Consider the following 57,671-nt stretch of genomic DNA (forward strand, 5'->3'; position numbering starts at 1 on the left):
GCAGGAGCTGCGCCGGCTCAAGAGCTATTCCGAGCAGGTGATCGACAGCATGCCGTCCGGCGTGATGACGGTGTGCGCCAACGGCACGGTGCGCACCGTGAACCGCGCCTGGCGGGCCTTGCTGTCGCTCGACAGCGGGAGCAAGGCCGGCCAACCCTATGCCGCCTACGCGCCGCAACTGCAACTGCAGAACTGCATCGCCGCCGGGCTGATCAATACCGACTACCAGCACGAGCTGGTGATCACGGCCGGGCCGGACGACCAGCCGCTGCGCCACCTGCGCTGCAAGCTCAGCCGCGTGCCGCTGGACGGCGAGCGCATGCTGCTGCTGGTGCTGGAGGACGTGACCGCCTCGCTGCAGGCGCGCGCCCAGCTGCGCGCCAGCGAGGCGCGCTTCCGTTCCGCCTTCGGCCAGGCGGCCGTGGGCCTGGCCCAGCTCTCGCCGGACGGACGCTGGCTGCGCGCCAACTTCAAGCTGCAGTCGCTGCTCGGCTACACCGAGGCCGAGCTGGCCGGCATGACGCTGTGCGGCGTGCTGCCGCCGGAGGAGCACGCGGCCGAACGGCACGCGCTGCAAAGCGTGCTGGCCGGCGAGAGCGACAGCCACTGCCGCGAGCTGCGCTATTGTCACAAGGCCGGCCATCTGGTCTGGGTGCAGGCCACGTACTCGCGCATGTACACCGAGCAGGACGGCGTCACGCTGATCGGCGTCATCGAGGACGTGGCGCAGCGCAAGCGCTACGAGCAGGAGCTGACCCAGCTGGCCAACCAGGACGGCTTGACCGGCCTGGCCAACCGCGCGCTGCTGCTGGACCGGCTGACGCAGGCCGTGTCCTACGCGCGCCGCGCCAGCCGCTGGGTGGCGGTGCTGTTCCTCGACCTGGACCGCTTCAAGAACATCAACGACAGCCTAGGCCATGACGCGGGCGACCAGGTGCTGGTGGAGGTGGCGGCGCGGCTGCAGTCCTGCGTGCGCAGCGGCGACACCGTGGCCCGCCTCGGCGGCGACGAGTTCGTGGTGCTGCTGGCCGACGTGGCGCGCGGCGAGGAGGTGGCCGCGGTGGCGCAGAAGCTGGCCGACGCGCTGGCCCAGCCCATGTTCGTGTTCGGCCACGAGATCACGCCGGTGGCCAGCTTCGGCATCAGCCTCTATCCCAAGGACGGCGGCGACAGCCAGGCCCTGCTCAAGAACGCCGACGCCGCCATGTACAGCGCCAAGAAGCTGGGCGGGGCGCAGTTCCAGTTCTACGCGCTGGACATGAATCTGCGCACGCTGGACCGGCTCAAGCTGGAAGCGGCCCTGCGCCACGCGGTCGAGCGCGACGAGTTCGAGCTGCACTACCAGCCCCAGCTGGACATGGCCAGCGGCGCCGTCGACGGCGTGGAGGCGCTGGTGCGCTGGCGCCGGCCGGGCCACGGCCTGGTGCCGCCGGCCGAGTTCATCCCGGTGGCCGAAGAGACCGGCCTCATCATTCCCTTGGGCGAATGGGTGCTGCGCGCGGCCTGCGCGCAGCAGGCGGCATGGCGCGACGCCGGCCTGGGCGATTTGCGCATGGCGGTCAACCTGTCGGCGCGCCAGTTCAAGCAGCAGGACCTGGCCCAAAGCGTGGTGCGGGCGCTGCACGACAGCGGCTGCGCGGCGGCGCGGCTGGAGCTGGAGATCACGGAAAGCGTGCTGATGGAACACCCGGACGCCGCCACCCTGGTCATGGAGCAGCTCAGCGAGATGGGCGTGAAGCTGTCCATCGACGACTTCGGCAGCGGCTATTCCAGCCTGGCCTACCTGAAGCGCTTCCCCATCCACTCGCTGAAGATAGACCGCTCGTTCGTGCACGACATCACCTGCGACGCCGACGACGCGGCCATCGCCAGCGCCATCATCGCGCTGGCGCACAGCATGAAGCTGAGCGTGATTGCCGAAGGCGTGGAAACGGCGCAACAGCTGGCCTTCCTGCGCCGCGAGGGCTGCGATCACGTGCAAGGCTACTATTTCAGCCGTCCGCTGCCCGCGGCCGAGCTGGCCCTGCTGCTGGACCGGCCTGCGAGCCAGTTACTATAGGGGCCGGATTCATGTAATATCCTTGCAACAATCCTTTTATTTCCACAACGACCGGCTGGGGTGGCAAACCTGCTCCAAAACGGCATAGGAGACACTAGTACATGCAAGGATTACTCCGCCTCTCGCACTGGCTCGACAAGATCGGCTACCGCTGCGGGCAACTGGCCAATCTGATGATATTGGCCTCATGCGTCATCAGCGCCAGCAACGCCATGATCCGCTACGGTTTTGACTGGAGCAACAACTGGCTGCTGGAGCTGCAATGGTATCTGTTCGGCGCCGCCGTCATGCTGGGCGCCAGCTACACCTTCCAGCGCAACGAGCACGTGCGTGTGGACCTGGTCTACGGCCACGTGTCCGAACGCACGCAACTGTGGATAGACGTGTTCGGCATTATCTTCTTCCTGCTGCCGGCCTGTTTGCTGTTCGCCTGGCTGTCCTGGTATTCGCTGTTCCTTCCCTCGTGGGACGTGCTGGAGCAGTCCAGCAACTCCGGCGGCTTGCCGCGCTACCCCATCAAGTTCATCGTTCCCCTCGGCTTTGCGCTGCTCACATTGCAAGGCATTTCTGAACTGATCAAACGCATTGCCGCACTGGCCGGCAAAGTCCAGCTCGACAGCAAGTACGAAAGGCCAGTGCAATGATTCCGCTCGAAATAATGCCGCCGCTGATGTTCGGCGGCCTGGTTGTATTTATGCTGGTCGGCTTCCCGGTGGCGTTCTCGCTGCTGGCCGTGGGCCTGTTCTTCGGCCTGATCGCCATGTCCGAAGGCTTCTTCGGCGTGGCCTTCATGCAGGCGGTGCCGCAGCGCATATTCGGCAGCGTGCTGGCTAATGACCTGCTGCTGGCCATACCGTTCTTCACTTTCATGGGGGCGGTGCTGGAGAAATGCCGCCTGGCCGAGGACATGCTGGACTCCATGGGCCAGCTGTTCGGCAAGATGCGCGGCGGCTTGGGCTACTCGGTCATCATCGTGGGCTTCATCCTGGGCGCCATCACGGGTACGGTGGCGGCGCAGGTGATCGCCATGGCCATGATCTCGCTGCCGGTGATGATGCGCTACGGCTACCACATGCGCTACGCCACCGGCGTGCTGGCCGCGTCCGGCACCATTACGCAGCTGGTGCCGCCGTCGCTGGTGCTCGTGGTGCTGGCCGACCAGCTGAAAACCCAGACCGCCAGCGCCGACGTGGGCAGCATGTATCTGGGCGCCTGGGGTCCGTCGCTGGTGCAGATCGGCCTGTTCGCGCTGTACACCTTCGTGCTGTCGCGCGTGCGCCCCGAGTGGCTGCCGGCCGCCCCGCGCGACGAGAAGACGCTGGAAGGCTGGGCCTTGTGGCGGCAATGCCTGCGCGGCATCATCCCGGCCGCCGTGCTGATCTTCATGGTGCTGGGCACGATGATGCTGGGCATCGCCACGCCGACCGAGTCCGGCGCCATGGGCGCGCTGGGCGCGGTCATCTTGGCAGTCGTGCGCCATCCTGAATTCAGGATGCGAGACAAGATCTGGTTCCGCGTCGGCATGGCGGCTATGGTATTAGCCGCGCTGATCGGCGTGTTTTACTACGAAAAATTGACCGGCTTGGCGCAACCAGCCAAGCCATTCGTACAGGCGTCGCTGGCCTTGCTCTATATCGCCGTGATCTACTTAATAGTGCGGGCTAGCGGGATCAAACCGTTGCGCGAGCTCATTGAGCTGAGCTACCAGTCCACCATGCGCCTGACGGCCATGGTGGTGTTCATCCTGATCGGCTCCACCTGCTTCTCGGTGGTGTTCCAGGGCGTGGATGGCGGCCGCTGGGTTGAGCACCTGTTCACCGGCATCCCGGGAGGCTGGATAGGCTTCCTGCTGGTGGTCAACCTGTTCGTGTTCTTCCTGGCCTTCTTCCTCGACTTCTTCGAGATCGCCTTTATCGTGGTGCCCATGCTGGCGCCGGTGGCGCAGAAAGTGCTGGCGCCCGAGCTGGAACCCATGATGGGCAGCCCCGAGGCCGCCGCATCCGCCGCGCTGGTGTGGTTCGGCGTGATGCTGTGCGTGAACATGCAGACCTCGTTTATGCATCCGCCTTTCGGTTTTGCGCTATTCTATCTGCGCGGCGTGGCGCCCAAGGAAGTCAAGAGTTCCGATATTTACTGGGGCGCTTTGCCGTGGGTGGGCCTGCAGATGATCATGGTGCTGCTGGTGGCGATTTTCCCGCAAACGGTGACCTACTTCCTCGACAAGGGCACGCCGGGCACCACCGGTTCGGGCGATCTGATTATCGAACGTCCCGCCGGCGACACGGGGCAGGGCGCAGAGCCAGACTTCCAGGTGCCGCAGTTTGACGACAGCACCCCGGCCGAACCGGCCAAGCCGGACGCCAAGCCGGCCACCAAACCAGACGCGCCGCCGCCGGCCCCCGACAAGAAATAGGGACTGCGGCGTTCACCAGGAGAATGCCATGTCCGCCTCGCCGTTTGATCAGCCGCCGCTGCCAACCCCGGAGCTGGAGCGGCGCCGGCACCAGGTCTTCCCGGTGCTGAGCGAGGCGGATATCCGCCACGTGGGACGCTACGGCGAGGAGCGCCGCTACGGCAACGGCGAGGTGCTGTTCGAGGCCGGCAAGCCCACCCCGGGCATCATGTTCCTGCTGGAAGGCAGCATCGCTGTCTACCGCCACAACGGCTTCGATACCTGCGCCAGGATCTCCACCCTGCATCCCGGCCAGTTCAGTGGCGAGGTGGGCGAGCTGTCCTGCCGTCCCGCCATGGCCAACGGCATCGCCGTCGGCTCGGTGCGGGTGCTGCTGCTGCCGGCCGAGGGGCTGCGCGCCCTGCTGGTGGCGAGCACGGACCTGAGTGAACGCATAATCCGCGCCCTGATCCTGCGCACGGTGGCGCTGCTGGAACAGAATTCCGGCGGTCCGGTCATCATTGCGCCGCGCGGCCACGGCCGCGTGCACACGCTGGAGAGTTTTTTAACCGCCAACGCCCATCCCTACACCGTGCTCGATCCGGACACCGATCCGCGCGCCGTTGCGCTGGTGGCCGAGCACCAGCCTGCGGCGGAAGAATGGCCCTTGGTTGTGTGTCCGGGCGTGGGGCTGAAAAAGAATCCGTCCATCGTGGAGCTGGGACGCTGCATCGGCATGCTGCGGCCGCTCAGCGAAGAGAAAGTGTGGGATGTGATCGTGGTCGGCGCAGGGCCGGCGGGCCTGGCCACGGCGGTGTACGCCGCGTCGGAAGGCCTGTCGGTGCTGGCGCTGGAAACGCGCGCCTACGGCGGCCAGGCCGGCGCCAGCGCGCGCATTGAAAACTATCTGGGCTTCCCTACCGGCATCTCGGGCGGCGCACTGACCGGCCGCGCCTACGTGCAGGCGGAGAAATTCGGCGTGGAGATCGCCATTCCCGCGCCGGCGGGGCGTCTGGACTGCGCCAGCCATCCCTTGCAGGTGGAGATGTGCGGCAGCCTGCAACTGCTGAAGGCGCGCGCCGTGGTGCTGTCCTGCGGCGCCCGCTACCGGCGCCCCTCGCTGGCCAATCTGAAGCAGTTCGAAGGCAAGGGCGTGTATTACTGGGCCTCGCCGGTTGAAGCGCAGCTGTGCAAGTCGGAGGAAGTGGTGCTGGTCGGCGGCGGCAATTCGGCCGGGCAGGCGGCCGTATTCCTGGCGGGCCACGCCGTCAAGGTGCACATCCTGATACGCAAGGGCAGCCTGGCGTCCACCATGTCCAGCTACCTGATCGGGCGTATCGAAGCCACACCCAATATCGAGCTGCACACGCATTCGGAAATCATTGCGCTGGAAGGCGGCGACGACGGCTTGAAGCAGGTGCGGATACGTAATTCGCGCAGCGGGGAGGAGTTCGACTGCGACACCTGCCGCGTATTCCTGTTCATCGGCGCGGACCCCAACACGGGATGGCTGAACGGCTGCGGCGTGGAAGTGGACAGCCACGGCTTCATCCGCACCGGGTTCAATGCCGCGCTGCCCTTGCAGACCAGCGTGCCCGGCGTGTTTGCGATAGGCGACGTGCGCGCCGGCTCAACCAAGCGGGTAGCGGCGGCGGTGGGGGAGGGCGCCGCCGTTGTGGCGCAGATCCACCAGTTCCTGGCCGATCCGGCGGCGCCGCCCGTGGGCTAGCCGCTCAGCTCGCGTCCAGGCCGCCGTCGACGGTCAGCACCTGGGCCGTGATCCAGGCGGCGTCGGGCGCGGCCAGCGCCACGATCCACGGCGCCACGTCTTCCGGAACGCCGCGCCGGCCCAGTGGAATGCGGGCGGCTTCCTCCGCCTTCACATGTGCCACCTGTTCGGGCGTGAGCTTCATCCGTTCGGTGAGGAATTCGGTTTCGGTCGGTCCGGCGGCCACCGCGTTCACGCGCACGCCGGCCGGCGCCAGCTCCAGCGCCCAGCAGCGCGTCATGTGCTCCAGCGCCGCCTTGCTGGCCGCGTAATGCGACAGGCCCGGCGCGGCCTTGTGGCCGAAAGTGCTGGACACGTTGACGATGGCGCCGCGCGCTGCCGTCAGGTGCGGCAGCGCCGCCGTCGCCAGCAAGGATGGGCCGATCACGTTGACCGCGAAGATCTCGCGCACGCGCTCGGCGCCGGCTTCGGCCAGCGGCAGGATGGCGCCCGCGCCGGCGTTATTCACCAGCACGTCCAGCCGCCCCCAGCGCGCTATGACGGTTTGCACCGTCTGCGCCGCGTCCTCGGCACTGCCGGCGTCGGCTACCACGTAGCCTATGCGCGGATTTTCATCGGCCAGCGCCTGCAGCGCCGCCTCGCGCCGGCCGGTGACGACGACGCGCGCCCCTTGCGCCGCGAACTGGCGCGCCGCGGCGCGGCCTATGCCTGCGCCGCCGCCTGTGATCAGTACTACTTTGTCGGTAAATTGATGCATTGCCTTGTCCTTGAAAGTTAAGAAGTAAGAGGGGCGAACATCTGCGCCATGCGCTCCGCCAGGCGCTCGCGCCGCTCGCCCAGCACGGCGAGCAGGGCATCCAGCTCACGCAGCTTTTCGCGGTGCTGCGCCAGGCCCGCCTCGCACTGGCCGGCATCGGCCCACTCCTGCGCGTAGCAGTGCATGAAGCCCTGGATCTGGCGCGTGCTGAAGCCGCAATCGAGCAAGTCGCGCACCCAGCGCACCTTGTCCGCGACGTCCGGTCCATAGTCCCGATAGCCGTTCGGCAGGCGGCGCGACTGGATCAGCCCTTGTGATTCATAGTGCCGCAGCAGGCGCACGGTCGTGCCGGCCGTGCGCGCGAGTTCACCTATCCGCATCGCTCCGTTCCCCCCTTTCAGCCATTGTCATTCATTGACACTAGTGGCATTGTCAAGCAGCCAGCACGGCGCGTCCGGCCGCCATCTGGCGCGCAGCCAGCGCCACGCGCGCGCCCAGGTGGGCGGAAGTTTTCAAGTCTGCCGGGGTAGCGCCTTGTTCCGCGCCCACGTCCGCGTCGGACTGCGCGGCGGCGCCGATGAAGAAGCCGTGGCGGTTCAGGGTGTCTTCGCTGCTGGTGGATGTGTTGTGGCCCGTGTGCAGGCCGAGGTTGATCCAGTTCATGCCATGCTGCGCAGCGAAGATGGCCAATTGCTGCAGCGTCGCCAGCTTGTCGCCCGCGCGCCCGGCCGCGTTGGTGAAGCCGGCCGCCAGCTTGTCCTTCCATTTACTGGCCAGGAAGGCGCGGCTCGAGCTGGCGTCCATGAACATCTTGAACTGGCCGGACGCGCTGCCCATGTAGGTGGGGCAGCCGAAGATAATGGCGTCCACCTGTTCCAGCGCTTCCCAGTATTGGTCTGCCTGCTCGACGCTGATCAGCAGCGTCTCCGCGCCCGCCGAGGCGGCGCCTTGCGCCACCGCCTCGGCGTGCTTTGCGGTGTGGCCGTAGCCGCTGTGATAGACGACTGCAACGCGGACGGATGTTGTTTTGGACATGATATATTCCTATTCAGAGCCTGGCTGGCGCCCGGTGCGCCGCCTTCATACCTGTAAGACGTGGCACGGCCCGCTTTTGTGACAGGCCGGATACATTTGGATAGAATTGCCGGGTACAAAAGATGAAAGAATGACACCATGCCCATTTTGCCCATCCTGCCATGAACGTTTGCCTATCAGACCATCCTGACCGGCTGGAACTCAGCATCTTCCGGGCACGCGGCGCCTTTGGCACCGTGGCGCACGGCAGCGCGCAGGAGGTGTACCGCTACATCAAGGCGCGCACCAGCCGGATAGGCGCCACCGGCGAGCTGCGCGAGCTGCTCGCCAAGCAGGGCGCGGGCAATCTGCGTACCGACGACGACGTGCTGCGCGAGGCGGCCTCGCAAGTGATGCTGGGACGGCTGTTCCTGCTGCTGGGCGACCAGCGGCCCGCAATGAGCCCCGGCGCGGGCATCGCCGAACCGCCCGAGGCGCCGCCTCCGCCGCCCAAGCGGCCCGGCATGTCGCCGCCTCCGCCTTTGCCGCCACCGCGCAAGCCCGCCGTGACGGAGGCGCCGGCGCCGGAACCTGAAATTACCGCAGCCCTGGCGCAGGACGTGCAGGCGGCGGCACTGGAGCAGGCGGCCCAGGACGGCACGCCGTTTTGCGAAGTGTGCGCCAAGGCCGCTGCGGAAGCAGAGCAGGTCGAATCCGAATCCGAGGGCCAGGCTTGACCGCCGCGCTGGATTCGGTGGTGGCGCAGCTGTGGCCCAAGGGCGACAGCCTGACGGCGCCGCAAGTGCACATGCTGGTGGACGGCGCGCGCGACGCGGCCATTGCGCCGCTGATCCGCTACGGCAAGCTGGATTTCGACTGCCTGTTCGCCGAACCGCTGACGCCGCGCCTGCGCGCCGCCGCGCCTTACCTGGTGCATCTGGCCGCTGCCTCCGCGCAGTCGCGCGAGATGCTGCGCCGCTGTGCCGGCGAGCACTGGGGCATCCTGGTCTCCGCGCCATCGCACGTCACCACGCGCCAGCTGCGGCTGCATTTCAAGAAGCTGCTGTGGGTGCACGACGAGCAGGGCCGTAAATTGAACTTCCGCTTCTACGATCCCCGTGTCCTGAGCATATTCCTGCCCACCTGCACGCAGGAAGAGCGGAACATCTTTTTCGGGCCTGCCGAGGAGCTGTATTGCCTTGAGGGTGAAGAGCTGCGCCGCTACACGCGCCGCGCTTGATCTTGCGCGTCGCTGTAATGTATTATGTAATTACGTATTACATACCACGTTACAGGAGCGATGAATGGCAAGAACAGGGCTGGATAAATCGGATGTGCAACGCGCGCGCGACAGCCTGATCGCGCAATCGCAATACCCTTCCGTGGACGCCGTGCGCATCGCGCTGGGGAATACCGGCTCGAAATCCACCATACACAAATACCTCAAAGAGCTTGAGCAGGAGCAGGGCGCCCCGTCCAGCCCGCATTCCGTCAGCGAGGCCTTGCAGGATCTGGTGGCGCGGCTGGCCGCGCGCCTGCATGAGGAGGCGGACGAGCGTATCGCCGCCAGGGCAAAGGAATACGAGGAGCTCCGGGCCGGGCTGGAAAAAGAGCTGGAGCAGGTGCGTGGGGAAGCCGCCGCCTTGCGTGTCCGCCTGGGCGAGGAATCCACGGCCCACGAGAAGGCGCGCGCGCAGTTGCAGCTGGAAACGATGGGCCGGCACAAGGCGGAACAGCAAGTGGAGCATTTGACCGAACGGCGCGAGCACGTGCAGGCGGAATTACGCAAAGCCCAGCAGGCGCTGGTGCTCAAGCAGGAAGACGCCGCGCGTTTGAGCCAGGAAGCGGCGAAGTCGGCCGCCGAGCTTGCCCACGCCAGGCTGGCCGTGTACGACGCGCAAAGGCAGACGCGCCAGCATGAGGCCAAGCTGGAACAGATGCGTGAAATGGAACTCGAATTGGCGCGCGCCAAGTCGGCGATGGAAGCGCAGTCGGGCATGCTGGCCGAACTGCGGGGCATGATGGACAACCAGCGGGCCGCGCCGCGCAAGCGTTGAAGCAGCCGCAGCGGCGCTGGGGTTGGCGGGTTACGCGCTTCGCGCTAACCCGCCACGCATGCGTCACAGGGACTTCAAGAACGCCAGCAGCGCCTCCCGGTCCGTCTGCGACAGGTTCTCAAACCTGCCCCGCGCCTTCTCCGCCTCGCCGCCGTGCCACATGATGGCCTCGGTGAGGTTGCGTGCACGTCCATCGTGCAGGTATCCGGCTTTCGCGCCGCCGCCCATCACCTTGTCCGTGTAGCCGATGCCCCACAGCGGCGCGGTGCGCCACATGCTGCCCTTGGCCTGGCCTTCAAGCACTTTGTCCGCCAGCCCCGCGCCCATATCGTGCAGCAGCAGGTCGGTATAAGGACGGATAGTCTGATTGCGCAGTTCCGCGAACAAGTGGCCGTTGCCGGTCTTCATCTCCACCGTATGGCAGGCCGCGCAGCGCATGGTCTGGAACAGCTTCGAACCGAGGCTGACCTGCTGCGCGTCCACCCGGTGCTCGTCCAACGGCGCAACGCCTTGCGGGAAGCCGCTCGGCAAGCTGCGCTGGGCGGGAACGGCCACCAGCGCCAGGTAGCGCGAGATGGACTGCAGGTCCGCTTCCGAAATGCCCTTCTGCGCAGGAGCCGTTGCGCAGCCCGCCGGGTCCGTATTGCAGGAGCGGTTGGGGTAGACCGGCGACGTTACCGCCATATCCTGCAGCAGCGCTGCCGCAGCCTGGTGCCGCAGCGTAGCCTTGGACGCCTTCCAGCCGAAGCGGCCCAGGCGCACCGCGCCGGATTCCGGATCGAACACCCAGTTCGGCACGCCTTTCACGCCATCGGCGTCCGGCGTGGTGCCGGCGCGCGACAGGATGTCCACCTCGGGCACCGCTTCCAGCAAGCCCGTGCCTATCATCGGCTGAGCCGAGCGCAGGGAGTAGGATTCCGGCACCGCGCCTTCGAACGCCAGCAAAGGCTTGCGCAGTTCGACCGCCGTGCCGTCGGCCAGCTTGGCGCTGCGGGTTTCGAAGCCGGACACGCGCACGCCGGTGCCCCAGTTCTGCGGCGCACCGCTGGCGGAGATGGCGTTCATCTGCACCGCGCTGCCGTATTGCGGATGCGGCAACTGCTGGCCCGCCGCGTTGGTGACGGCGACGCGCACGGACATGGTGTCGAGCAGCTGGTTGGCGGCCAGCGGCGCCGGGCTGCGGCCATTGTTGACGTGGCAGCCGATACAGGCCGACTGGTTAAAGCGCTGCCCCTGCAAGCCAACAGCCGCCGTGTAGCGGTCGTTCCCCGGCTCGTTGTGGTCGCCGGTGGTGAAGTTGGTGTGCACCAGGCGGCGCCCTTCAACAAAGCGCTGTACGTTCTGCATACCGATGTTGTTGTGCGGCTGCTGGAACATGAACAGGCCGTTGTCCGAGTAGTTGTAGGACACCGAACCGTCGCCGCCGGACAGCGTTTCCGCCGGCAGCGGCACCGAGTTCAGGCGCGGCTGCACGCCGTACCACGGACGCAAGCCGGTGCCGACCACGTAGATCCATTCCGCCGAATAGTAGCGCACGCCGCCGTTGTCGCCCTTGGACTGCATGGACTCGGTGGTGCTGAACATCGAAGGCGACACTTCGATCACGTCGCCCAGCACCAGCGGACGGGCAGGGATGTCCTTGCCGTTCGGGAAGCCCTTGGCGTCCAGCGCGGTCATGCCGGGATAGTTCTTGACCTGGATGGTGCAGCCGCCGTTGATGCCGTTGGCGTTCGTCAGGCGGTTGTTGGCCGGGTAGGCGATGGGCTTGCAGATGTCGATATTGTCGTTGACCAGCTGGCCGGGCGCCATCCAGCCGTAGCCGGTAACGCCGGGCCGGTCGATGGCGCGGAAGAAGGCCACGCCGCCCTTCAGGAAGTCGACCGTGGTGTACTGGTTCACCGTCAGCGTAGGCTTGGTCACGCCGGCCACGCGGCTGTTGTCGATCACCTCCACGCCCCAGGTGCGGTTCTTGAAGTACTGCGGCACGAAGGTCAGGTAGTTGCCCGGGCCTTTGTCGACCGCGAGGCCGGTGACCGGGTCCACCGTTTCGTTCGGGCCGTAGCCGATCTCGTTCCATTCCTCGCCGCGCTCGCGGCCGTGGCGGGCCAGGCCGCGCGCGCCGAAGCGGGTGACCAGGGTGCCGTCCGGCAGCGTGAACTGCAGCGATTCGATGGGTTCGGCTGCGGCCGGCAGCGGCGTCCAGCCATTGCCGCTGGCCGGGAATTTCAGGGCCGAGGTGACGGCGCTGCCCAGCGAGTTGTCGCTGCCCGGCGTCTTGAACTCTACTTCGAACAGCGAGTAGCCGTAGTTGGTGGCGCGCGCCACGCCCTGCAGGCGCACGAAGCGCGCATTGATGCCCAGGTTGAAGAATTCCTCGGTGCCGCCCTGGCCGTTGCCGACAAAGCGCGCCTGCGACCAGTTCTGGCCGTCGTCGGACACTTGCAGCGCGTATTGCTTGCCGTAGGCGTTTTCCCATTGCAGCTTCATGTAGCCGATCTGGGTCTTGGCGCCGAAGTCGAACTGTATCCAGGCGCCGTTGTCCGGCTTGCTGGCCCAGCGCGTGCCCAGTTTGCCGTCGATGGCCTGGGAAGCGGACAATCCGCCGTTTTCCGGCTCGGACGACGTGGCCGCAACCGGTTTGAGAATGACGCCAGGTTTAGTGGTGTCGATCGGACCAGGGTCCGGCTGGGGCTCGGGCTGTGGATCAGGCTCCTGCGGCGCCACGCTGCCGCCGGAAAATGCCTGGATCTCGAAGATGGAATAGCCGTAGTTGGTGCTGCGCTTCAGGCCCTGCATGCGCAGGTAGCGGCCCTGGCCGGTCAGGCCGGTCCAGTCTTCGCTGCCGCCCTGGCTGGCGTCCACGGTCTTGATGGTGGTCCAGGTGGCGCCGTCTTCCGACGTTTGCAGCAGATACTGCGTGGCGTGGGCGTTTTCCCAATCGATGTGGACGCGGTTGATGGCGACGGACTTGCCGTAGTCCAGCGTCAGCGACTGGTCGTCCGAGAAAGCGCTGCTCCAGCGGGTGCTGGCGCTGTGGTCTATGGCGGCGGCGCCGCCCAGGTCGCCGCGCTCGGCGGACGTGGCGACGGCGCTCAGCGGCGCCAGTTCCACTTCCGGCGACGCGGCGGCCATGGCCATGCCGCGCAATGCGGGGCCGCCTTGCTTGGCCAGCGCGGCGCTGTCGCTGCTGCTGCCGCCGCAAGCGGCCAGCAGCAAGGTAAGGGCGAGAGGTAGCCCTTGGATTGAAAGTTGTTGTAATCGCCCTGAGGTCGTTCGACGTCGATGCGGCATCTTGTGCATGCTACCTCCCTTTGCTTTGTGACATGAGTTCAAGTATTAATGACAACCATCATATTAACTTGCCAAGAAAAAGCCGCGTCTTGTGCGGCTTTCCTGGGTTGGATGAGCTACCTACTTTTTCCGTATGGCAACTTTCGGTAACATAACTTGTGTCATTTCACATGTCAAGCGTAACATTTTGCATTGTTTTTAATACGCCTTGAAATTTCCGGAGACGTGCAGCATGCCCAGGAATTGCAGCAGACCGTTGTAATAGCGCCATTTCCCCTTGGGCGGTTTGAGTTCCCACAGGTCGGCGATAAAGCGCCCCGGGACCGGGCCGTCCAGCGCCAGCGTGGCAACCGCGTTGCACGAGATCAGGCCCGGCGAGCCTTCGCGGTCTATGACCGTGCCGTCCACGCTGTACAGCGAAGGGTAGGGAAGCTGATCCTGGCGCGAGAAGAAGTCCAGCAAGCGGCCGCTGAGCGCGGACGCGCCCGGGTTCTTGCCCCACCAAGCCTGGTCCACCGACCAGTTGGCCGCAGTCCTGAAGGCGTCATACCGGAAGTCGCCATGGCCTTCAAGGTGGCGGGGGCGGCCGTCGAATTCCGCGTAGTCGGGCGTCAGCGCGGTTTTGGGATGGCTGGAGGTTTCAAAGTAGCGGCGGCTGGTTTCCGCAATGTGCGCCCATTGCTTGCGGTCGCGTTCCTGTCCGCCCTGCCACCCGGCCGCGCGGCGCGCCCACAGTTCGTAAAAGGCGGGCAGGTGATACGACGGATCGCTGAAATCTGCCGCGTCGCCGACGGGTACGAACACCACCTGCTGGTGCTTGGGCGAGAACATCGAGCGCGCGCCTTCCACCACGCCGCCGTTCATGTCTTCCTTGTGCAGCATGACGTCGAGGATGGCGTTGGCCTGGCCGGAATATTTGTAGATGCCCGTGCCGTCGCCCCAGCGGCTGGCCGCCATCAGCAAGGCGGTGGCCATGTATTCCTCGCCGTCGGAGGCCGGTACGGCGTCCTGGTCGCAGCCTGCGGTTTTGCACTGCCAGCGGAAATAGCCGCGCCGTGGACCGCTCTCGTAGCGCATATGCGTCGCCGCCCAGTTCCACAGCGCGTCGAAGGCTGCCTTTTTGTTCATCTGCACCGCGATCATCATGCCGTAGGACATGCCTTCGCTGCGCACATCCTGGTTGCCGACGTCCAGAATGTAAGCGGAAGCGCCGTTCGCCGTGGCCGACGCCGGGTAGTAGACGCGGCTGTCCTCGTCGCCCTCGAAAAGTGAACGCCAGTACTCGTCCAGCCTGGCATTGACCGCCTGCTCGGTCAGTTCCGGCCGCCATTCGCGGAACACGTTGCGATAGTGGCCGCTGATGGCGCTCGGGGCGCTGGCGGCAATCGCCGGCTGAATTGCTGGCTGCGCTCCCACATGCGCAGTCCACAGCAGCAAGGGAAGCAGCACGGCACTGATTGTTTTCATAGTTTGGTCTCCAGTTGGGTGCGCTGATGATAGCGCAACCATAGCCTGGAAATCCAGTCCGCCGTTCTGCCTGGGTCAGGCGGGCGGCAGCAAGCCCGCGCTGCGGTAGGAAGCCACGATATCGTCGAACACGTTGACGTCGGCGCAGCCGCGCGCCACCAGCTGGGCGCCCTCGACGGCGGCAAAGATTGCGTAGCCGCGCCGTTGCGCGGCCTTCATTTCCAGCTTCGGATCGGCAAGGCGGACCATGTGCGTCAGCCATTCCACCAGCGTGGCCGTGTAGCGCTCGATTTCCCTGCCTACTTGCGGCGCCAGCTGCGGACGCTCGGCGGCCAGGATGCCCCCCAGGCACATGCGGTTTTCGCGCAGCAGCGTGTTGCGGAACACCTCGATATAGCTGTTCACCGCCTTGGCCCAGTTTTGACTGGCGGCGTACTGCTCCTCCAGATGGGCGAGGAATTCGTCCGTGTACTGGTGCGCGAGCTGCGCGCCCAAGTCATCCTTGGTGGGGAAGTGGTAGTGGATGCTGGAGCTCTTGACGCCCACCGCCGCCGCCAGGTCGCGGAAGCTCAGGGAGTTGTATCCATGAGCCTGCACCATGGCGCGCGCCACGGTCATGATGGTGTCTTTGGTGCTTGTGGTCATGGTCTGCAGTTCCCCTGAAAGACGCGATTATAGCCTTGAGCACGCTGCGCTGACCATGACCACGGGACGCCGGAGCCGGCGTCCCGCCCGTTCCGCCTCCGGAAGCGGCTTAGGCTTGCAGGAAGGCCAGCAGATCGGCGTTGAGCTTGTCCTTTTCGGTCAGCAGCAGGCCGTGCGAACCGCCTTCGTAGATGGCCAGCCTGGCGTGTTTCACAATGGCTGCGGCTGGCTTGCCGGTCAGTTCGATGGGGCAGATCTGGTCGTCGCTGCCGTGGATGATCAGCACGGGCACGCTGATCTTGGCCAGATCGGGACGGAAGTCCGTTTCCGAGAAGGCGCCGATGGCGTGGTAGGCCGCCTGGATGCCGGTAGCCTGGCCTTGGCGCCAGTAGTCCTCCCGCACCGCTTCGGAGACCTTGGCGCCGGGACGGTTGAAGTTGTAGTAAGGCATAGTCACGTCTTTATTCCATTGGGACCGGTCGGCAAGCACGGCGGCGCGGAAGCCATCGAAGAATTCCTTGGGCACGCCGTTCGGATTGCTGTCCGTTTTCAGCAGGAAGGGAGTTACCGCCGCCACCAGCGCCAGCTTGGCCACGCGCTTCTGGCCGTGGCGGCCAATATAGCGCGCCACTTCGCCGCCGCCCATTGAATGGCCTACCAGCGTGATGTCCTTCAGGTCCAGCGCGTCGATCAGCGTTGCCATGTCATCGGCGAAGGTATCGAAATCGTAACCGTGGCCAGGCTGGCTCGAGCGGCCGAAGCCACGGCGGTCGTGCGCAATGACCCGATAGCCGCGCTGGGCCAGGAACAGCATCTGGTATTCCCAGGCGTCCGACGAGAGCGGATAGCCGTGGCTGAACATGACGACCGGACCGGTGCCCCAGTCCTTGTAGTACAACACCGTGCCATCCTTGGTGGTGACGGTATGCGAGCTTGTGCGCAAGGCGGACGCGGACGGTGCCGAAGGGGCGGCGGCTGCATTGCCGGCAATGGCGGCCAGCCCGGCGCCCGCAACAGCGCCGGCAACGCCGCTCAGCAGGTTGCGGCGGGAGGCGCCTGCCAGCGCTGTGTTTGGTGTAGTGTGCGACATGGGTGAATTCCTCTTTTTGAGAATCTATCGATAGATAGACTGATTGGGTAAAAAAATCGACGCGAACGTCATGGCACCGATAGCTGTAGTTATCTATCGGTAGATAGAGTATGTATCGTAAACAAGCACGAGTCAAGCCGGTGAATTAATTCGAGGAGGGATCGTAGGACAGGACGGCCTTGTAGCCTGCCGGCGCAATCGAGGTACTGAACGGATAATCCGCGAAGTTGGTGTAGTCCACCATGCCCAGCTTGACCAGGATGGTGTGAGGCGCATCCTTGCTGCGGCTCTCGAGATGATTGACGGCCGCATTGATAACCACCCGCGCCTGGCTGACGCCCTTGGTATCCACCGCAGCGGCAATTTCTTTCTTGCCTATCATTCTTGCGATATCGCCCGTCAGGTCGTAAGCCACGAGCCGGACCTTGTTCTGCAAACCGGCATTGACCAGCGGCTGGTACGCGGCGGGGGCACAGCCGGTGCAGCCCAGAATGTAGTCAAGCTTGGCGCCGTTCTTGGCCAGGATTTGTTCCGCCAGCTTGGTCTGGCCCTGGAAGTCGCTGTCGCCATAACGCACATCCAGGATATGGACTTTGATCGGCGCCTCCTCCGCTGCGATGCGCGTGCCGTCGACCTCGCCTTTCACCCAGCCTGCGCCGGCAGGACCGGGGAGGAGGGCGATGTTGATCGATTTCAGGCCGCGCTGCTGCGCGTCGCGTATGGCCCAGCGCGTCGCCTCCAGTCCCATGCCGCGCAGCGAGGTGGTGACTTTGATGCTCAGGTCGTCGCTGCGGCTGTCGTTCGCCAGCTGGAACACCGGTATGCCGGCGGCGCGCGCCTTGGCGATGGAATGGTTGTTGAAGGTCATGTTGATCGGCGAGATGACAATGGCGTCATAGCGCGCCGCGATGGCCTCGGTCATGTGGGTCAGCTGGCTGGACAAGTCATCATATCCGGCAGCGGCAATGACATCGACCGAGATGCCGAGCCGGCGGGCTTCGCTGATCACGCCGTAGTTGCAGCCGACCCAATAGGGGTCTTTCAGATGGGGAAAAAGGAAGGCGATGCGCCAGTGCCGGGTGGCCGGCGCGGCGGGAGTATAAGTGCCGGCGACCACCCGGCCGCTGGCCAGCGCGTCGTCGGCCGTGCCGTTGGCCTGCAGCGGACGGAAGATGGACTGTATCGGTATGGGCGCGAATTTGACTGGATCCGGCCACTTGTCCGCCCATGCCGCAGCCATAGTCAGCCCAAGTGCGCCCGAGACAGCCAGTTTCCGCATCAAGTAGTTCTCCAACGTGCTTCCAGTCAGACCAGGAAGTGGCCGATTTCATTTGCAGTATAACACTGCATGTTTCCTGATCTACCAGAGAAATCCGCCAAGCCTTCGCTCTAATGCGAGTGCTGGTGGTGGATATCCGGGTAGTGTTTGTGCGCGTGCCGCAGCTGCCCGTGGCGATGCGGGTGCACATGGGGTTCCTTGCCATCCCAAGCGAAGCCGTGTTCGTGCTGATGGTGGGCGTCGTGGCTGTGGGCATGGGTATGGTCCATGGCCTCGTGTTCATGCTCGTGCTCGTGGCTTTCGGTCAGATGCAGCCAGATGCCAGCGCCCATCAGCAGTGCGGCCGCCCAGAACAATGGCCCCGGATGCTCGCCAGGCAGCGCCAGTGAAATCGTGGCGCCCACGAAGGGCGCAGCGGAGAAATAAGCGCCGGTGCGCGCCGTTCCAAGGTGCCGCAAAGCGAGAACGAACATGACCAGGCTCAAGCCGTAACCGCAGAATCCGACCGCGGCAGCGCCAAGCATGATGGCCGGGGCAGGTAAGTGCATACCCAGTGCGGCGGCGATGGCGAGATTGACGGCGCCCGCCACCAGTCCCTTGACGCAGGCAATTTGCACCGCGTCGCTAGCCGATACCTTCCTGGTCAGGTTGTTGTCGATTCCCCAGCACAGGCAGGCGCCCACGATGGCGAGCGCACCCAGCGGGACGCCCGCTGCGGTCGCCTGGTCCCAGGACAGCAGCGCGCCAGCCGCCACGATCAGCATCATGCCGATGAAGATGCGGCGGTCGAAGTTCTCCTTGAAGACGAACCAGGCGAGCAGCGACGTCAGCACGCCCTCCATATTCAGCAGCAGCGAGGCAGATGAGGCCGGCGTGCTGCCGAGCCCGAGCATCAACAGCACCGGGCCGGCCACGCCGCCGGCCAGGATCGCGCCGCCCAGCCATGGCCAGTCCGCGCGCGTCAGTCCAGCCACTTCGGTGTTGCCTTTGCTTGCGAGCAGCCCCCTGAGCAGGTACAACGCAAGAAGACCCAGGCCGCTGCCGAGGTAGAGCATGCCTGCGAGGGCTACGGGCGCGACGTGGCCGACCAGGGACTTGGCAAACGGCGTGCTGGCGCCAAACAGGGCGGCAGCCAGCAGCGCGTAGATGACGCCTTGGGGGATTCCGGCGTGGGAGGTGGGGTGATGGCTCATGGGCTAAGTTCCTGATTAAGGCGCTTTCTGCGAAAAAATCCGCTATCCCGGCTAATGCTCGCTAGCGTCACCACCACGCTGGTGCCAACGCCGGTCGTGCTGTGGATCGCGAGCTTGGCGTTGATTTTCTTAGCCCTCTCCCGCATGCCGGCTATGCCCCAATGCCAATCACGCTGCCCCGTTTGACGCACAGTGTCATCCAGCCCCTTGCCGTGATCACACACCTCCAGCGTCAGACTGTTAGCGCCATATCGTATGTTGACGGTCACCGACGGGCTTCCGGAATGCTTCAGCGCATTGCTGATTCCCTCCTTGGCGATGGCGAACAGCTCTTCCTGCACGTCTGCCTGCAGCTGGCAGCGTGTACCTTCTTCGTTCAAAGAGAAAGCGACACCATAGAGAGCGGCGGCATTGCTGCCCACTGATTTCAGGGCTGAAGCCAGGTCGCCTTGGCGAAGATGATTCACGCGCAGATCCATCAGTTGCACCCTGCCTTCTTCCGCTGCCGCGTCCGCGGCATCAAGCGCCTCGTCGATCTTTTTCTGAACCGCGTCGTCTTTCGGCAACTCGGCCTTGATACTCTGGAAGCGAAGGCTCAGGCCGTGCACGCTTTGCAGGAAGGTGTCGTGCAGGGTGCGGGCAATGCGTTCCCGCTCCTCAATGCGCGTGCGTATGCGCTCGATCACGCGCGCCGTCATCTGTTCCAGCCGTCGCAGGTATAGCAAATAGACGCCAGCGGCAAGCATCGCCAAACATAGCAGCTTGAACCACATGGTCTCGTAAAATGCTGGCGCAATCTGAAAGCTCAGGCTGGCAGGGGCATCGCTCCAGACACCGTCTTCGTTGGCAGCCATGACTTCAAAGCGGTAATCGCCCGGGCCAAGATTCGTATAAAAGGTTTGACGCAAGCCGCCCGCGTCGCGCCATTCATGGTCTTGGCCTATCAGTCGGGTGCGGAAGCGCGCCCGTTCCGGAATCGACAATACAGCGGCGGTAAAATCGATATGCAGGTTGTGGGTATGCTGTGGGAGCTGAAGGCCGTTGCTGGCGCGGTATCGCTGAGAGGGAGTGCTAAGCCCGGTGATGAGCGGCGTTGGCGCCACCAGATTGCGGGTGATGCGGCGCGGATCGATGAAACCGACACTGCTGGAGGTGGCGTACCACAGCCGGCCATCATTCGACTCGACCAGTGTATTCAGCGGACGCAGCTGTGGTCCGGCGCCAGCATAACCGTCCAGATGATCGAAGCGTTCGACAGCCGCACGGCCAGTGCCGCTGCGGACAGCGGCCAGCTGTGGGGCGCTGATACGGACCAGTCCCTTGGAGCAATGCATCCACAGCTCGCCTTGCGCCGTCTCGACAATCCCGGAAACACCGGAAAACGGGCGCCCGGCATCGTCGTTGACAGCGATAAAGCGCCCCTGATGAAAACGCGCCAGGCCTTGATCTCCACCAACCCACAGTGTGCCGCGTCGACTGTACATCGCAAGCACGTTGCCGACCGCCAGTCCGTCACCGGAGCCGAACTGCTGGACTTTATCATGCAGCAGCATTGCCATTCTATTGCCGGTGTAGCCGAGCCAGAGCCGATCCTGTTCGTCGGCGTGAAGCGACAATGGGGTACGGTCGGCCAGCTCAGCGTGGCCGCCGCCTGCCACCCAGGCGCCATCACTGAAAGTGTGCACCCCGCGGCGCGCAATCGACACCCACAGCAGACCATCAGCAGCGACCGCGAGGGCTTGCGTCGCTTGATTCTTCAACTCCGCCGGCCGCAGCCAGCGGCGCACCTTGCCGTTGCGCCGGGACCATATGTAGTGAGGATCACCGAACCACAGGGTGCCATCCGCCGCGCGCGCGCCGGCGGTGGCAGACTCCATGTCGCTGGCGATGCGCCGGCCATCGGGCGCGATGGCGAATGTCGGGGGAGAGATCGGATCCTTGGAGGAGTGGCTGCTGATCCACACTTCGCCGTCCGGTCCGGGCATGATGCTGAAATCCGTGCTGTCGACAGGCATGTCCTGCACTGACAAACGTGTTTCCCGTATGCGGTCAACGCCATTCTCGGTGATGAACCACAGATTGCCTTCACGGTCGTTAACCGGCGCCCGATAGATGCGCACAGCGCTGAAGTCGTGGGGCGCCAGAAATTGCTTCTTCAGTTGCAGGTCCGGGGTGTACAAGCGCATGCCGTCCCCCTGGCCTATCCACCATGCGTTACGGTTGTCGCGATGAACGCTGTACGGCATGCCACCGTTTGTGGGTAGCTTCTGCGGCATCAGGCTTTCGGTCGCGGGGTCATACACGCGTAGCGGCTCGCCAAATTTGAAGATATTCAGTTTGCCATCAGCCTGAACCTGGCTGGGCTGCATGCTGCCAAAGTCACCTACGCGGCGGAAGCGATGCGTACCGAGGACGTTGCGATACAGGCCGGCGACGTGCGTGACCATGAGCCCGCCATCTTGAAGCACGTTGAGGGTGGATTGATCGCCTCGCGGCAAACCATCAGCCGGCAAAACTTGCCGCCACCGTTGGCCATCCAGCCAATATATGCCGGCAGAACTGGAAAACCACATCATGCCGTCGCCAGTCCTCCCGAACTGCGAGATCGCGCTTGGCGGCACGCCCTCCGCCTCCCGGTAATGCCGCACGGCGCCATGATCAAAGACCGAGATGCCACCATGTTCGTAGCCCACCCATAGCGCGTCGTCGAACAAGGCCAGCGAATACACATTGGGGGAGAGCAATTGATGACCGGCGATATTGTCCACGCGTTCGAACCGCACGCCATCAAAGCGGAACAGACCGTCGACTGCACCAAACCACAGCATGCCAGTGCGGTCCTGCACCATGGCTTTGGCATCGGACGGTGCCCCGTCGCGGTCGATCCAGGCCTGGTGCGACAGGGCCGATCGCCAAAAAGGCGCAGGCTCAGCTGCCGATATGGCGGGTGCATGAAATACGCCAAGTCCACCCAACGTACCGACCAGGACTAGCCACGGTTTATGCAAACAGAAAACAATATAGCCGGTGCAGCGTGCAATAAATGCATAGTTCAATGGCAAAGATCGCGTCCTTTCATGCAATTATAAAAATGATTATAGCTACATTTTTGATAATGAATGAAAGCAGGTGGTTGCGGTCCTATCCCGGTGGCGCGTCCCGCAGGCCAAATCTCGCCTGCAATGCAGTGTTCTCCCGTTCCAACTGCGCAATGCGCTCACGGAGCGGTTGAGTCACGGCGGCAATCTGCGCTTCGGTGTAACGCCTGGTAATGTGCTGGGGGCAGTTCCAATCGAATGCCTGCAGCCGCAATCTGAACAGCCGTTCCGGCTTCGCCCCGTAACCCTTGTCCAGTACGCGTTCTGTCAATTGCGGTTCCGCATCGAGCGCCAGCGTTTCCGCGTGGACGTAGATTTTCAGGCGTGCACGCCGGGGATAGTCGACCAAGATTATGCAGGCACGGTCATGGGCTTTGACATTCCCCGTGCTGATGTATTGCCGGTTGCCCCGGTAATCGGCGAAGGCCAGGGTCTGGTTGTCGATCATCTTCAAGAAACCGGGAGGGCCGCCGCGGTGCTGGACGTAAGGCCAGCCGGTTTCCGAGACCGATGCCAGATACAAGGTATCCTGCTGCGCGATGAACCCGGCCTCCTGCTCGCTGAAGCGGTCGAAGTCGCGGTGCCCTTCGAAATCCGCCCAGAGGTGATCCGCGCCCATCTCGGCCTGCGCAGCACGCACCGCCGGCGTGCGCGCGATATCCATGAATCCGTATGCCATGGCAGCTCCCTAACTATTGTCTCTGGCGGCTTGCTGCGCGCGAGCGTAGCTCTCCATCACGGCCGCGTAATTGGGCGCGGCCAGCGCATACAACTGCGCCAGGTCGGCCGCCTCGGGACGCGCCCAGGTACGATGCATTTCCGACAGCAGGGCGTTGGTACTGGTTGGCTTGACGCCGCCCTGGACGAAGCGGGCCAGCGAGACGCGGGAGGCTATCTCGCTGGGGTCGCCGGAAGCATCGATGACGGCGTACACATCGTAGCCCGCAGCGACGGCGTCGAGCGCGGGAAACATCACGCAGACACTGGTCCATACGCCCGCCATCACCAGCGTCTTGCGGCCGGTTGAGCGGACCTGCTCGACGAAGTCTTCATTGTCCCAGGCGTTAACTTCGCCCTTGCGCGGTACGTAGACGGCGTGCGGCGCCAGCTCGTGGATCTCCGGCATCAGCGGGCCGTTGCTGCCTGCGGGCTCTGAAGCGGTGGTGATGACCGGGATCTTCAGCAAGGTGCACAGCCGGGCTATCATTGCCACGTTGCGCCGCAAGTCGGCCACCGGGATATCCTTGACGGTCTGGAACAGGCCGGACTGATGGTCGAGCAGCAGCACCAGCGTATCGGCGGGATCGAGCAGGCGTGCGCCGCCGCCAGTGGCCCGCACGCTGGTTTTCTCGGTTGAAGTAGTTTGCATGTAACTCTCCTTAGTTGGGTAAGTGCCTGTGTAAGTGCCGTCCGAGGAATTGGCGGATAAGCGGTACCATCTCGTCCGCCTTGTCTTCCAGGGCGAAATGCCCGGTTTCGAGGCGATGCAGTTCCGCCTGCGGCAAATCGCGCCGGAAGGCTTGCGCACCTTCCGGCAGAAAGATGGGATCGTTGATTCCCCATAAAATCAGCGCGGGCGGTTGAAAGTTCCGGAAGTAGTCGTGGAACGCGGGATACATGGCGACGTTGGTCCGGTAGTCGTACATGATGGCGAACTGGATCTCATCGTTACCTGGACGGTCAAGGAAAAACTGGTCATGTATCCAGGCCGCTGGATCGATGCGCGCCACGTCCTGCACCCCCTCGACGTACTGGAAGCGGGTGGCCGCCAGCTTCAGGAAGGGCCGCATGGCGTCGCGATTCGCCGCGCTGTTGTCAGCCCACAGCGCACGCGTCGTGGCCCAGAAATCCCCCATGCCGGCCTCATACGCGTTGCCGTTCTGTATCACCAGCGCCGACACGCGTTCGGGATGCAGGAGCGCCAGCCGAAAGCCGACCGGCGCACCGTAATCCATCACGTACAGGGCGTAATGCCCGGCACCCAGCTGCGCCAACAGTTGATCGATAATGTCCGCGAAGACTGCGAAGCTGTACGGGAAATCCGCCGCCGACGGCATGTCCGACAGGCCGAAGCCTGGCAGATCCGGCGCAATCACGCGATATTGGTCGGCCAGCGCCGGTATCAGGCGACGGAACATGTGCGACGAGCTGGGGAAGCCATGCAGCAGGACCACGACCGGCGCATCGGCAGCCCCGGCTTCACGGTAAAAGACCGTGAGGCCGCCGACCTTGTGCGAGCGGTGGTAGGTCACGGGAGGGAAGGCCGGGGAGGCGCTCATATCAGGCCTTCGGCCTGGTGGCGCACTCGATGAACGCCGCCACCTCGCTTGGCCGCGCCAGCATCACCGCGTGACTGCTCTCCAGCTCCACCACCCGGGCACCGGCCCTGTCGGCCATCCTGCGCTGTGCGCTGGGCGGTATCATCAGGTCATCCGTGGCGATCAGATAATGGACCGGCTTGTTGCGCCACGCGGCAAGCGTCACTTGTCCGGTGGCGGCGCCGAGTCCCCATGGCACTTGCGAGGCCGCCATGAAGCGCGTGCGCTCCACACCGACGTCCGCGCCGAAGGCCGCTGGAAAGCGCGCGGGGTCTACCATCAGGAAGCCATCCTGCGGCGCCAGCACCGGCGCCGTGGCCTCGCCAGCCTCGACCGTATGCTGGTTCAGCGACGCCACCGACTCGCCCACGTCCGGGACGAACGCCGCGAGATACACCAGCGCCAACACGCGCGGATGGGCGCCGGCCTGGGTGATGACGGCGCCACCGTAACTATGGCCAACCAGCACCACCGGGTGGCGCGCCTGAGCGATGACGCGCTCGGTCGCGGCCACGTCGCCTTCCAGTGTGATCGTCGGGTTTTGCACCACCAGCACCTCGTAGCCCCGCGCCGAAAGAATCGCGTGGACCGCCTGCCAGCCGGAGCCATCGACGAAAGCGCCGTGCACCAGCACGATCGACACGGGGGCCGCCGGCGTTACGCCGGGCGAAGAATTAATCGGGCCGCCCTGGCTCATTTCGCATCCTTGCAAAGCTTGCGGTCGAGGAAATTGTGGATCAGCGGCGCCATCACGTGCAGCTGGTCTTCCAGTGCAAAGTGGCCACTGTCGAGAATGTGCATTTCAGCTGCGGGCAAGTCGCGCAAGTAGGGATGGGCGCCCGCTTCCGGGAATATCTTGTCGTTCTTGCCCCAGACGATCAGGGTCGGCGGCTTGCGCGCACGGAAGAAGGCCTGGAAGTCCGGATACAGCGGCAGGTTGGTGCCATAGTCGAGGAACAGGTCGAGCTGGATCTCGCGGTTGCCGGGCCGGTCCAGCAAGGCCTGGTCCACCATCCAGTTGTCGGGGCTGATACGGGAGACATCGCTCATGCCGTCGGTGTACTGGAACTTGGTGATCGGCAGCGTCACCAGGTTAGCGATCGCCTCGCGGTGGGTCTGGGAGCCATCGGCCCAGTAAGCCTTGATCGGATCCCAGAATGCGCCCAGGCCCTCGACATAGGCATTGCCATTCTGGACGACCAGCGTCTGCACGCGCTCGGGATGCTTGATCGCCATCCGGTAGCCGACCGGCGCGCCGTAGTCCATCATATACATGCTGTATTTCTTGACGCCGAGTGCCACGGTGAGCTTATCGGTCACATCCGCCAGGTTGGCGAAGGTGTATTTGAACTTTGAGCGGTCGGGTGAGTCGCTTTGGCCAAATCCGGGAAAGTCCGGCGCGATCACGTGGTAGCGGTCCGCCAGCAGCGGGATCAGGTTGCGGAACATGTGCGATGACGTCGGGAAGCCATGCAGCAACAGCAGCACCGGTGCGCCGGCCGGCCCGGCTTCACGGTAGAACACATTGATACCGTCGATATTTGCCTTCTTGTAGTGAATCACGGGCACCGCCCGCGCAGCCGTCACCGGCGCAACTTTTGGGCAGGCGTCCTGTGCAAATGCCGGGTTGCCCGATACCAGGCAAACAAGGGCCAACAAGCTGAGTTTGTTCATGATTTCTCCAAAGTAGGGTGGGGGAGTCGTGCGCGAAAGCAGGCAGGGATGCCGCTTTCAGATAACCAGCTTGCCTGATTTAATTGCCGCCGGACCGAGCCGGGGAAAAGAATGCGCCGCGTTTCCCCCCCGAAAAGGGGGGCCTTCGGCGCCGGGCGCGCAGCTCTACCTCGTTTGAGATAGCACCGCCCACCGCGTTGTGCAGAGGGACGCGGTCAGAGGCTGAGGATGCCCCGTTCCAGGGCGATCATCACCGCATGCGCCCGGTCGCGCGCATCCAGTTTAAAAAGGATGCTACTCATGTGGCCCTTGACCGTTTCGGCGGATAAGCCCAGCGCCGCGGCAATCATGGGATTGGAGTTGCCACGTGCCACCAGCTTGATCACATCGACTTCGCGCGAAGTGATTGCATTGCCGCCGCGCGCGCCGATCAGCGCGTACTCCAGCGGCTGCGGAATGCAACGCCCGCCACGGTGGACGAGACGTAGCGTTTCAAGCAGGTTTTTGCGCACCGTGCTCTTGTAGATGACGCCGACCGCGCCGGCCTTGATGGCGCGTGTCGCATGCATGTCGCCGTCCAGCGTGGTCAGCACGACGATGCGCGCGGCCGGAAATTCAGCGCGGATGGCTGAAATGACTTCGATGCCGCCCATGTCAGGCATTTGCAAATCCATTAGCGTGACAGCAGGGCGCAACTGGCGATACATTGCGATCGCGTCGGCGCCGCTGCCGGCTTGGCCGACCAGATAAAGATCTGGTTCGGCGTTGATGACGCTGGCGATACCCTGTTGAAACAGCGGGTGGTCGTCAACGGTCAGGATCGAGATCGGCAGCGGATGGATGGGAGTGGTCGGGGTCAAGGTAGAGGTATTTAGTTGATTCTAAAAACAGCCTACAACAGGCCTGGTTTTGTTTCAATCTCTCGAATTGCCTATACTGGCCGCTTGTTGACCGCGCCAGCCGGATAGTCGATGGCTGCGCCCAAAGACGCGAGCCCCGAACATGCTATTTGACATAATATAGATTATGCGAATATCAGGGGCGGCGTGTGCAGTGGGTTATGCCGCTTGGAATCAATGCTGACTTCCGGATTTTCATCGCATTTTTGTTGTCCGCAATAGCAACCGCAGGCCAATTGCGTGATAACGTTAACACTCCATTTCACCTTAACCAAACCAAAGAACCCATGGACTTTTCCCAACGCCTACGGCTGTGGGCCGCCTTGCTTTGCTGCGGGCTGACTGCCGCCAACTCCGTCCACGCACAGATCACCGACGCCAAAGCCCAGCATGGCGCGATCGGCGTCGTTGAAAACTTCAGTCCGGCCCCGCACACCAGCCATCCCGATGCGCAATGGTTCGGACAAGCCGGCTTCGGCCTGTTCCTGCACTGGGGCGTCAGCAGCGTGTTCGATGCGCGCGGCCAGCGCGTCGGCGACTTGTCGTGGCCGATGATGGTCGGCGCCTGGAAGAACAAACAGTTCAACGATCCCAAGGACCAGGAACGCATCATTCGCGAAGCCGACTGGAACTTCGACGGCAAGCCGCCTGTCATTACCCCAAACGCCTATTGGGCTGCGGCCAAAGACTTCAATCCGGACAGATACGACCCGGACAAATGGGTGGCGGCAGCCAAGGCGGCCGGGTTCACGTATGTCGTCCTGACCACCCGCCATCACGAAGGCTTTGCGCTCTGGCCCAGTGCCTATGGCAATTTCAACACTAAAAACTACATGGGCGGACGCGATCTGGTGCGGCCGTTCGTCGAGGCCTGCCGGAAGTACGGCCTGAAAGTCGGCCTGTATTACTCTCCCCCGGACTGGTATTTCGATCGCGAGTTTACCAATTTCATGTACTACGGCACCGCCCGGCTGAATCCCTGGCTTCCAGAGCTCGATGCGGACCTCAAGCCGCGCAAGACAGTGAAAACCAAGGAAGAGAAAGCCAGGCATCTGGTGGAATACAACGCCCTGGTCAAAGGCCAGGTCGAGGAATTGCTCACGCGCTACGGCAAGATCGACATGCTCTGGTTCGATGGCGCGATTCCTGCGCCCGAGGGCGATGCGCCACGCCTGACGCAGGCACGCGTGCGCGAACTCCAGCCCGGCATCGTGCTCTCGCCGCGCTACTTCAAGGATGGCGACTTCGTCACCTTCGAAGGCCCGGTGCTGAAAACCAGCCAGATTGCGCGCAAACATTGGGCCGAATGGTGCACAACCTGGACCCAAGGATGGGCCTATAACGACGCGCCGTTCTACGCCAACGGCTTCGAGCTGGGCAAACTTGCGCTTGCCCGGTCGCTCAACATCAATTTCCTGATCGGCGTAGGCCCCGACGCCCGTGGCGAACTGCATCCCGAGGCATATAGGAGCATGGCCGAGGTCGCTGGCTGGATGAAGGTGAACCGCGCAGCCGTGCAGGCCGCAGCCCTGCCGGAAGGCGAACAGGCCAATGTTCCCGCCACCGCAGTCGGCAAGCAGCGCTTCCTGTTCGCCGTGCCTGAGTTCAAAAAGGAGGAACGCGCGCTAGATTCCGACCTGATCCCGCCGGTGGACAAGGACCTGGTACTGGACGGCCTGGCCGCAGCGCCGCTCACAGCGGTGCTGCTGGGCGACGGCAAACCGGTGGAGGCCGTGTTCAAGAACGGCAAGCTCACCGTGCATCTGCCCGCAACCCGCCGCAGCAAACTGCCGGACGTGGTTGCGGTGCAGCTGCCTTAGCGCGATGCCGCCGCCGCTTTGGCGCGGGCGGCGTGCAGCTTTTTGTAGCTGTCGATCAGGCGCTCGTGGCGCTCCAGGCCTTCCAGCTTCATGCTGGTTGGCGTGAGGCCATAGAAGCGCACGCTGCCGTCCACCGAGCCCAGCACCGCGTCCATGCGCTCGTTGCCGTACATGCGGCGGAAATTGACCTCGTAGTCTTCCAGCTCCAGGTCGTCATCCAGCTCGACTTCCAGCACCACATTGAGCGCCTGGTAGAACAACCTGCGCTCCACCGTGTTGTCGTTGTACTGCAGGAAGGCTTCCACCAGCTCCTGCGCTTCCTCGAACTGCTGCAATGCCAGATGGATCAGCAGCTTCAGCTCCATGGTGGTCAGCTGGCCCCAGACCGTGTTTTCGTCGAATTCGATGCCGATCAGCGTCGCGATGTCGCCGTACTCGTCCAGTTCGCTGTTCTCCAGGCGGTCCAGCAGCGCTTCCAGGCTGGTGTCGTCCAGGCGGTGCAGGTTCAAGATATCGGAACGGAACAGCAGGGCCTTGTTGGTGTTGTCCCAGATCAGGTCTTCCACCGGGTAGATTTCCGAATAGCCCGGCACCAGGATGCGGCACGCCGTGGCGCCCAGATTGTCGTACACCGCCATGTAGGCTTCTTTACCCATGTCCTTGAGGATGCCGAACAAGGTGGCGGCTTCTTCGGCATTCGAATTCTCGCCCTGGCCGGAGAAATCCCATTCCACGAAGTCATAGTCGGCTTTGGCGCTGAAGAAGCGCCACGATACGATGCCGCTGGAATCGATGAAGTGTTCCACAAAGTTGTTCGGCTCGGTCACGGCATTGCTGGCAAAGGTGGGCCGTGGCAGGTCGTTCAGGCCCTCGAAGCTGCGGCCTTGCAGCAATTCCGTCAAGCTGCGTTCCAGCGCCACTTCCAGGCTTGGATGCGCGCCGAAGGAGGCAAACACGCCGCCCGTGCGCGGGTTCATCAAGGTGACGCACATGACCGGGTAGGTTCCGCCCAGCGACGCGTCCTTCACCAGCACAGGGAAGCCCTGTTCTTCCAGGCCGCGTATGCCGGCCAGTATGCCGGGGTATTTCGCCAGCACTTCCTGCGGCACGTCCGGCAGCGCGATTTCGCCTTCCAGGATCTCGCGCTTTACCGCGCGTTCGAAAATCTCGGACAGGCATTGCACCTGCGCTTCGACCAGCGTATTGCCGGCGCTCATGCCATTGCTGACGAACAGATTCTCGACCAGATTGGACGGGAAATAGACTTCCTTACCGTCGGAAATACGCACATACGGCAGCGAACAAATGCCGCGCTCCGCGTTGCCGGAATTGGTGTCGATCAGATGCGAACCGCGCAGTTCGCCGTCCGGGTTGTAGATCTCCAGGCTGTATTCATCCAGGATTTCAGGCGGCAGCGCATCTTTGCGGCCAGGCTTGAACCAGCGCTCGTTGGGGTAATGCACAAACTCCGCGTTGGCGATGTCTTCGCCCCAGAACGAGCCGGCGTAGAAGTGATTGTTGTTCAGCCGCTCGATGTATTCGCCCAAGGCGGACGCCAAAGCGCTTTCCTTGGTCGCGCCTTTGCCGTTGGTGAAGCACATTGGCGAATGCGCGTCGCGGATATGCAGCGACCACACATTGGGAATGATATTGCGCCACGAAGCGATCTCGATCTTGATGCCCAGGCCGGCCAGCACCGACGACATATTGGCAATGGTCTGCTCCAGCGGCAGATCCTTGCCCAGGATATAGGTGCTGGCGTCGGTATCGGGCTTCAGCGTCAGCAAAGCCTGGGCGTCGGCGTCCAGATTCTCGACTTCTTCAATAATGAATTCGGGGCCTTGCTGCACCACTTTTTTCACGGTGCAGCGGTCGATGGAGCGCAAAATGCCCTGGCGGTCCTTGGCGGAAATATCCGCCGGCAGTTCGACCTGGATCTTGAAAATCTGCTGGTAACGGTTTTCCGGATCAACGATATTGTTCTGCGACAGGCGGATATTTTCAGTCGAAATATTGCGGGTATCGCAATACAGCTTTACGAAATAGGCGGCGCACAGGGCCGACGAAGCCAGGAAATAGTCGAACGGACCAGGTGCGGAGCCATCGCCTTTGTAGCGGATGGGCTGGTCGGCCACCACCGTGAAGTCATCGAATTTGGCTTCCAGGCGTAGCTTATCGAGAAAGTTGACCTTAATTTCCATGGGGGAGTTCCGTAGTGTTCTGTGAATTGGGCATCATTATAGGCTGCCGGCCGGTTTGCGGCTAAGGCTGCTCAACCCTTTGGCCGCTCACCGAGGCCATAATTTCGTCGTGGCGCTGGTTATCGGTCTTGTGCAGATAGGCTGCGGTGGTGGCGATGCTGGCGTGGCCGGCCGTGTCCTGCAGCGTCTTCAACTGTACGCCGTTGTTGGCGTGATTGGTAAGCATGCTGTGCCGCAGCCAGTGCGCGGACGCCTGCCTCAGCGTGGCCGCCATATCGCTGTCGCCTTGCGCCGCCGCCGCGCCGGCCGCCGCTGCAAACACGGCTTTGAGCGCGTTGGACGCGGCTTCGTCGGTCAGGCGCGCCGGTTCGCGGCTGCGGCTGGACAGCACCAGCGGCGTGGTGTCGGCGCGGCCGGATTGCGGCAGCATGCCGTAAGCCTGGCGGTAAGCGCGGTAGGCGTCCAGCAGTTCGGGCGGCACCGGCACGCGGCGCGGCTTGTTGCCTTTGCCAAGCAGATCCAGCCACCAGCGGCCGCCGCCTTCGGTGTACAGGTCGCCCATATTGGCGCTGACAATTTCGTTCAGGCGCGCGCCGGTGTGGGCGTAGGCCAGCAGCAGGAACAGGTCGCGCGCGCGGCGGCGCAGTTCGGACGGCAATTCCGCCGCGCGGCTGGCCACGGTGGACAGCGCCAGGCCGATCGCGTCCTGGCTCAGGTAGCGCGTAATCCGGCTGCCGCCGCGCGTTTTCACATGCTTGACCAAGGCGCCGGGATCGCGCCGCAGATAGCCGGTTTGTTCGGCAAACGCCATCAGCCCCTTGACGGCAATCATGGCCTGGCGCCGGCTCGGGTCCGACAGCGGCCCGGTGAACGGCCTGTAGCGCGGGTCCGTGCGCGGCCATTTGGTGGTCGATATCCAGTCCGGCGGCGGCTCCCGAAGGAACTCCTTGTAGGCATTCAGGTCCGCCACTTGCAGCTGGCGCAGCGACTTGCCGGCTTCTTCGCGGCACCAGGTCAGGAAGCGGAACAGCTCTTTTTGCGTGTTGGTGCGGGACTTGGCGCTCAACTCGCCATGGCCGATGAATTCGCGTGCGATTTCGCTGTCCGTGCGCGCGTCCGTCAGCGCATCTTCCGGCATTTCACGGTAGGGATACAAATCCGTTCGCGGGGCCTGCCCGGTTAGCGGTTCCAGATTGATCAAGGAAAATTTACTGGTCATAAACCCAGTATAACATACAGTATTTCGTACAGTATTCTTACTCGACAATATAAACAGTAATCTCGAGTTTGGTATTTGCGTGAAATGGGACCGCAAGCCCTGGCCTGCGGTCCAGGCAGGCATTAGGCCAGCGTGGTTTTCACATTGGTGCTGGCATACAGCGCTTTCGAGTATGGGCAAGTTTCGTGCGCGCGGTCGACAATCTTCTGCGCCACTTCCCTGTCCACGCCCGGCAGGCTCACGTGCAGGCGCGCCTGCAGCTGGAAACCTTTGTCGCCTTTCGCCAGGTCCACTTCCGCGTCGACTGCGGCGCCGGCCGGTACTGCCACGCCCAACTCGGCGCTCGCCTTCCCTATCGCACCCACGTAGCACGCGGACCAGCCCGCAGCCAGCAGCTGCTCGGGATTGGTGCCCTCCCCCTTGGACCAGGGGGCGCTCAATTTGACGTCCAGGCGGCCGTCGGAACTGCGCGAGGCGCCGTCGCGGCCGCCGGTGGTGTGGGTTTTGCCGGTGTACAGTACTTCCTGAATCTTGTTGCTCATGCTGCTGCTCCAGTATTTCCAAAGTTAAGAGGATGCTGCTTATTCCGCAGTGGGTTTATCCCTGCGTGAATTCTTTTGCGTGGCTGCGCGCAAACTCGCGCGCGCCCATGGGCTCCTGCCCTGTCAGGCGGAGGAAGTCGCCGCTCATGCGGTCGTAGCGCCCTTCCAGGTGCAGTTCGGCCATCACGCCCAGATGGCTCAGCAGGTGCTGCGGCACGCCCAGGCTGCGCAGTTTCTCCGTCCAGGCGGCCACGGGCACGTTCACATAGCTGATGGTGCGGCCCAGCGCCGCGCTGAACTCGTGTGCGTACTGCTGCAGGTCCAGCGATTCGGGGCCGGTCAGGTTGTAGATGCTGCCGATATGGGGCGCCGGGTCCGCCAGTATCACGGCGGCGGCGCGCGCCACGTCCACGGCGGAGATGGGCGAGGTTTTGCTGCTGCCCAGGGGCAGGACCAGCTGGTCGCTCTCCTTCACGCCTGCTGCCGCCAGGCGCAGGAAGAAGCCTTCAAAAAACACAGTCGGGCGCAGCGTCACCACAGGCAAACCGGACCACGCCAGCGCCTGTTCGGCCAGCCAGTGCAGCTTGTGCTGCGGACTGCCCGTGGTTTCAGTCATGCTCATCTGGGATACCGTCATCTGCGAGATGTTGACGATGGCCTCCACCCCATGGTGGCGCGCCACCGCAGCCAGGTTGACTGTCGCTTCCAGATAGGCCGCCGAAACCGACATGCCAAAGTAGATGCGTGCGCAGCCTTCCACCGCGCGGTGCATGTCGTCCAGGCTGGTCAGATCCCCTACCACCACCTCGGCGCCGAGCTGGCGCAAGGCATCGGCGCGCTCGTCTTCCCGCCGCACCAGGGCGCGCACCTTGTGGCCCTTGGCCAGCAGCATGGCGGTGAGGTGGCGGCCTATGGCGCCGACGTCGCCCGCCGCGCCGGTTACCAGTATGGGTTTGTCGTGCTGGGCTTGCGTGTTCATGACTGCTCCTTCTTGATGGTGTAGATACACCATACAGGGTAAAAAAAATGAAAACCTACTCCGGCGGCAGGCTGTCTGCCACGCTCACCAGCGACGCGGCGCCCTCCTCGCCCAGCAGACGCCGTGCCTTGGCCTGCGCTGCGCGCCAGGCCGGGCCTGCCGCGTGCAGCAGCGCGCGGCCTGCCGGGGAGATCAGGATGGGACGGCTACGGCCGCTGTCCGGCGTCACCTCCTCCGCCCAGCCTTCGTTCAGCACCACTTGCAGGTTGCGGGTGGAGGTCGAGCGTTCCTGGTGGCTGGCGCGCGCCAGGTCCGCCCTGCTCGCCCCCTTCATGCGCGCAATGCGCACCAGCAGGGAAAACTGCGACGAGGTCAGGCCGTGTGGCCGCAGCTCGCTGTCGTAAATACTGGTGATAACGCGGGAAATCGTCCGCGTCCGCGTCAGCAGGCACTGGCTGACCACGTCCTCCATCAGACTGGCGTCGGCTTGCGTGGTGGTGGCGGTGTTCTTCATGATGAAAACCAGTATGATGCAGATACACCATGCTGTCAAGCTGATTTTAGCTGGGCGAGGATTCGGTCATCAGCTCGGCTATCCAGTCGATAAAGGCGCGCACCGTGGGCGACAAGTGGCGGTTCTGCGGATACATGACCGAAATGGGGACGCGCGGCGAGTGGTAGCCCGTCAGCAGCGGCATGAGCGCGCCCGTCAGGATATGCGGCCGCACCAGGTAGGAGGCCGTGCAGATCAGCCCCAGTCCCTGCAGCCCTGCCTGCACATAGGTGCTGGTGTCGTTGGTGGACATGCGGCTCTTCACCGGCACGCTGATGGTGGAATGGCCCTCGCTGAACACCCAGTCCATCTCCCTGCCCGTCCGGCCCAGCAGATAGCCGACCGCGTGATGGCCGTGCAAGTCCTCCAGCGTTTGCGGCGCGCCGTATTGGGCGATATAGGACGGCGCGGCGCAGACGGTCCATCCGAAACTGGCGATCTGGCGCGCCACCAGCGAGGTGGAGTCCTCGGGCTGGCCGGCGCGGATCACGCAGTCTATGCCCTCCTGCACCAGGTCCACCGGCCGGTCGCTCACCGTGACGGCGATCTGCACCTCCGGATAGCGGTCCAGGAACTGGCCAACCGATGGAATGACGAAGTTGCGCGCGAAAGACGGCGTCATGTCCACCCGCAGCTTGCCGCGCGGACGGCCCACATTGCCCGCAAAGCCGGACTCCACTTCGTTGAGCTCATCCAGCAGCCGGCGGCAATGCGCGTAGTAGATGCTGCCGTCGGGCGTGAGGCTGAGGCGGCGCGTGGTCCTTTGCAGCAGGCGCACGCCCAGGTGCGACTCCAGTTCCTTCAACGCGCGCGTGACCGTCGATGGCGGCAGCGACAAGCCTTCGGCAGCCTTGTTAAAGCTGTTCACTTCAACGACCCGCACAAACATGCGCATTGCTTCCAGCCTGTCCATACCCGCTCCCGCAATACTGGTTTATCGGCGCCGCCCCATCACCGCTCGATCAAAATTGGCACTTGCTTGAAAGCCGGTGTGTTCGAGCCGCGCGCAGTCAGGTCCGGCGAGGACAGCGGCGTCAGCTCAGGGAAGTAGCCAAACACGTCGTCGCCGTGGATAGGATACTCGACCAGGCGGTAGCCTTCCACCATGCGTTCGATTCCGTCCAGGGAGGCGGCACGCAGCCTGACCGTGTCGCCGTCCTTGAAGCCCAGCCGCGCCAGCGTGTCCGGGCCGATGAACAGCACTTTGCGCGTGCCGTGCACGCCACGGTAGCGGTCCACTTCGCCCGTGGGGTCGTGGTAAACCGTGGTGTTGTACTGGCGGTGCGCGCGCACCGTGGCCAGGCACACTACCCTGTCTCCATGCACGGCGCGGGCGCGCCGCATGATGCCGTCCTGCGGCAGCGCGTGCGGCGCGAAGTTGGCCTTGCCGCTGTCGGTCTTCCATTCCCTCAGCGCCGCCGTGTTGGGCAGATGGAAGCCGCGCTTGCGGCGGATGTTGGCGTTGTACTGCTCAAAGCCCGCCACCGCGCCCTGCGCCACGCGCTCGATCAGCTCGCGCGTCAGGTCGTAGTCGCGGCCCATGCCGGTCCAGTCTATCGTGGAAGCGGGCAGCGTGTGGCGCGCCAGTTCGGTCACGATATGCGGCTCCGAGCGCAGCTTGTCGCTGGCCGGGCGGTTGCGGCCGGTGGACGCGTGCACCATGCTGGCGGTGTCCTCCACGCTGACGAACTGCTGGCCGCCGGCCTGCTCGTCGTGTTCGGTGCGGCCCAGGCACGGCAGCAGCAAGCCCGTCTCGCCGGGGTATAGATGCGTGCGATTGAGCTTGGTGGCGATATGCACCGTCAGCTTGCAGCGCGACAGCGCGTCCAACACGCGCGGGCTGTCCGGCCCGGCCACGGCGAAGTTGCCGCCCAGGCTGGTGAACGCATGCACCGAGCCATCCAGCAGGCCGCGAATGACGGCCACAGCGTCCAGCCCCGGTGCGGACGGCGGCGTAAAACCGAACACACGCTCCAGGCCTTGCAGCCACTCGGCTTTTGGCCGGCTGGTGACGCCCACCGTGCGGTCGCCCTGCACGTTGGAGTGTCCGCGCACCGGCATCAGGCCGGCGCCGGGCTTGCCGACATTGCCCCGCAAGAGCATCAGATTGGCCAGCATCTGTATGGTTTCGACCGCGTATTCGTGCTGCGTCAGGCCCATGCACCAAGTGCTGATGGTGGCGTTCGACGCCGCGTACAGCTGCGCGGCTTGCTCCATCTGGGCGCGGGACAGGCCGCTGCGGGCTTCGATCTCCGGCCAAGCCTGCGCGCGCACCACGGCTTCCAGCGCTTCGAAGCCCTGCGTGTGTTCCGCGATGAAGGCGCGGTCCAGCAGTCCGGTGGCATGCGCATCGTCCGCTTCCAGCAGCGCCTTGATGATGCCGGTGATAGCCGCCAGGTCGCCGCCCACGCGCACCTGGTAGTACTCGTCCGCGATAGGCGTGCTGCCGCCGGTCAGCAGTTCGCCTGCGGCTTGCGGGTCCGTGAATTTTTGCAGGCCGCGCTCCAGCAGCGGGTTGAACACCACAATTTTGCAGCCGCGCAGCTTGGCGTGGCGCAGGTCGCCCAGCATGCGCGGGTGGTTGGTGGCCGGGTTCTGGCCGAACACGAAAATCGCTTCCGCATGCTCGAAGTCCTCGCGCGTGACGGTGGACTTGCCCACGCCGATGGACAGGCGCAAGGCATCGCCCGACGCCTCGTGGCAATAGTTGGACGAGTCGGGCAGATTGTTGGTGCCGAAGGCGCGCGCGAACAGCTGGTACGGGAAGGCCGCTTCATTGCTGCTGCGGCCGGACGCGTAGAACACCGCGCGGTTCGGATTGTCCAGCGCGCGGAGGGCCGCACCGGCCAGCTCGAAAGCCTGCGGCCATTCAATTTCGCGGTAGGTGTCGCTGGCGCGGTCGTACAGCATGGGCGCGGTCAGCCGGCCAAGTGCCTCGAGCTGCCATTCCTCGCCTTTGCGCAGCTCGCTGACCGTGTGCGCTGCGAAATGCGCGGGCGTGGCGCGCTTGGGCGTGGCTTCGTGCGAAATCGCCCAGGCGCCCTGCTCGCAGAAATCCACCGCCTTGTCGGTAGGCGAATCCGGATAGGCGCAGCCGGGGCAATCGATGCCCTGCGGCTGGTTCACGTGCGCCAGCGTTTGCAGCGCGGGGAAAGGGCCGTAACCGGTGAGCGCGCGGGCCGTGCCGCGCAGGGAGCCAAAGCCGCCGGCAGGCTTGCCGTAGGCTTGAATGGGAATGATTTTGTCCGACAAAGCAGAAACTCCAGTGGCGCCGAAAACCGCGCACTTTACCACAGGGCCGGGCGCGCACAAATACGCGTGCGGCGCCCTGCCCTCTGCCGCGTTTCCTTGTCAGCGCAGCACGCGCTGCAGCGCCATCAGCAGTCCGCCGGCCACCGCGAACACCGCCAAAAAGCCGAAGTAGTCCAGTGCGGACAGCATGGCCGCCTGCTGGTTCAGCTGCTGCGCCAGCGTGGCCACCGCCATTTGCGCGGACTGCGCGCCGTGGCTGGCACCGAACTGGCCGCCCACCTGCTCGACTGCCTCGTTGAACGCGGCGCCGCCGCTGCCGAACTGGCGCGCCAGCACTGCCACATGTTCGCTGGTGCGCCATTGCAGCGCGAGCGCAGCGCCGGCGGTACCGGCGGCGAGGCCGAACTGGGACAGCATGTTTTTCAGTTGCTGGCCGTGGGTGAAGGCCAGTTCGTCGCGCTGCAGGTCCACAAAGGTCTGGATCGCCGTGGTGGCCATGACCAGGATGATGAATACGCCATAGGCCGCTATCGCGGGCGCCACATGGGTCCACAGCCCCGCTTCGCCGTTCAGGCGCGCCAGCAGCAGGCCGCTGCCGGCCAGGGAGGCGAAGCCCGCGACATAGAATTTTTTCGGCGCCGGGAATTTGGGCAGTATGGTGGCCATGATCCAGAACGCAGGCAGCGCGGCCATCAAGCCGGTGGCCTGGACCTGGCCGATCACTTCCCAGGGGAAGCCAAGCGCGCGCTGCATGAGCACGGGCAGCATGGTGTTGTTTGCGCCCAGCACCACGTAGCACAGCGTGAACAACCCCAGTCCGGCCAGGTAGCGCGGCTTGAACAAGCGCTTGAACACCAGCAGCGGCTTGGCGTGCGCGTACTGGTGGCGCGCAAAGTACAGCAGCGCCGCGCTGCCGGTCAGAATGGCCAACACCAGCGGCAGCGCATCGGCGTAGAAGTCATATGTTGCACGCTGCAGCGCGTACAGGCTCAGTAGCGCTCCGCCCAGCATCACGGCCAGCTGAAACGGGTGCGCTTCCGTGCGCTCCTCGGCTGGCGCCGGGTCCGAAGGCAGGCAGAAGCCGGCCAGCAGCGCCGCTGCGGATGCAAGCACGGAAAGCAGCACGAAAATGGCGGGCCAGCTGTCCCGCGCCACCGCGATGGAGGCGAACCACGGCGCCAGCGCATTGCCGATGGCAAGCGCGCTGGCAAACACCTTGATGCCGAGGAAGCGGCGCGGGCTGGGCGGCATCAGGTTGATCATCAGGCGGGCGCTGGTCATGAACGCCGCGCCGCCCATGCCCATGATGGCGCGGCCAAGCAGGAATTGCGGGAAGGAGCCGCTGCTGGCGCACACCGCCGCCCCGGCGACGAACAGGGCCGCCGACACCTGGATGAACAGCCGCCAGCCCATGCGCTCGACCAGCCAGCGCTGCTTGGAGATCGCGGCGATGGCCACCACCGCATACACCGCCGTAACGATGGTGAACTCCTCCGGCGTGGCGCCTATGCCGCCCATGATGGGGGCCGCGCCGAAGGCGATCATGCCGGCCTGGAGGAATTCAATGGCGTTCAGCACGAAGATGGTGGCCAGCAGCGTGCGCTCGTGGGGATGCCGGGGCGGTGCGGGCTGCATGTCAGTCCGCCTGTGCCAGTGCCGCCGGGCGCGCGGCTGGCTGTGCCGCACTGCCCGCACCGCCCGCACCGCCCGCATTGGCGGCGATAATGCGCTGGACCAGCTGGTCCGCCTGTTCCAGCTCGTGCTCGAACACGCCGGTCTTGTAGGCGGCGCGCCGGGTGGCCGTGCTGGTGGCTACCGCGCCGCTGTGGTCCGCCGTATCCACCGACACGTGCATGGACAGGCCCAGCTTGAGCGGGTGCGCAGCCAGTTCTTTAGCATCGAGCGCAATGCGGATAGGTACGCGCTGCACCACCTTGATCCAGTTGCCTGTGGCGTTCTGCGCCGGGAGCAGCGAGAAGGCGCTGCCGGTTCCGGCATCCTGGCCGATGACGCGGCCGGTGTAGCGCACGTCCTTGCCGTACACGTCGGCGCTCAGCACCACGGGCTGGCCTATGCGGATATCGCGCAGTTGCGATTCCTTGAAATTGGCGCTCACCCACATCTGCTCCGGCGGCACGATGGACATGAGCGCCGCGCCGGGCGCCACCCGCTGGCCCAACTGCACATTGCGCTTGGCCACCAGGCCGCTGACCGGCGCGCGCAGCGTGGTGCGGGCCGAGGCCACGTAGGCGTCGCGCAGTTGCGAGCTTGCGGCCTGCACGTCCGGATGGCTGGCGATGCTGGTCTGGTCCACCAGGGCGCTGGAGCCGGCAAGCTGCTGTTCCGCCACCGTCAGCGCGGCGCGCGCGGTTTTCACCGCGTCCTCGGCGTGTTCGATGTCCTCGCCGGAAACCGCGCCGCTGTGCGCAAGCGCCTTGCGGCGGGCCAGGTCGGCGGTGGCGCGCGCCAGGTCGGCTGCGCGCAGCGTGACGTTGGCGCGCCCCTGGCTGGCGTTGGCGAACTGCGCCCGCACCTGCCGCACGGCCTTGGACAATTGCGCTTCGGCGCGTTCCAGCGCTAGCCTCGCGTCCACCTCGTTCAACTGCACCAGCACCTGGCCGGCCTGCACGTAGTCGGTATTGTCGGCGCCTATCTCGGTCACGCTGCCGGACAACTGCGGCGTTACCTGCACCACGTTGCCTTCCACGTAGGCGTCCTCGGTCACCTGATGGGCATTCGGCGCCAGCATCAGCCAGGCGGCGCCGGCGGAACCGGCCAGCAGCGCGGCGGCGGCGATATTGGTGAAGGTGGCGCGCTTGGCCGGAGCCGGCGTGCTTGCCGCTGGGGGAGTTGCTTGGGTCATGATGGTCACCGCGAAGTCAGAGGAATGGAGTCCTGGCGATAGCCGCCGCCTAGGGCGCGCGCCAGTTGCATGTCGAGGTCGAAGGCGCGCGTGTCGAGTTCTATCTGCGCGCGCTGCTGCGCCAGCACCTGGCTTTGGGCCGCCAGCACCTGCAGGTAATTGCCCACGCCCGCGCCGTAGCGCTGCACCGACAGGTCGTAGGCCTGCTGCGCCGTGGCCAGCGCCTCGGCCTGCAGCGCGTTGCGCTCGCCCAGCCACTGGATGGACACCAGCTGGCTGACCACGTCGCGCACCGCGTCGGCTAGGGTCTGGTTGTAGGCTTCCACCGCCAGGTCGTAGTCCGCATTGCGCAGCGCGAGATTGCCGCGCAGGCGGCCGCCGTCGAAAATGGGCAGGCTCAGGCCCGCGCCGGCGCTGGCGATGCTGCTGCCGCCTTGCAGCAATGTGCTGAAGCCCAGGCTTTGCAGCCCCACCAGCGCGTTCAGGTTGATGGTCGGATAGAACTGCGCCTTCGCCACGGCGATATCACTGCCCAGGGCTTCCACCCGCCAGCGCTGCGCCACCACGTCCGGGCGGCGCGCTATCAGTTCGCTGGGCAGCATGCTTGGCACGGCGGCCGGGCGCATCTTCAGCAATTGCGGGCGCGTGATGGCCAGGCCACGGTCCGGCCCCGCGCCCAGCAGCGCCGCCATCTGCGCGCGCACCAGGGCCAGCGCTTCGTCGGCCACGGCGATATCGGTGCGGGCGACGGGGATGGCCAGCTCCGCCTGTTTCAGCTCGGCCTGCGAATCCAGCCTTGCCGCCACGCGCTGGCGGGTCAGTTCCAGCACGTGCTGGCGCTGTTTGAGCACCGCCTCGGCCAGGTCGCGCTGGGCGTGGAGCTGCGACAGCTTCAGGTAGGTTTGCGTCACGCCCACCGTGAGCAGCAGGCGCGCAGCCTCGCTTTCCACTTCGGCGGCCTTCTGCCGGCCCAGCGCCGCGTCCACGGCGGACTGGTTCTTGCCCCAGAAGTCCAGTTCATAGGAGAAGTTCAGCGTGGCCTCGTTGCTCCACTTCCACGAGCCGGCCAGCGGCTTGGGCACATTGCTGTTTTCGCTGAACTGCACGCGGTTGCTGCGCGCCGCGCCGCTTGCCTGCGGCGACAGCGATGCTTCCGCAATGCCGGCCACCGCCGCCGCATGGCGCACCCGCGCGTCCGCCATGCGCATGGTGGGGCTGGACGCAAGCGCTTCGTCCACCAGCAGGTTCAATTGTTCATCGCCGTAGCGCTGCCACCAGTCGTAAGCGGGCCAGGCTGCCGGCGACAGCGAAACCGGCATGGCCGCCAGCGTGACGGCGGCCTTGAGCTGGTTCGCCTCGTGCAGACGGGCCTGCGGTTTCAGGCCGCCGTCGCTGGCGCAGCCGGCCAGCAGTGCCAGCGCGGCCCCGGCGGCGGCCTTGGCCAGCTTGCGCATACGTGGAGTGTTCATCGTGGCATCCTCGGGAAACTACTTGCCTAGGCAGGTAAATGTGTAAAAAAAATTCAACGGCGGTTAGAGGCGATAATTCTTTGCAAAAAACCTTGAAGCTGGGTCGCCTCTTCCGGCGTAAAGCCCTTCAACGAGCGGGCGTGCACCTTGCGCACCGCCTCCATAATCTGCGGATACAGTGCAACACCTTCCTCGGTCAGCTCCAGGATCTGGCTGCGGCGGTCCTCCAGCGAGCGCACGCGGCGGATCACGCCCTTCTCCTCCACCCGGTCCAGCAGGCGCTTCATGGCGCCGCTGTCGTAGCCCATGAAGTCGCAGAACTCCGTCAGCGTGCTGGCACGCTCGTGGGCAATGCCCACCACCACCATGAACTGCGCCGACGTGATGTTGAGCGGCGCCAGTTCGCGCTCCATGTCCGCCAGGAAGCCGCTGCGCGCCTGGGTCAGCAAAAAGCCCAGGCCGCCGCTGAACATCTGGTTCCAGGCTTTGGATGTGTCGAATTTCATGCCGCTCGCTCCTTGTTGGAATTACCTGCCTAGGCAAGTAATTGCATTATACGAGAACTTTCGCCAGACGCAAGCGGCGAGGCATCGTTTTTTCTGGGCTTTAATCGCTTGACCTTGTGTGACATATGTCGCACACTTGCGCCATATGTCACAAATGAGGGCCGAAAATGAAAAAGAAGTATGTTTGCTTGTCCGCTATCGTGCTTGCTGCCTCCCTGGCCACCGCCAAGGCAGCAGACTGGTACGCCCCACAGGAGCCATTTGCAGTCTATGGCAATACATACTACGTTGGTACAGGCGGCATCAGCGCGCTACTGGTTACGTCTCCGGCCGGCCATATTCTTATCGATGCGGGCGCTCCCAAGTCGCCACCCAAGATCGTGGAACACATCCGCAAATTGGGATTCAAAGTCGAGGACATCCGCTACATACTCAATTCGCATGCGCACCACGACCATGCGGGCGGCATTGCGGAACTACAGAGGCTGAGCGGCGCCACGGTATTGGCGAGCCCGCCGTCGCTGGATATTTTCTCGAGCGGCCAGCCGGACAAGACCGACCCGCAATTCCACGATCTGGTTCCGATGACGCCGGTTACGAAGATTCGTGCAATCCATAACGGTGAGGTGATACGGCTTGGGCCAATCGCGCTAACCGCACACTTCACTCCCGGGCACACCAAAGGAGGAACCAGCTGGACCTGGCAATCGACGGAAAACGGACGGATGGCGAATATGGTTTATGCGGACAGCCTGTACGCGATGTCGGCCAATGGCGTCAGATTCAGCGGCAACCCTGGCTACCCCAATGCGCAAGCAGAAGTCGAGGAATCCATCGCCACGCTAGAGTCGCTCAAGTGTGACGTACTCGTGTCCGCCCACCCGGAACTGGGCGGCTTGTGGGAGCGGAAGGCGAAGCAGCCGGCACTGGGCAACGCCGCCTTTATTGACAAGGACGCGTGCCGCAATTACGCTGCCAAGGCCCGGGCCAAGCTTGCACAAACACTCGCTGAAGACAAGGCGGCAATACCGAAGCATGAGGTGATCAATAGCGCGGCGCCGATGGCGCGTGATGTGGTTGCGTCCGTTGCGCCCAGTCTATTCGAGCAGAAGACTTACACGGCATCGAATGGCATTGTGCTGCCTTACAGAATTTTGACCCCAATAAAGCTGGAGCCGGGAGTTCGCTATCCCCTGGTACTTCAACTGCACGGCTCAGGCGGAATCGGCAGCGATAACCTTACACAGCTCGACCGCCTGGCAAAATCCTGGGCAATGCCAGAGATCCGGGCACGATACAACACCTACGTACTGGTGCCGCAGCTCCCGGTCAGAAGTGCAAACTACGGCCCGCCGTCACCAGACCAATACGCGGAACACTCAACGGCGCTGATCGCGGCGCTTGAACTTGCCGAGAAATTCGCCCAGGAGTCCCCGGTGGACAGCGCGAGAATTTATGCGCTCGGATTCTCGATGGGAGGCTCGGCAGCCTGGCTTGCGCCAATATTGAAGCCGGACTTGTTTGCAGCCATCATGCCAATCTCCGGCATCGCGCCAAAGAACACATCGGCAGAGGCCCTTCAGGACTTGCCGATCTGGGTCATGCACGGCAATGCTGATACCGAGAATCCGATTTTCGCCGACAACAGGCTAACGAAGCTGATTGGGACGCGCGGCGGTCAACGCATCTTCTTCAGGGAATATGACGGCCTGGATCATCAATTGGCCGCAGATCTCTACCCGGGTTATTGGTGGCGAAACTGGCTCTTTGACCAGCGTCGTCATTGATTCGGCAGCCGGGCGGCAAGCCGCCGCCCGGGCCGGGGCTCGTAGCGAGCCGCCGGATTACTGCAGCGCTTCGGCCGGGCCGAAGAACTCGTAGTAGGTCTGCGCTTCGGGCACACCCAGTTCGCGCAGGTGCGTCTTCATGGCTTTCATGAAGGGCGTCGGGCCGAGGAAGTAGGCTTCCACGTCGCGCGATTCAGGCAGCCAGTCCGCCAGGTGCTGCTTGCCGATGTAGCCGGTGGCGTGCGGCTTGACGTCGCTGCCGTGGTCCTGCTCGTACACATAGTAGCGGCTCAGTTGCGGGTGCTGCGCGGCCAGCTCGTCGATATGGCTGCGGAAAGCATGTACGCCGGCGTGGCGCGCCGCGTGGATGAAGTGCACCGGGCGGCGCGTGCGCAGCGCCGCGCCCAGCATGGCCAGCGTTGGGGTGATGCCCACGCCGCCGCTGATCAGCACCAGCGGCTTGTCGCTTTCGGCCAGGGTGAAGGCGCCCGACGGCGGGAACAGGGTAACGCTGTCGCCCACGTTGACGGCGCCGTGCAGGTGGTTCGAAACCTTGCCGTTCGGCTCGCGTTTCACGCTGATGCGGTAAGTGGCGCCATTGCTCTCGGCCGACAGCGAATACTGGCGGCGCATTTCCGTGCCGTCCACCGTCACCAGCAGGCCGATGTACTGGCCCGGCAGGAAGGACACCACCTTGCCGCCGTCCGCCGGGGCGAACACGAAGGACGTGATCTCGTCGCTTTCAACGGTCTTGGCCGCCACCTTGAATTCGCGCGCGCCGCGCCAGCCGCCCTCGGCCTGTTCGTTCGCGGCGTAGATCTGCTCTTCGGCGCCGGTCAGGATTTCCACCAGCTGGCCGTAGGCCGAGGCCCAGGCATCGATGACCGCGTCGGTGGCCACTTCCGCGCCCAGCACTTCGCGGATGGAACCCAGCAGCGCGGCGCCCACTTTCGGATAGTGCTCAGGCAGGATTTGCAGCGATGCGTGCTTGTTGATGATGGTGTTCACCAGCGGACCCAGTTCCGACAGGCGCTCGATATTGGCCGCGTACATCAGGATGGAATTGGCCAGCGCGCGCTGCTGGGTGCCGCCGTGCTGGTTGGCCTGGTTGAAGAACGGGATCACTTCCGGGAAGTCGTTGAACAGCTTCAGGTAGAAGTGGCGCGTCAGCGTCTCGCCGCCGGTTTTCAGGATGGGGACGGTGGCGGTGATGATGGCGCTGTGTTCAGGGGTCAACATAATGGTTTGCCTTTGCTAGTGGTTGATCAGGTGGGTCGAGTTGGGGGTATCAGGCCGCCAGGCGCTCGGCTTCGAGCGCTTCCACGGCCGGGTAGAATTCGTGGTCTTCCTTCTTCATGCGCTCGTAGACGCGGCGCAGCACCGCGTTGGCTTCGGCGCGGAATTTTTCCGGCGCGGCCAGCACGTGGGCGGCCGAGTTCCAGGTGGTGGCGAAAGCCATGTAGGCAGCCACGATGCCGTTCATCTCCAGCTGGTACAGATTGCTCATGCGGGCAATCGCGGCGTCGCCGCTGGCGCGCAGCGTGGGGTAAAGCACCTTGTCTTCCACCGCCAGGTGCAGCTTGATGTTGCCGCTCATGCCGATGATGCGCGCCGCAATGGCCTCGGCGTTCGCTTCGATGCCGCCGTGGACCAGCTGGCGCAGGGCGCCGATGTCGGCAAGGATGTCCTCGTGCTGGTGCTTGAATTTGTCGATGTTCATGGCTATCGCTCCGGGTTTCGCTATCAATGTGACTGAACTATAGCCGGTTTTCGATAAACATGCAATCCATCTACATCTTTAAATCCGGAGCGCTGGTTTCCGGCCCGACAGGATGGTGGCGGCGGCCGCCCCGGCGATTTGCGCCAGGATGCAGGCGGGTGCGTCCGCCAGGCGCAGGCCGCCGCTACCCAGCGTGCGCGCCAGCGTCATGGCCGGATTCATGTGTGCAATCGAGGGGCTCCACCAGCAGGCGGCCATGACGTAGGCCGCCACGGCGAGCGCCGCCGCAGCGGGACTGCAGCGCCCGCAGCTTATGAAGAGGGCCAGCAGGCCAAAGGTGGCGGCGAATTCGCCCAGCAAGGCCGCCGCGCCGCTGTGGCTGGGACCGGCGGCCACCAGCCAGGGCAGGCCGAAGACGGCGTGTGCGCAGGCCGCGCCCAGCATGGCGCCGGCGCCCTGCGCCGCGGCATAGGGCAAGGCCAGTTCCGGTTCCAGGCGGCCGCGCCAGGCCTGGGCCAGGGCCAGCAACGGGTTGAACAGGCCGCCTGACACGGGGCCGAAGACGAGTATCAGCAGCGCCAGGCCTGTGCACGATACCGCCGATGCGATTGCCTGGGCCATTGCGGCGTCCCCGCCGGCCGCGCGCGCTGCGGCAAAGCCGGAGCCGCAGCAGATGGCCAGCAGCAGGGCCGTGCCCGCGAATTCGGCAGCCAGGCGCCTGGCAATAAGCCGGCCCCGCCCTGCGCATGCGCTTGCTCCCGCTACCGGGCGCTTGTTTGTCACCGCCACCATTACGCTTCCCCCTCATCGAATGAACAACCCTCCAATGTACGGAGGGCTGGCCGGGACGAGGTCTGCGCGCGGCGATAGCTGCTATGGCGTTTGCGCTTTGCCGTTGCTGCGCACAATGGCCAGCGCGGCGTCCAGCCCGTCCTGCAGGGCGGAGATGTCGATGGGTTTGGTGAAGTAGCGGAAGAAGCCGGCGTCCAGCGCGGCGTCGATGTCGTTGCGCATGGCGTTGGCGGAGATGGCCAGCACCGGAATGGCCGCCGTGGCCGGGTCGTCGCGCAACTGGCGCTGGATCTCGCGGCCGCTCAAGCCGGGCAGGTTCATGTCCAGCAGGACGATGTCCGGCAACTGGCGGCGCGCCATTTCCAGCCCTTCGGCGCCGTCCATGCAGGTGATCAGGCGCAGGTCGCTGCGGAAACTGAGCACATCTTCCACCAGGCGCAGATTGGTGGGATTGTCTTCCACGTACAGCAGCAGCGGCAGGCCGCCGCGCTCGGCCACAGGCTCGGGCGCAGGCTTGGCGGCTGCGGCGATGGCGGCGCGGGCGCTTTCCGGCGCAGCCGTCGCCGGCAGCTCCACCCAGAACATGCTGCCGGCCCCCGGCGTGCTCTGCACGCCGATGGCGCCGCCCATCAGCTCGACCAGCCGCTTGGTCACCACCAGGCCGATGCCGCTGCCCTCTTCCGTGCCGCCCTCCTGGCCCAGCCGGTTGAAGGGCTGGAACAAGGCGTCCAGCTGCTCGGGCTTGAGGCCGGGGCCGGTATCCTGTACCGACACGCGCACCTTGTCCGCGCCGGCCTCGGCGCAATCGACCACCACGGCGCCATATTCCCGGTTGTACTTGATGGCGTTGGACAGCAGGTTGAGCACGATCTGCTTGAGCCGGGTGCGGTCGGCCTTCACATACATGTCCACCGCCGGCGCCACGATGACGCGCACGCCGCGCTTGTCGGCCGACACGTCCACCATGCGGTAGGCCTCCTGCAGCAGCTCGGCCAGGCCCACCGGCTCTATCGACAGCACCACCGTGCCGGATTCGATCTTGGCCAGGTCGAGGATCTCGTTGATCAGCGTCAGCAAGTGCTCGCCGGCCTTCAGGATATGTCCCATGAAAGTCTTGCGCTGCAGCTCGGTGACCGGCAGTTTCTCGTTATTGAGCAGCTGGGCAAAGCCGAGAATGGCGTTCAGCGGCGTGCGCAACTCGTGCGACATGCTGGCCAGGAACAGGTCCTTGGCCTTGTTGGCCCGTTCCAGCTCCAGCTTCTGCTGCTGCAGGGCGCGCTCGATGCGCTTGCGCTCGGTGATGTCGCGGATTGCGCTCGACACCAGGATCTCGCCCTCCGTTTCCAGCGGACTCAAGCTGATTTCGACAGGGAATTCCGTGCCGTCGCGGCGCAAGCCGTACAGCTCCAGCCCGGCGCCCATGGCGCGCGGACGCGGCGCATGGAAGAAGCTGCCGCGCTGCTCGGGGTGGCCGGCGGCAAAGCGCTGCGGGATCAGCACCTCCATGCGCTTGCCCAGCAGGTCGCGCCGCGCGTAGCCGAACAGCTGCTCGGCCTGCGAGTTGACCAGGACGATGTCGCCCTGGCGGTTGACGATGACGATGGCGTCCGGCGCCGACTCCAGCAGGCCGCGGAACTTCTGCTCGGCCTTGCGGCGCTCGCTGATGTCGCGGATGGCGCTCATCACCAGCTTGCCTTCCTCGGTGGTGATGGGGCTCAGGCTGATTTCGACGGGAAACTCCACCTTGTCCTTGCGCAGTCCGTACAGCTCCAGCCCGGCACCCATGGTGCGCGAGCGCGGCTGCACGAAGTAGTTGCTGCGGTGGCCGATATGGCCGTTGCGGTAGCGCTCGGGCAGCAGCACTTCGATAGGCTGGCCCTTGAGTTCGCCCGCTTCATAGCCGAACAGGCGCTCTGCCTGCGTGTTGGCCAGCACGATCAGGCCGGTGGAGTTGGCCATGACGATGCCGTCCGGCGTGGACTCGAGCACGTCGCGGTATTTGGCCTCCACATGCTTGGCGTCGCGTAGGGCTTTCTGGCGCGTGATGTCGTTCTTGGAAAGAAGGATGAACTCCTTGTGGTCGGGGCCGTCCCGCACGATCTTGCTGGCCACGTTGACGAACATGGGCGCGCCGCTTTTCTGGCGGCGCAGGCCCTCGTAGTCGTATATGCCGCCATTCCTCGCCAGTTCGGCCAGGAAGGCCTGCCATTCCGCGCCGGTCTCGCCGGTCAGTTCATAGATGTAGCGCCCCACGGCCTCGTCGGCCGTGTAGCCGAACAGCTGCTCCGCCCCGCCGGTCCAGTGCGCCACCTTGCCGTGGCGGTCGGTGACGATGACGCCGCCCGGCGCCTTGTCCAACACCAGCTGATCGAAATCGGTTGTCATCACACGTCCCGAGGCAAGAAGTGGCCTGAGTATAGGACCGGACGCCCTGGGGCACAAGCATTGTGACATGTCTTTTTACTACCGTTTTGGTAGCCATGCCACCCTTGCGCCGGCAATCCTTGACTTTCGCTGGCACAATTGCTCCAATGTCAAGATGCTTGCCCCTTTTACCATTTCACAATTCGCCCACGTCGTCCTGCTTCCGCCTATGAGCTTGTTTCTCGCCATGCTGGCGGGCTGGCTGCTGCGCCGCCGCTGGCCGCGTGCCGGGCGCGCATTGTGGGGCGGCGGACTGGCCGCGCTGGTGGTGCTGAGCACGGACGCGGGCGCGCGCCTGCTGGTGCGTCCGCTGGAAAACCTGACCGCGCCGCTGGCTGCCGGCGCCGAAAAGCAGGCGCAGGCGGTGGTGGTGCTGGCCGCCGGCAATATGGAGCATGCGCCTGAATACGGCGGCAACAGTCCGGACAGCATTGCGCTGGCGCGCTTGCGCTACGGCGCCCGCTTGCAGCACCGCAGCGGCCTGCCGCTGCTGGTCACCGGCGGCAACGCCATCCCCGAACGGGGCGTGCCGCCCAAGGCGGAAGCCATGGCGCGCGCGCTGCGCGAGGATTTCCGCACGCCGGTGCAATGGGTGGAGTCCGCTTCCGCCACCACGGCGGAGAACGCCGAACTGTCGGCCCGGCTGCTGAAACCGGCCGGCGTGCGCACCGTGCTGCTGGTGACCGACGCCATGCACATGCCGCGCGCGCGGCGGGTGTTCGAACGCGCCGGCCTGCAGGTGGTGGCCGCGCCCACCGTATTCCGTGCCTGGGGGCCGTTGTCGGCGTCCTCCTTCCTGCCCAGCGCGGACGCGCTGGCATCCTCCTATTACGCCGTCTATGAATGGATAGGCTTGGCGTGGTACCGCATTAAAGAATAACCCTCTATCGGAATCTTATGTCTCGTCGCAAACGCTCATCCTCCCGCAAATCCTCCAGCCGCCTGCTGCCGCTGGCCATCGTCGCCCTGCTCGGACTGGGCGGCGGCGCTGCCGCCGCCTTCTACGCCGTCAACCAGGTGGGCATGGCGCCGCGCCAGGTGGGGCCATATGTGGAGCGCCGCGCAAGCGGCCACAACAGCATTGTGGAAGGCCTGGGCCGCAAGCTGGCCGCCACGCTGTCCGGGCTGGACGGCGGCGCCGCCAGCGCGCCGCCGCTGCCGGCCTGGAACGCCGGCGCGCAAGCCGCCGCCACGCAAGCCGCGCCGTCCGGCAACGTGGTGCCGGTGTCCAATCCGGGCGCACTGGTGCAGGCCATGGCGCAGGCCCGCGCGGGCGATGTGATTACGCTGCAGCCCGGCACCTACAGCTTCAGCGGCGTGAACTTCATCGCGGCCAGCGCGGCGGGCACCCGGGAGCGCCCCATCACCGTGCGCGCCGAGCGCCCCGGCACGGTCAATATCGAGTTCAAGCTGAGCGAGGGCTTCCTGGTGAGCGGTCCTTACTGGACTTTTGAAAACCTGGCCATACGCGGCGCCTGCAGCGATTCGGCGCAGTGCCAGCACGCCTTCCACATTGCCGGCCGCGCCAACGGTTTTGTGGCGCGCAACAACACCATCAGCGATTTCAATGCGCACTTCAAGATCAATGCCCAGGGCGGCGCTGCGCCGGACGACGGCGTCATCGAGGGCAACACGCTGACCAACAGCGCCGCGCGCAAGACCAGAGAGCCGGTCACGCCCATCGACCTGGTGGCGGGCAGCCGCTGGGCCATACGCGGCAACCTGATCTCGGACTTCATCAAGCAGGGCGGCGACGGCATCAGCTACGGCGCCTACGCCAAGGGCGCCGGTTCGGCCAATCTGTTCGAGCGCAATGTGGTGCTGTGCGAGCACAAGCTGCGCGGCTACAGCGGCCAGCGCGTTGGCCTGTCGCTGGGCGGCGGCGGTACCGGCCTGCCCTATTGCCGCGACCAGCGCTGCATCACCGAACAGGACGGCGGCGTTATCCAGTCCAACCTGATCGCCTCCTGCTCCGACGAAGGTATCTACCTGAACCGCGCGGCCACCAGCAAGGTACTGCACAACACGCTGATCGACACGGCGGGCATGATGGTGCGCTACCCGGAAAGCAGCGCCCAGGTGGAAGGCAACATTGTCGACGGCCGCGTGCGCGCCGACCGAGGCGGCATTATCCATGCCGGAGATAACCTGGAGGCCGGGCTGAACCGCCTGTTCATGGGTTCGCATCCGCAGCGCGCCCTGTTCCGCGACGCGCTGGGCCTGGACCTGGCCTGGGCCGGCGAGGCGCCGCGCCGCGCACTGGCGTCCAACCTGGCGGCGGAACCCGCTCCCGCAGCAAGCGACCTGTGCGGCAAGTCCCGTCCCGCGCAGCCCGCTTACGGTGCGGTGGAGAACTTCGCAGCCTGCTTGAAGCGCTGAGGCCGCACTAAAGCGGTGCATCCGGTGGCGCATCTGCGCTTGTAATGCTGGCACGGTTCTTGTTACTACAAGATTATCGCAGCCACGGAACAAGCAGATGCCTACCTTCTTCAATGAAATGCATGCCGACGGTGGATTGGAAGTGCGCGAGCACTACCGCGAATTCTGCCGCTGGCTGGCCCAGCAGCCGCCCGAAACCATAGAGCGCAAGCGCGCCGAAGCGGACTTGATGTTCCGCCGCGTCGGCATCACTTTCGCTGTCTATGGGGACGACGCCGGTACCGAGCGCCTGATTCCCTTCGACATCGTGCCGCGCATTATTCCGGCCGCCGAATGGAGCCAGCTGCAGACCGGCCTGGTTCAGCGCGTCAAGGCGCTGAACATGTTTATCCACGACATCTACCACGGCCAGAACATCATCAAGGCCGGCATCATTCCCGCCGAGCAGATCTACCGCAACGCCCAGTACCGTCCCGAGATGCAGGGCATATCGGTGGCTTCGGACATCTACGCCCATATCGCCGGGGTCGACATCGTGCGCGCCGGCAAGGGCGAGTTCTATGTGCTGGAGGACAATCTGCGGGTGCCGTCCGGTGTGTCCTACATGCTGGAAGACCGCAAGATGATGATGCGGCTGTTCCCCGAGCTGTTCGCCCGCAACAAGGTGGCGCCGGTGGAGCACTATCCCGACCTGCTGCTGGACAATCTGCGCTCGGTGGCCCCGATGGGCGTGGACGACCCCACCGTGGTGGTGATGACGCCCGGCATGTACAACTCGGCCTATTTCGAACACGCCTTCCTGGCCCAGCAGATGGGCGTGGAGCTGGTCGAGGGCAAGGACTTGTTCGTGGCCGACAACTCGGTCTACATGCGCACCACGCACGGCCCCAAGCGCGTGGACGTGATCTACCGCCGCCTGGACGACGACTTCCTCGATCCGCTCGCCTTCCGGCCCGATTCCTCGCTGGGCGTGCCCGGCCTGCTGTCGGTGTACCGCGCCGGACGCGTGACGCTGGCCAACGCCATCGGCACCGGCGTGGCGGACGACAAGTCCATCTACCCCTACGTGCCGGACATGATCCGCTTCTACCTGTCCGAAGAGCCGGTGCTCAACAATGTGCCGACCTACCAGTGCCGGAAAAAAGAGGACCTGCAATACACGCTGGCCCACCTGTCCGACCTGGTGGTGAAGGAAGTGCACGGCGCGGGCGGCTACGGCATGCTGGTGGGGCCGGCCTCCACGCGCGAGCAGATCGAGGATTTCCGCCGCCGCCTGATCGCCAAGCCGGACGGCTATATCGCCCAGCCCACGCTGGCGCTGTCGAACTGCCCCACGTTTGTGGAGAGCGGCGTGGCGCCGCGCCATATCGACCTGCGGCCCTTCGTCCTGTCCGGCAAGACCATCTCCATGGTGCCGGGCGGCCTGACCCGCGTGGCCTTGCAGGAAGGCTCGCTGGTGGTGAATTCGTCGCAAGGCGGCGGCACCAAAGACACCTGGATACTGGAAAAGGATCAACCATGCTGAGCCGCACCGCCGACCATTTGTTCTGGATGGCGCGCTACACCGAGCGCGCCGAGAACACCGCCCGCCTGCTGGACGTGACGGTGCAGACCTCCATGCTGCCGCTGTCCGAGCAGGACGCCGCCCAGGGCTGGCGCGCCATGCTCGGCATTTCAGAACTGCAGGCGGCGTATGACCGCAAGCACAGCACGGTGGACGCCCGCTGCGTGATCGATTTCATGGTGCGCGACCCATCCAACCCGTCCTCCATCGCGGCCTGCCTGAAGGAAGCGCGCGAAAACGCCCGCGCCGTGCGCGGCACGCTGACTACCGAAGTGTGGGAAATCCAGAACCAGACCTGGCTGGACCTGAACAAGCGCTTGGGCAACGGCGTGCTGGACCACGACCCCAGCCAGTTCTTCGAGTGGGTGAAATACCGCTCCCATTTGTCGCGCGGCGTTACGCTGGGCACCATGCTGCGCGACGACGCGGTGCATTTCATCCGGCTCGGCACCTTCCTGGAGCGGGCCGACAATACGGCGCGCATCCTGGACGTGAAATTCCATGGCGCGCGGGATGCCAGCGAGGGCGGCGAGTCCGGCAATGAACAGACGCAGCGCGACTTTTACTACTGGGCCGCTCTGCTGCGCTCGGTGTCCGGCTTTGAAATCTACCGCAAGGTCTACCGCGACGTCATCACCCCGGCGCGCGTGGCCGAGCTGCTGATGCTGCGCGCCGACATGCCGCGCTCGCTGCTGGCCTGCATGGACGAGGTGGTGCAAAATCTGCAGCAGGTGCGCAACGACCTGTCCCGGGACACCGAGCGTTTCGCCGGCAAGCTGCACGCCGAACTGCAATTCGGCCGCATCGACGACATCCTGCAGGCCGGGCTGCACGACACGCTGACAGAATTCCTGCAGCGCATATACGAACTGGGCAACCGCATCAGCCGCGATTTCCTGGTCCCGCTGGCCGCCTGAGAGTACGCCTGAAAGAACACTATGCAACTATCCATACGGCATGAGACGAGCTACAGCTACACGGCGCCGCAGGCATATTCCATCCAGCAGCTGCACCTGACGCCGCGCGCCGAGGCGCACCAGCATGTGCTGAACTGGCATTTGAGCACGGTGGGCCAGATCCACGGCTACACCGACGCCTACGGCAACCTGTCGCACATGCTGACCATTAACGCGCCGCATTCTGGGCTGTCCATCATCGCGCAGGGGCTGGTCGAGACCACCACCCCGCCCGGCGGGCGCATCCCCAACGGCGATACGCTGTCGCCGCTGATCTACACCGTGCCGACCCGGCTGACGTCGGCCACGCCCGGCATACAGGAACTTGCGGCCGCCTGCCTGCCCGAAGGCAAGGCGCAAACCCGGCAGCTGATGCAGCTGGCCGAGCGCATTTTCGGCACGGTGACATATATCACGGGCGCCACGGAAGTGAGTACGACGGCCGGGTCCGCCCTGGAGCAAGGCAGCGGCGTCTGCCAGGACCATGCCCATATCTTCCTGGCCTGCTGCCATGCGCAGGGCATACCGGCGCGCTACGTGTCCGGCTACATCGACCCCGGCAACACCAGCCACGCCGCCAGCCACGCCTGGGTGGACGCCTGGGTGGAGGATGACGGCTACAGCGGCTGGGTCAGCATCGACGTGACGCACACGCGGCTGATGGACGACGGCTACTGCCGCCTGGCCATAGGCCGCGATTACGACGCCGCCGCCCCGGTGCGCGGCATGCGGCGCGGCGGCGGCGGCGAAACCATGTCGGTCCAGGTCCAGATCGTGCCGCAATAGCACGGCGGCGGGTGGTGATAAAATTGATTCCTTGAACCAATACATTGTTATCAAATGACTTATTGCGTAGGAATGCGCCTCGATGCGGGCCTGGTGTTTTTGTCGGACTCGCGCACCAACGCGGGCGTGGATCAGGTGAGCACGGCGCGCAAGCTGAATGTGTTCGAGCTGCCCGGCGAACGCATGATGGTGCTAATGACGGCGGGAAATCTGTCGATTTCGCAATCGGTGCGGCAACTGCTGTCCGAATACGTCGGCCCGTCCGGCTACAGCATCTGGAACGCGCCCAATATGCACGAGGCTGCCCGCCTGGTGGGTGAGGTTGTGCGCCTGGTGCACGAGCGCGACGCGAAGGCGCTGGCCGAATTCGGCATCGATTTCAATGTGAGCCTCATTTTCGGCGGCCAGATCAAGGGCGAACGCTGCCGCCTGTTCCAGGTCTACTCGGCCGGCAACTTCATCGAGTCGCACAACGAGAACACCTATTTCCAGATTGGCGAGGCCAAGTACGGCAAGCCGATTATCGACCGCGTGGTGACGCCGGAAACCGCGCTGGACGAGGCCGCCAAGTGCGCGCTCATTTCCATGGATTCCACTTTGCGCTCCAATGTGTCGGTGGGCCTGCCGCTGGACTTGCTGGTCTACGAGAACAATGCGCTGGCGGTGACGCGCTTTGTGACCATCGACGAGCGCAACGAGTATTTCCAGATGATACGCAGCACCTGGGGCCAGCAGCTGAAGACCATCTTCGAAGGCATCGCCGCGCCGGTGTGGGACAGCTCGCCGCAAGAGCGGGTGAGTAAGCCGGTGCGGGTGCCGCTGCCGGAGGGCCTGGCCTCCGGCACGCAGCCGCCCGCTGCGCCCCAATCGTTTGCGCAGCAGTTCGATAACAAGCAGCAGTAATTACAGCGGCCGCCAGCGTTTCAGCAGCAGTGCGTTGCTGATGACGCTGGCGGAACTGAACGCCATCGCGGCGCCCGCCACCACCGGGCTGAGCAATCCTGCCGCCGCCAGCGGTATCCCCACCAGGTTGTAGATAAAGGCCCAGAACAGGTTCTGGCGGATTTTGCTGTAGGTGCGGCGCGAGATGTCGATGGCGTCCGCCACCAGCGCAGGTTCGCCGCGCATCAGCGTAATGCCGGCCGCGTGCATGGCGACGTCGGTGCCGGTGGACATGGCGATGCCGACGTCCGCCGCCGTGAGCGCGGGCGCGTCGTTGATGCCGTCGCCGACCATGGCCACGGTTTCCCCCGCCGCTTTCAGGCGCGCTACTTCCTGCGCTTTCGCGCCCGGCAGCACGTTGGCAATAATCTGCTGGATGCCCAGCGCGCCGCCCACCGCTTGCGCGCTGCCCTGGTTGTCGCCGGTGAGCAGCACGGTCTTGATGCCGAGCGCGTGCAGCTTGTCCACGGCGGCGCGGGCGTGCGGCTTGACCTCGTCGCCAAAGCCGAGCAGGCCCAGCAGGCGCGGCGGCGCGCCCGCGGCGGCTATCCATGAGACGGTATTGCCCGCTTCTTCCAGTGCTTGCGCCCGGGCTTGCAGCGGCGCCATGTCAACGCCGGACTCCCGCATCAGCCGCGTGCTGCCCAGCAGCAGCGGCTGTCCATCGACGGTGCCTGACAGGCCACGGCCCGGCAGGGCTTGCAAGTCCGTCACCGGCGCCGGCGCCACGCCGCGCGCTGCGGACAGGGCTTTGACGGCGCCGGCCAGCGGATGCTCGCTGCCTTGCTGGAGCGACGCGGCCAGGCGCAGCAGAACATCATCGCCCGCCACGCCGGCGGCTGCCGCCAGTCCTGTCACCACGGGCTGGCCCACCGTCAGCGTGCCCGTCTTGTCGAATACCACCGTGCTGACGCGGTGGGCGATTTCCAGCGCCTCCGCGTCCTTGATCAGGATGCCGTACCGCGCGCCGGCGCCGGTGCCGGCCATCATCGCCGCCGGGGTAGCCAGCCCGAGCGCACAGGGACAGGCGATGACCAGCACCGCGACCGCGTTGATGATGGCCGTGCCCGCCTCCGCTCCCGCCAGCCACCAGCCGGCGAAGGTCAGCAGCGCGATCACCAGCACGACGGGCACGAACACGCTGCTGACACGGTCCACCAGCCGTTGCACCGGCGCTTTTTCGGCCTGCGCGCTCTCCACCAGGCGGATGATGCGCGACAGCGTGGTTTCCGCGCCGACCGCATCGGTACGCACCAGCAGCAGCCCTTCTGCGTTGATCGCGCCGCCGGTCACCCTGGCGCCGGGATGCTTGGCGACCGGCAGGCTTTCGCCGGTCAGCATGGATTCGTTGACGTGGCTGGCGCCCTCGGTGACGGTGCCGTCGACAGGCACGCGCTCGCCGGGCCGGACCACGACCAGGTCTCCCACGCGCACCGAGCGGATGGGCAAGTCCTGCTCCACGCCGTTGCGGCGCACGCGCGCCACGTCGGGCCGCAGCGCTTGCAGGGCGCGGATGGCGTTGGTGGTCTGGCGCTTGGCGCGCGCTTCCAGCCACTTTCCGAGCAGAACCAGGGTGATGACGACCGCTGCGGCCTCGAAATACAGATGGGGCATGGCGCTGCCGGAAGCCAGCAGCTGGTAGACGCTCAGGCCAAAGGCGGCACTGGTGCCGATGGCGACCAGCAGGTCCATATTGCCCTCCCCTGCCCGCGCCGCCTTCCAGCCCGCAATGTAGAAGCGCGCGCCCAGCCAGAACTGCACCGGCGCGGCCAGCGCCAGTTGCAGCCAGCCCGGCAGCATCCAGTGCCGGCCGAACAGCTCCACCGCCATGGGCACGATCAAAGGCAGGGACAGCAGCGCGGCGATGCCGACACGGATGCCGTCGCGGTCGATTTTGTCCGCCTTGGCGGTGTCGGGTGCGGCTTCAGGCCCGGTCTCCTGTGCAGGCTCCGGCG

General features: G+C 64.8%; 47 protein-coding genes (2 of these 47 only partly in view). 15 read left to right on the top strand and 32 right to left on the bottom strand.

Features of this window, described 5'->3' with window-relative positions:
• From AC07S4_RS04580 to AC07S4_RS04595, 4 genes are all read left to right on the top strand, one after another.
• Window positions 1–2,059, top strand: the 3' portion of a protein-coding gene (locus AC07S4_RS04580; RefSeq protein ID WP_494985466.1) for an EAL domain-containing protein. Its footprint begins 524 nt before the window's first position; 2,059 of the gene's 2,583 nt are visible here — the last part of the coding sequence; its start codon lies beyond the left edge, outside the window; it ends in the stop codon at window positions 2,057–2,059.
• A 101-nt stretch (window positions 2,060–2,160) separates the two neighbouring features.
• Window positions 2,161–2,703, top strand: a complete 543-nt coding sequence (locus AC07S4_RS04585; protein ID WP_494985467.1) for a TRAP transporter small permease subunit — start codon at window positions 2,161–2,163, stop codon at window positions 2,701–2,703.
• Complete coding sequence (locus AC07S4_RS04590) at window positions 2,700–4,472, top strand: TRAP transporter large permease (protein ID WP_494985468.1); 1,773 nt, start codon at window positions 2,700–2,702, stop codon at window positions 4,470–4,472. The genes AC07S4_RS04585 and AC07S4_RS04590 overlap by 4 nt, the downstream gene beginning before the upstream one ends.
• 28 nt (window positions 4,473–4,500) lie before the next feature.
• Entirely contained in the window at window positions 4,501–6,180 is a 1,680-nt protein-coding gene (locus AC07S4_RS04595) for an FAD-dependent oxidoreductase (protein ID WP_494985469.1), read from the top strand.
• Between the two features lie 4 nt (window positions 6,181–6,184).
• Here AC07S4_RS04595 and AC07S4_RS04600 read toward each other — a convergent pair whose 3' ends face one another.
• Genes AC07S4_RS04600 through AC07S4_RS04610 form a run of 3 tightly spaced genes read right to left on the bottom strand, consistent with a single transcriptional unit; the run spans window position 6,185 to window position 7,972 of the window.
• Window positions 6,185–6,937: an SDR family NAD(P)-dependent oxidoreductase gene (locus tag AC07S4_RS04600; protein WP_494985470.1), complete on the bottom strand. Its 753-nt coding sequence runs from the start codon at window positions 6,935–6,937 to the stop codon at window positions 6,185–6,187.
• Between the two features lie 17 nt (window positions 6,938–6,954).
• Window positions 6,955–7,317 carry a MerR family transcriptional regulator gene (locus AC07S4_RS04605; RefSeq protein ID WP_494985471.1) on the bottom strand — a complete coding sequence of 121 codons (363 nt, stop codon included), beginning with the start codon at window positions 7,315–7,317 and terminating at the stop codon, window positions 6,955–6,957.
• A gap of 52 nt (window positions 7,318–7,369) precedes the next feature.
• Complete coding sequence (locus AC07S4_RS04610) at window positions 7,370–7,972, bottom strand: flavodoxin family protein (RefSeq protein ID WP_494985472.1); 603 nt, start codon at window positions 7,970–7,972, stop codon at window positions 7,370–7,372.
• A gap of 161 nt (window positions 7,973–8,133) precedes the next feature.
• Here AC07S4_RS04610 and AC07S4_RS04615 point away from each other — a divergent pair, with 161 nt between their 5' ends.
• The 3 genes from AC07S4_RS04615 to AC07S4_RS04625 all read left to right on the top strand — a co-directional run bounded on the left by AC07S4_RS04615 (window position 8,134) and on the right by AC07S4_RS04625 (window position 10,008).
• A complete protein-coding gene (locus AC07S4_RS04615) occupies window positions 8,134–8,688 on the top strand; it encodes a hypothetical protein (protein WP_494985473.1) in 555 nt (184 codons plus the stop codon).
• Window positions 8,685–9,191 (top strand): DUF4123 domain-containing protein, encoded by a 507-nt coding sequence (locus AC07S4_RS04620; protein WP_494985474.1) that lies wholly within the window; start codon window positions 8,685–8,687, stop codon window positions 9,189–9,191. Before AC07S4_RS04615 ends, AC07S4_RS04620 begins: the two co-directional genes overlap by 4 nt.
• Before the next feature lie 64 nt (window positions 9,192–9,255).
• Window positions 9,256–10,008, top strand: a complete 753-nt coding sequence (locus AC07S4_RS04625) for a DNA-binding protein (protein ID WP_494985475.1) — start codon at window positions 9,256–9,258, stop codon at window positions 10,006–10,008.
• A gap of 63 nt (window positions 10,009–10,071) precedes the next feature.
• On the opposite strand, the gene AC07S4_RS04630 is transcribed toward AC07S4_RS04625, so the two are convergent.
• From AC07S4_RS04630 to AC07S4_RS04690, 13 genes are all read right to left on the bottom strand, one after another.
• Window positions 10,072–13,308 (bottom strand): di-heme oxidoredictase family protein, encoded by a 3,237-nt coding sequence (locus AC07S4_RS04630; RefSeq protein ID WP_494985476.1) that lies wholly within the window; start codon window positions 13,306–13,308, stop codon window positions 10,072–10,074.
• Window positions 13,309–13,497: 189 nt separating this feature from the next.
• Window positions 13,498–14,766 (bottom strand): family 8 glycosyl hydrolase, encoded by a 1,269-nt coding sequence (locus AC07S4_RS04635; protein ID WP_494985477.1) that lies wholly within the window; start codon window positions 14,764–14,766, stop codon window positions 13,498–13,500.
• A 75-nt stretch (window positions 14,767–14,841) separates the two neighbouring features.
• Window positions 14,842–15,411 carry a TetR/AcrR family transcriptional regulator gene (locus AC07S4_RS04640; RefSeq protein ID WP_494985478.1) on the bottom strand — a complete coding sequence of 190 codons (570 nt, stop codon included), beginning with the start codon at window positions 15,409–15,411 and terminating at the stop codon, window positions 14,842–14,844.
• 109 nt (window positions 15,412–15,520) lie between these two features.
• Window positions 15,521–16,501 (bottom strand): alpha/beta fold hydrolase, encoded by a 981-nt coding sequence (locus AC07S4_RS04645; protein ID WP_494985479.1) that lies wholly within the window; start codon window positions 16,499–16,501, stop codon window positions 15,521–15,523.
• A gap of 145 nt (window positions 16,502–16,646) precedes the next feature.
• Window positions 16,647–17,780 carry a TMAO reductase system periplasmic protein TorT gene (gene torT / locus AC07S4_RS04650; RefSeq protein ID WP_494985480.1) on the bottom strand — a complete coding sequence of 378 codons (1,134 nt, stop codon included), beginning with the start codon at window positions 17,778–17,780 and terminating at the stop codon, window positions 16,647–16,649.
• 110 nt (window positions 17,781–17,890) lie between these two features.
• A complete protein-coding gene (locus AC07S4_RS04655; RefSeq protein ID WP_494985481.1) occupies window positions 17,891–18,973 on the bottom strand; it encodes a DMT family transporter in 1,083 nt (360 codons plus the stop codon).
• The gene (locus tag AC07S4_RS04660; RefSeq protein ID WP_494985482.1) at window positions 18,970–22,035 is read right to left on the bottom strand and encodes a ligand-binding sensor domain-containing protein; all 3,066 of its coding nucleotides are present in this window, start codon (window positions 22,033–22,035) and stop codon (window positions 18,970–18,972) included. The genes AC07S4_RS04655 and AC07S4_RS04660 overlap by 4 nt, the downstream gene beginning before the upstream one ends.
• A 79-nt stretch (window positions 22,036–22,114) precedes the next feature.
• Window positions 22,115–22,750 (bottom strand): pyridoxamine 5'-phosphate oxidase family protein, encoded by a 636-nt coding sequence (locus AC07S4_RS04665; RefSeq protein ID WP_494985483.1) that lies wholly within the window; start codon window positions 22,748–22,750, stop codon window positions 22,115–22,117.
• Window positions 22,751–22,759: 9 nt separating this feature from the next.
• The gene (locus AC07S4_RS04670) at window positions 22,760–23,440 is read right to left on the bottom strand and encodes an isochorismatase family protein (RefSeq protein ID WP_494985484.1); all 681 of its coding nucleotides are present in this window, start codon (window positions 23,438–23,440) and stop codon (window positions 22,760–22,762) included.
• A 10-nt stretch (window positions 23,441–23,450) separates the two neighbouring features.
• The gene (locus AC07S4_RS04675) at window positions 23,451–24,350 is read right to left on the bottom strand and encodes an alpha/beta fold hydrolase (protein WP_494985485.1); all 900 of its coding nucleotides are present in this window, start codon (window positions 24,348–24,350) and stop codon (window positions 23,451–23,453) included.
• A 1-nt stretch (window position 24,351) separates the two neighbouring features.
• The gene (locus AC07S4_RS04680; protein WP_494985486.1) at window positions 24,352–25,032 is read right to left on the bottom strand and encodes an alpha/beta fold hydrolase; all 681 of its coding nucleotides are present in this window, start codon (window positions 25,030–25,032) and stop codon (window positions 24,352–24,354) included.
• A gap of 50 nt (window positions 25,033–25,082) precedes the next feature.
• Window positions 25,083–26,063, bottom strand: coding sequence for an alpha/beta fold hydrolase (locus AC07S4_RS04685; RefSeq protein WP_494985487.1), 981 nt, complete (start codon window positions 26,061–26,063; stop codon window positions 25,083–25,085).
• A 215-nt stretch (window positions 26,064–26,278) separates the two neighbouring features.
• Window positions 26,279–26,923: a response regulator gene (locus AC07S4_RS04690; RefSeq protein WP_494985488.1), complete on the bottom strand. Its 645-nt coding sequence runs from the start codon at window positions 26,921–26,923 to the stop codon at window positions 26,279–26,281.
• Between the two features lie 326 nt (window positions 26,924–27,249).
• Here AC07S4_RS04690 and AC07S4_RS04695 point away from each other — a divergent pair, with 326 nt between their 5' ends.
• The gene (locus AC07S4_RS04695) at window positions 27,250–28,782 is read left to right on the top strand and encodes an alpha-L-fucosidase (protein WP_494985489.1); all 1,533 of its coding nucleotides are present in this window, start codon (window positions 27,250–27,252) and stop codon (window positions 28,780–28,782) included.
• Here AC07S4_RS04695 and AC07S4_RS04700 read toward each other — a convergent pair.
• The 11 genes from AC07S4_RS04700 to AC07S4_RS04750 all read right to left on the bottom strand — a co-directional run bounded on the left by AC07S4_RS04700 (window position 28,779) and on the right by AC07S4_RS04750 (window position 42,366).
• On the bottom strand, window positions 28,779–30,983 hold the full coding sequence (locus tag AC07S4_RS04700) for an OsmC domain/YcaO domain-containing protein (RefSeq protein ID WP_494985490.1): 2,205 nt from the start codon (window positions 30,981–30,983) through the stop codon (window positions 28,779–28,781). The two genes, AC07S4_RS04695 and AC07S4_RS04700, sit on opposite strands and share 4 nt — an antisense overlap.
• Window positions 30,984–31,044: 61 nt before the next feature.
• On the bottom strand, window positions 31,045–32,139 hold the full coding sequence (locus AC07S4_RS04705; protein WP_494985491.1) for a tyrosine-type recombinase/integrase: 1,095 nt from the start codon (window positions 32,137–32,139) through the stop codon (window positions 31,045–31,047).
• A 185-nt stretch (window positions 32,140–32,324) separates the two neighbouring features.
• Window positions 32,325–32,744 (bottom strand): organic hydroperoxide resistance protein, encoded by a 420-nt coding sequence (locus AC07S4_RS04710; protein WP_494985492.1) that lies wholly within the window; start codon window positions 32,742–32,744, stop codon window positions 32,325–32,327.
• A gap of 55 nt (window positions 32,745–32,799) precedes the next feature.
• Window positions 32,800–33,723 (bottom strand): NmrA family NAD(P)-binding protein, encoded by a 924-nt coding sequence (locus AC07S4_RS04715; protein ID WP_494985493.1) that lies wholly within the window; start codon window positions 33,721–33,723, stop codon window positions 32,800–32,802.
• A gap of 55 nt (window positions 33,724–33,778) precedes the next feature.
• Complete coding sequence (locus tag AC07S4_RS04720) at window positions 33,779–34,237, bottom strand: MarR family winged helix-turn-helix transcriptional regulator (RefSeq protein WP_494985494.1); 459 nt, start codon at window positions 34,235–34,237, stop codon at window positions 33,779–33,781.
• Between the two features lie 46 nt (window positions 34,238–34,283).
• Window positions 34,284–35,189, bottom strand: coding sequence for a LysR family transcriptional regulator (locus AC07S4_RS04725; RefSeq protein WP_494985495.1), 906 nt, complete (start codon window positions 35,187–35,189; stop codon window positions 34,284–34,286).
• Between the two features lie 38 nt (window positions 35,190–35,227).
• Window positions 35,228–37,528 carry an FdhF/YdeP family oxidoreductase gene (locus AC07S4_RS04730; protein WP_494985496.1) on the bottom strand — a complete coding sequence of 767 codons (2,301 nt, stop codon included), beginning with the start codon at window positions 37,526–37,528 and terminating at the stop codon, window positions 35,228–35,230.
• 99 nt (window positions 37,529–37,627) lie between these two features.
• On the bottom strand, window positions 37,628–39,163 hold the full coding sequence (locus tag AC07S4_RS04735) for an MFS transporter (protein ID WP_494985497.1): 1,536 nt from the start codon (window positions 39,161–39,163) through the stop codon (window positions 37,628–37,630).
• 1 nt (window position 39,164) lies between these two features.
• Window positions 39,165–40,391: an HlyD family secretion protein gene (locus tag AC07S4_RS04740; RefSeq protein WP_494985498.1), complete on the bottom strand. Its 1,227-nt coding sequence runs from the start codon at window positions 40,389–40,391 to the stop codon at window positions 39,165–39,167.
• Window positions 40,392–40,396: 5 nt separating this feature from the next.
• A complete protein-coding gene (locus AC07S4_RS04745) occupies window positions 40,397–41,860 on the bottom strand; it encodes an efflux transporter outer membrane subunit (RefSeq protein ID WP_494985499.1) in 1,464 nt (487 codons plus the stop codon).
• Between the two features lie 53 nt (window positions 41,861–41,913).
• Entirely contained in the window at window positions 41,914–42,366 is a 453-nt protein-coding gene (locus AC07S4_RS04750; RefSeq protein WP_494985500.1) for a MarR family winged helix-turn-helix transcriptional regulator, read from the bottom strand.
• Window positions 42,367–42,533: 167 nt separating this feature from the next.
• Here AC07S4_RS04750 and bla point away from each other — a divergent pair, with 167 nt between their 5' ends.
• Window positions 42,534–44,153, top strand: coding sequence for a subclass B3 metallo-beta-lactamase (gene bla / locus AC07S4_RS04755; protein ID WP_494985501.1), 1,620 nt, complete (start codon window positions 42,534–42,536; stop codon window positions 44,151–44,153).
• Window positions 44,154–44,210: 57 nt separating this feature from the next.
• Here the strand turns inward: bla and hmpA are convergent, their stop codons facing one another.
• From hmpA to AC07S4_RS04775, 4 genes are all read right to left on the bottom strand, one after another.
• Window positions 44,211–45,392, bottom strand: coding sequence for an NO-inducible flavohemoprotein (gene hmpA / locus AC07S4_RS04760; protein WP_494985502.1), 1,182 nt, complete (start codon window positions 45,390–45,392; stop codon window positions 44,211–44,213).
• A 49-nt stretch (window positions 45,393–45,441) separates the two neighbouring features.
• Complete coding sequence (locus AC07S4_RS04765) at window positions 45,442–45,873, bottom strand: hemerythrin domain-containing protein (protein ID WP_494985503.1); 432 nt, start codon at window positions 45,871–45,873, stop codon at window positions 45,442–45,444.
• A 78-nt stretch (window positions 45,874–45,951) separates the two neighbouring features.
• The gene (locus AC07S4_RS04770) at window positions 45,952–46,665 is read right to left on the bottom strand and encodes an aquaporin (protein ID WP_494985504.1); all 714 of its coding nucleotides are present in this window, start codon (window positions 46,663–46,665) and stop codon (window positions 45,952–45,954) included.
• Window positions 46,666–46,746: 81 nt separating this feature from the next.
• Complete coding sequence (locus AC07S4_RS04775; RefSeq protein ID WP_494985505.1) at window positions 46,747–49,050, bottom strand: PAS domain S-box protein; 2,304 nt, start codon at window positions 49,048–49,050, stop codon at window positions 46,747–46,749.
• Between the two features lie 208 nt (window positions 49,051–49,258).
• Between AC07S4_RS04775 and AC07S4_RS04780 the strand changes: the two genes are divergently transcribed.
• The 6 genes from AC07S4_RS04780 (at window position 49,259) to AC07S4_RS04805 (ending at window position 55,677) form a co-directional block, all read left to right on the top strand.
• Entirely contained in the window at window positions 49,259–49,969 is a 711-nt protein-coding gene (locus AC07S4_RS04780) for a YdcF family protein (RefSeq protein WP_494985506.1), read from the top strand.
• 17 nt (window positions 49,970–49,986) lie between these two features.
• The gene (locus AC07S4_RS04785) at window positions 49,987–51,468 is read left to right on the top strand and encodes a chondroitinase-B domain-containing protein (RefSeq protein ID WP_494985507.1); all 1,482 of its coding nucleotides are present in this window, start codon (window positions 49,987–49,989) and stop codon (window positions 51,466–51,468) included.
• Between the two features lie 97 nt (window positions 51,469–51,565).
• Window positions 51,566–52,993, top strand: a complete 1,428-nt coding sequence (locus tag AC07S4_RS04790; RefSeq protein ID WP_161072888.1) for a circularly permuted type 2 ATP-grasp protein — start codon at window positions 51,566–51,568, stop codon at window positions 52,991–52,993.
• Complete coding sequence (locus AC07S4_RS04795) at window positions 52,987–53,949, top strand: alpha-E domain-containing protein (RefSeq protein ID WP_494985508.1); 963 nt, start codon at window positions 52,987–52,989, stop codon at window positions 53,947–53,949. The genes AC07S4_RS04790 and AC07S4_RS04795 overlap by 7 nt, the downstream gene beginning before the upstream one ends.
• Window positions 53,950–53,970: 21 nt before the next feature.
• Entirely contained in the window at window positions 53,971–54,774 is an 804-nt protein-coding gene (locus AC07S4_RS04800; protein WP_494985509.1) for a transglutaminase family protein, read from the top strand.
• A gap of 72 nt (window positions 54,775–54,846) precedes the next feature.
• Entirely contained in the window at window positions 54,847–55,677 is an 831-nt protein-coding gene (locus AC07S4_RS04805; protein WP_494985510.1) for a proteasome-type protease, read from the top strand.
• Here the strand turns inward: AC07S4_RS04805 and AC07S4_RS04810 are convergent, their stop codons facing one another.
• Window positions 55,678–57,671, bottom strand: partial view of a heavy metal translocating P-type ATPase gene (locus tag AC07S4_RS04810; RefSeq protein WP_494985511.1) — the 3' portion only. 199 nt of this gene lie beyond the right edge of the window; 1,994 of the gene's 2,193 nt are visible here — the last part of the coding sequence; its start codon lies beyond the right edge, outside the window — the gene reads right to left on this strand; it ends in the stop codon at window positions 55,678–55,680.

This window comes from Pseudoduganella sp. GW821-FHT05F09 (assembly GCF_059419605.1).

What these genes read in the sequence shown, in the direction of transcription:
- AC07S4_RS04735 (WP_494985497.1), bottom strand. Translation starts at nt 39,163, where the DNA reads ATGCAGCCCGCACCGCCCCGGCATCCCCACGAGCGCACGCTGCTGGCC.
- AC07S4_RS04765 (WP_494985503.1), bottom strand. Translation starts at nt 45,873, where the DNA reads ATGAACATCGACAAATTCAAGCACCAGCACGAGGACATCCTTGCCGAC.
- AC07S4_RS04800 (WP_494985509.1), top strand. Translation starts at nt 53,971, where the DNA reads ATGCAACTATCCATACGGCATGAGACGAGCTACAGCTACACGGCGCCG.
- AC07S4_RS04780 (WP_494985506.1), top strand. Translation starts at nt 49,259, where the DNA reads ATGAGCTTGTTTCTCGCCATGCTGGCGGGCTGGCTGCTGCGCCGCCGC.
- AC07S4_RS04655 (WP_494985481.1), bottom strand. Translation starts at nt 18,973, where the DNA reads ATGAGCCATCACCCCACCTCCCACGCCGGAATCCCCCAAGGCGTCATC.
- AC07S4_RS04775 (WP_494985505.1), bottom strand. Translation starts at nt 49,050, where the DNA reads ATGACAACCGATTTCGATCAGCTGGTGTTGGACAAGGCGCCGGGCGGC.
- AC07S4_RS04665 (WP_494985483.1), bottom strand. Translation starts at nt 22,750, where the DNA reads ATGGCATACGGATTCATGGATATCGCGCGCACGCCGGCGGTGCGTGCT.
- AC07S4_RS04605 (WP_494985471.1), bottom strand. Translation starts at nt 7,317, where the DNA reads ATGCGGATAGGTGAACTCGCGCGCACGGCCGGCACGACCGTGCGCCTG.
- hmpA (WP_494985502.1), bottom strand. Translation starts at nt 45,392, where the DNA reads ATGTTGACCCCTGAACACAGCGCCATCATCACCGCCACCGTCCCCATC.
- AC07S4_RS04635 (WP_494985477.1), bottom strand. Translation starts at nt 14,766, where the DNA reads ATGAAAACAATCAGTGCCGTGCTGCTTCCCTTGCTGCTGTGGACTGCG.
- AC07S4_RS04640 (WP_494985478.1), bottom strand. Translation starts at nt 15,411, where the DNA reads ATGACCACAAGCACCAAAGACACCATCATGACCGTGGCGCGCGCCATG.
- AC07S4_RS04585 (WP_494985467.1), top strand. Translation starts at nt 2,161, where the DNA reads ATGCAAGGATTACTCCGCCTCTCGCACTGGCTCGACAAGATCGGCTAC.
- AC07S4_RS04700 (WP_494985490.1), bottom strand. Translation starts at nt 30,983, where the DNA reads ATGGAAATTAAGGTCAACTTTCTCGATAAGCTACGCCTGGAAGCCAAA.
- AC07S4_RS04745 (WP_494985499.1), bottom strand. Translation starts at nt 41,860, where the DNA reads ATGAACACTCCACGTATGCGCAAGCTGGCCAAGGCCGCCGCCGGGGCC.
- AC07S4_RS04795 (WP_494985508.1), top strand. Translation starts at nt 52,987, where the DNA reads ATGCTGAGCCGCACCGCCGACCATTTGTTCTGGATGGCGCGCTACACC.
- AC07S4_RS04645 (WP_494985479.1), bottom strand. Translation starts at nt 16,501, where the DNA reads ATGTCGCACACTACACCAAACACAGCGCTGGCAGGCGCCTCCCGCCGC.
- bla (WP_494985501.1), top strand. Translation starts at nt 42,534, where the DNA reads ATGAAAAAGAAGTATGTTTGCTTGTCCGCTATCGTGCTTGCTGCCTCC.
- AC07S4_RS04770 (WP_494985504.1), bottom strand. Translation starts at nt 46,665, where the DNA reads ATGGTGGCGGTGACAAACAAGCGCCCGGTAGCGGGAGCAAGCGCATGC.
- AC07S4_RS04805 (WP_494985510.1), top strand. Translation starts at nt 54,847, where the DNA reads ATGCGCCTCGATGCGGGCCTGGTGTTTTTGTCGGACTCGCGCACCAAC.
- AC07S4_RS04725 (WP_494985495.1), bottom strand. Translation starts at nt 35,189, where the DNA reads ATGGACAGGCTGGAAGCAATGCGCATGTTTGTGCGGGTCGTTGAAGTG.
- AC07S4_RS04590 (WP_494985468.1), top strand. Translation starts at nt 2,700, where the DNA reads ATGATTCCGCTCGAAATAATGCCGCCGCTGATGTTCGGCGGCCTGGTT.
- AC07S4_RS04685 (WP_494985487.1), bottom strand. Translation starts at nt 26,063, where the DNA reads ATGAACAAACTCAGCTTGTTGGCCCTTGTTTGCCTGGTATCGGGCAAC.
- AC07S4_RS04750 (WP_494985500.1), bottom strand. Translation starts at nt 42,366, where the DNA reads ATGAAATTCGACACATCCAAAGCCTGGAACCAGATGTTCAGCGGCGGC.
- AC07S4_RS04630 (WP_494985476.1), bottom strand. Translation starts at nt 13,308, where the DNA reads ATGCACAAGATGCCGCATCGACGTCGAACGACCTCAGGGCGATTACAA.
- AC07S4_RS04670 (WP_494985484.1), bottom strand. Translation starts at nt 23,440, where the DNA reads ATGCAAACTACTTCAACCGAGAAAACCAGCGTGCGGGCCACTGGCGGC.
- AC07S4_RS04710 (WP_494985492.1), bottom strand. Translation starts at nt 32,744, where the DNA reads ATGAGCAACAAGATTCAGGAAGTACTGTACACCGGCAAAACCCACACC.
- AC07S4_RS04790 (WP_161072888.1), top strand. Translation starts at nt 51,566, where the DNA reads ATGCCTACCTTCTTCAATGAAATGCATGCCGACGGTGGATTGGAAGTG.
- AC07S4_RS04740 (WP_494985498.1), bottom strand. Translation starts at nt 40,391, where the DNA reads ATGACCCAAGCAACTCCCCCAGCGGCAAGCACGCCGGCTCCGGCCAAG.
- AC07S4_RS04625 (WP_494985475.1), top strand. Translation starts at nt 9,256, where the DNA reads ATGGCAAGAACAGGGCTGGATAAATCGGATGTGCAACGCGCGCGCGAC.
- AC07S4_RS04720 (WP_494985494.1), bottom strand. Translation starts at nt 34,237, where the DNA reads ATGAAGAACACCGCCACCACCACGCAAGCCGACGCCAGTCTGATGGAG.
- torT (WP_494985480.1), bottom strand. Translation starts at nt 17,780, where the DNA reads ATGCGGAAACTGGCTGTCTCGGGCGCACTTGGGCTGACTATGGCTGCG.
- AC07S4_RS04785 (WP_494985507.1), top strand. Translation starts at nt 49,987, where the DNA reads ATGTCTCGTCGCAAACGCTCATCCTCCCGCAAATCCTCCAGCCGCCTG.
- AC07S4_RS04695 (WP_494985489.1), top strand. Translation starts at nt 27,250, where the DNA reads ATGGACTTTTCCCAACGCCTACGGCTGTGGGCCGCCTTGCTTTGCTGC.
- AC07S4_RS04615 (WP_494985473.1), top strand. Translation starts at nt 8,134, where the DNA reads ATGAACGTTTGCCTATCAGACCATCCTGACCGGCTGGAACTCAGCATC.
- AC07S4_RS04675 (WP_494985485.1), bottom strand. Translation starts at nt 24,350, where the DNA reads ATGAGCGCCTCCCCGGCCTTCCCTCCCGTGACCTACCACCGCTCGCAC.
- AC07S4_RS04600 (WP_494985470.1), bottom strand. Translation starts at nt 6,937, where the DNA reads ATGCATCAATTTACCGACAAAGTAGTACTGATCACAGGCGGCGGCGCA.
- AC07S4_RS04610 (WP_494985472.1), bottom strand. Translation starts at nt 7,972, where the DNA reads ATGTCCAAAACAACATCCGTCCGCGTTGCAGTCGTCTATCACAGCGGC.
- AC07S4_RS04715 (WP_494985493.1), bottom strand. Translation starts at nt 33,723, where the DNA reads ATGAACACGCAAGCCCAGCACGACAAACCCATACTGGTAACCGGCGCG.
- AC07S4_RS04595 (WP_494985469.1), top strand. Translation starts at nt 4,501, where the DNA reads ATGTCCGCCTCGCCGTTTGATCAGCCGCCGCTGCCAACCCCGGAGCTG.